Origin of the sequence: Pseudacidovorax intermedius (assembly GCF_003350475.1) — a bacterium.
Classification (GTDB): domain Bacteria; phylum Pseudomonadota; class Gammaproteobacteria; order Burkholderiales; family Burkholderiaceae_C; genus Xenophilus; species Xenophilus intermedius.
In genome coordinates, this window is the sequence record NZ_QQAV01000011.1 from 111,812 (window position 1) to 159,773 (window position 47,962).

At 70.2% G+C, this 47,962-nt stretch carries 37 protein-coding genes and 2 riboswitches (1 of these 39 only partly in view); of the genes, 17 read left to right on the forward strand and 20 right to left on the reverse strand.

Translation table 11 applies throughout. The annotated features are described in order from the left end of the window. Window positions 1-824, reverse strand: partial view of a PP2C family protein-serine/threonine phosphatase gene (locus DFR41_RS22420; RefSeq protein WP_081682030.1) — the 5' portion only. Its footprint begins 4 nt before the window's first position; only the first 824 of its 828 coding nucleotides appear in the window; the start codon lies at window positions 822-824; the stop codon falls past the left edge of the window. A 172-nt stretch (window positions 825-996) separates the two neighbouring features. Between DFR41_RS22420 and yoaA the strand changes: the two genes are divergently transcribed. The 4 genes from yoaA to DFR41_RS22440 all read left to right on the forward strand — a co-directional run bounded on the left by yoaA (window position 997) and on the right by DFR41_RS22440 (window position 6,700). After that, entirely contained in the window at window positions 997-3,018 is a 2,022-nt protein-coding gene (gene yoaA / locus DFR41_RS22425) for a DNA repair helicase YoaA (RefSeq protein WP_114804350.1), read from the forward strand. 369 nt (window positions 3,019-3,387) lie between these two features. Further along, window positions 3,388-3,813 (forward strand): tripartite tricarboxylate transporter TctB family protein, encoded by a 426-nt coding sequence (locus DFR41_RS22430; RefSeq protein WP_114804351.1) that lies wholly within the window; start codon window positions 3,388-3,390, stop codon window positions 3,811-3,813. 16 nt (window positions 3,814-3,829) lie between these two features. Continuing rightward, on the forward strand, window positions 3,830-5,353 hold the full coding sequence (locus DFR41_RS22435; protein ID WP_017757692.1) for a tripartite tricarboxylate transporter permease: 1,524 nt from the start codon (window positions 3,830-3,832) through the stop codon (window positions 5,351-5,353). A 204-nt stretch (window positions 5,354-5,557) separates the two neighbouring features. Next, window positions 5,558-6,700, forward strand: a complete 1,143-nt coding sequence (locus DFR41_RS22440; protein ID WP_114804352.1) for a zinc-binding dehydrogenase — start codon at window positions 5,558-5,560, stop codon at window positions 6,698-6,700. Window positions 6,701-6,869: 169 nt separating this feature from the next. Here the strand turns inward: DFR41_RS22440 and DFR41_RS22445 are convergent, their stop codons facing one another. The 6 genes from DFR41_RS22445 to DFR41_RS22470 all read right to left on the reverse strand — a co-directional run bounded on the left by DFR41_RS22445 (window position 6,870) and on the right by DFR41_RS22470 (window position 14,056). Further along, a complete protein-coding gene (locus tag DFR41_RS22445) occupies window positions 6,870-7,856 on the reverse strand; it encodes a tripartite tricarboxylate transporter substrate binding protein (protein ID WP_114804353.1) in 987 nt (328 codons plus the stop codon). A gap of 66 nt (window positions 7,857-7,922) precedes the next feature. Further along, the gene (locus tag DFR41_RS22450; RefSeq protein WP_114804354.1) at window positions 7,923-9,137 is read right to left on the reverse strand and encodes an acyl-CoA dehydrogenase family protein; all 1,215 of its coding nucleotides are present in this window, start codon (window positions 9,135-9,137) and stop codon (window positions 7,923-7,925) included. A gap of 13 nt (window positions 9,138-9,150) precedes the next feature. After that, window positions 9,151-10,692 (reverse strand): AMP-binding protein, encoded by a 1,542-nt coding sequence (locus DFR41_RS22455; protein ID WP_244917838.1) that lies wholly within the window; start codon window positions 10,690-10,692, stop codon window positions 9,151-9,153. A gap of 206 nt (window positions 10,693-10,898) precedes the next feature. Beyond that, window positions 10,899-11,897, reverse strand: a complete 999-nt coding sequence (locus tag DFR41_RS22460) for a LysR family transcriptional regulator (RefSeq protein ID WP_114804356.1) — start codon at window positions 11,895-11,897, stop codon at window positions 10,899-10,901. A gap of 37 nt (window positions 11,898-11,934) precedes the next feature. Further along, the gene (gene dkgB, locus DFR41_RS22465; protein WP_114804357.1) at window positions 11,935-12,750 is read right to left on the reverse strand and encodes a 2,5-didehydrogluconate reductase DkgB; all 816 of its coding nucleotides are present in this window, start codon (window positions 12,748-12,750) and stop codon (window positions 11,935-11,937) included. Window positions 12,751-12,844: 94 nt separating this feature from the next. Further along, window positions 12,845-14,056 (reverse strand): MFS transporter, encoded by a 1,212-nt coding sequence (locus DFR41_RS22470; protein ID WP_114804382.1) that lies wholly within the window; start codon window positions 14,054-14,056, stop codon window positions 12,845-12,847. Between the two features lie 133 nt (window positions 14,057-14,189). Here DFR41_RS22470 and DFR41_RS22475 point away from each other — a divergent pair, with 133 nt between their 5' ends. From DFR41_RS22475 to DFR41_RS22485, 3 genes are all read left to right on the forward strand, one after another. Then, window positions 14,190-15,080 (forward strand): LysR family transcriptional regulator, encoded by an 891-nt coding sequence (locus tag DFR41_RS22475; protein WP_114804358.1) that lies wholly within the window; start codon window positions 14,190-14,192, stop codon window positions 15,078-15,080. Window positions 15,081-15,166: 86 nt separating this feature from the next. After that, window positions 15,167-15,802 (forward strand): class I SAM-dependent methyltransferase, encoded by a 636-nt coding sequence (locus tag DFR41_RS22480; protein WP_114804359.1) that lies wholly within the window; start codon window positions 15,167-15,169, stop codon window positions 15,800-15,802. 209 nt (window positions 15,803-16,011) lie between these two features. Beyond that, complete coding sequence (locus DFR41_RS22485) at window positions 16,012-17,259, forward strand: porin (protein ID WP_114804360.1); 1,248 nt, start codon at window positions 16,012-16,014, stop codon at window positions 17,257-17,259. Between the two features lie 216 nt (window positions 17,260-17,475). On the opposite strand, the gene DFR41_RS22490 is transcribed toward DFR41_RS22485, so the two are convergent. From DFR41_RS22490 to DFR41_RS22510, 5 genes are read right to left on the reverse strand one after another with little or no spacing between them, the layout of a single operon-like run. Continuing rightward, entirely contained in the window at window positions 17,476-18,846 is a 1,371-nt protein-coding gene (locus tag DFR41_RS22490) for a heavy metal sensor histidine kinase (RefSeq protein WP_114804361.1), read from the reverse strand. 4 nt (window positions 18,847-18,850) lie between these two features. Then, window positions 18,851-19,549: a heavy metal response regulator transcription factor gene (locus DFR41_RS22495; RefSeq protein ID WP_114804383.1), complete on the reverse strand. Its 699-nt coding sequence runs from the start codon at window positions 19,547-19,549 to the stop codon at window positions 18,851-18,853. Then, window positions 19,549-22,725 carry an efflux RND transporter permease subunit gene (locus tag DFR41_RS22500; protein WP_114804362.1) on the reverse strand — a complete coding sequence of 1,059 codons (3,177 nt, stop codon included), beginning with the start codon at window positions 22,723-22,725 and terminating at the stop codon, window positions 19,549-19,551. Before DFR41_RS22500 ends, DFR41_RS22495 begins: the two co-directional genes overlap by 1 nt. Further along, the gene (locus tag DFR41_RS22505; RefSeq protein ID WP_114804363.1) at window positions 22,722-23,969 is read right to left on the reverse strand and encodes an efflux RND transporter periplasmic adaptor subunit; all 1,248 of its coding nucleotides are present in this window, start codon (window positions 23,967-23,969) and stop codon (window positions 22,722-22,724) included. The genes DFR41_RS22500 and DFR41_RS22505 overlap by 4 nt, the downstream gene beginning before the upstream one ends. Window positions 23,970-23,990: 21 nt before the next feature. Continuing rightward, window positions 23,991-25,601, reverse strand: a complete 1,611-nt coding sequence (locus DFR41_RS22510) for an efflux transporter outer membrane subunit (RefSeq protein WP_425326723.1) — start codon at window positions 25,599-25,601, stop codon at window positions 23,991-23,993. A gap of 136 nt (window positions 25,602-25,737) precedes the next feature. Between DFR41_RS22510 and DFR41_RS22515 the strand changes: the two genes are divergently transcribed. The 5 genes from DFR41_RS22515 to DFR41_RS22535 all read left to right on the forward strand — a co-directional run bounded on the left by DFR41_RS22515 (window position 25,738) and on the right by DFR41_RS22535 (window position 33,051). Further along, window positions 25,738-26,469 carry a DUF3348 family protein gene (locus DFR41_RS22515; RefSeq protein WP_114804364.1) on the forward strand — a complete coding sequence of 244 codons (732 nt, stop codon included), beginning with the start codon at window positions 25,738-25,740 and terminating at the stop codon, window positions 26,467-26,469. Beyond that, on the forward strand, window positions 26,466-29,480 hold the full coding sequence (locus DFR41_RS28200; RefSeq protein ID WP_114804365.1) for a DUF802 domain-containing protein: 3,015 nt from the start codon (window positions 26,466-26,468) through the stop codon (window positions 29,478-29,480). The genes DFR41_RS22515 and DFR41_RS28200 overlap by 4 nt, the downstream gene beginning before the upstream one ends. Window position 29,481: 1 nt before the next feature. Continuing rightward, window positions 29,482-30,150, forward strand: a complete 669-nt coding sequence (locus DFR41_RS22525; protein WP_114804366.1) for an OmpA family protein — start codon at window positions 29,482-29,484, stop codon at window positions 30,148-30,150. An 11-nt stretch (window positions 30,151-30,161) separates the two neighbouring features. Then, on the forward strand, window positions 30,162-30,791 hold the full coding sequence (locus DFR41_RS22530; RefSeq protein ID WP_244917839.1) for a DUF2894 domain-containing protein: 630 nt from the start codon (window positions 30,162-30,164) through the stop codon (window positions 30,789-30,791). 151 nt (window positions 30,792-30,942) lie between these two features. Beyond that, complete coding sequence (locus DFR41_RS22535) at window positions 30,943-33,051, forward strand: hybrid sensor histidine kinase/response regulator (RefSeq protein ID WP_114804368.1); 2,109 nt, start codon at window positions 30,943-30,945, stop codon at window positions 33,049-33,051. On the opposite strand, the gene DFR41_RS22540 is transcribed toward DFR41_RS22535, so the two are convergent. Beyond that, complete coding sequence (locus tag DFR41_RS22540; RefSeq protein ID WP_114804369.1) at window positions 33,023-34,294, reverse strand: alpha-hydroxy acid oxidase; 1,272 nt, start codon at window positions 34,292-34,294, stop codon at window positions 33,023-33,025. The genes DFR41_RS22535 and DFR41_RS22540 overlap by 29 nt on opposite strands. Before the next feature lie 122 nt (window positions 34,295-34,416). On the opposite strand from DFR41_RS22540, the gene DFR41_RS22545 reads away from it, so the two are divergent. Beyond that, window positions 34,417-35,316 (forward strand): LysR family transcriptional regulator, encoded by a 900-nt coding sequence (locus tag DFR41_RS22545; RefSeq protein ID WP_114804370.1) that lies wholly within the window; start codon window positions 34,417-34,419, stop codon window positions 35,314-35,316. A 13-nt stretch (window positions 35,317-35,329) separates the two neighbouring features. Here DFR41_RS22545 and DFR41_RS22550 read toward each other — a convergent pair whose 3' ends face one another. Continuing rightward, window positions 35,330-35,641: an ArsR/SmtB family transcription factor gene (locus DFR41_RS22550; RefSeq protein WP_114804371.1), complete on the reverse strand. Its 312-nt coding sequence runs from the start codon at window positions 35,639-35,641 to the stop codon at window positions 35,330-35,332. A 118-nt stretch (window positions 35,642-35,759) separates the two neighbouring features. Between DFR41_RS22550 and DFR41_RS22555 the strand changes: the two genes are divergently transcribed. The 3 genes from DFR41_RS22555 to DFR41_RS22565 all read left to right on the forward strand — a co-directional run bounded on the left by DFR41_RS22555 (window position 35,760) and on the right by DFR41_RS22565 (window position 37,300). Continuing rightward, window positions 35,760-36,107, forward strand: a complete 348-nt coding sequence (locus tag DFR41_RS22555) for a carboxymuconolactone decarboxylase family protein (protein WP_211322641.1) — start codon at window positions 35,760-35,762, stop codon at window positions 36,105-36,107. A gap of 41 nt (window positions 36,108-36,148) precedes the next feature. Further along, window positions 36,149-36,346, forward strand: a complete 198-nt coding sequence (locus DFR41_RS22560) for a YgaP family membrane protein (protein WP_017760462.1) — start codon at window positions 36,149-36,151, stop codon at window positions 36,344-36,346. Between the two features lie 99 nt (window positions 36,347-36,445). Then, window positions 36,446-37,300 carry an alpha/beta hydrolase gene (locus tag DFR41_RS22565; RefSeq protein WP_017760461.1) on the forward strand — a complete coding sequence of 285 codons (855 nt, stop codon included), beginning with the start codon at window positions 36,446-36,448 and terminating at the stop codon, window positions 37,298-37,300. Window positions 37,301-38,324: 1,024 nt separating this feature from the next. Here the strand turns inward: DFR41_RS22565 and gcvP are convergent. The 6 genes from gcvP to DFR41_RS22600 all read right to left on the reverse strand — a co-directional run bounded on the left by gcvP (window position 38,325) and on the right by DFR41_RS22600 (window position 46,234). Beyond that, on the reverse strand, window positions 38,325-41,222 hold the full coding sequence (gene gcvP, locus DFR41_RS22575) for an aminomethyl-transferring glycine dehydrogenase (RefSeq protein WP_114804373.1): 2,898 nt from the start codon (window positions 41,220-41,222) through the stop codon (window positions 38,325-38,327). Between the two features lie 181 nt (window positions 41,223-41,403). After that, the gene (gene gcvH / locus DFR41_RS22580; RefSeq protein ID WP_114804374.1) at window positions 41,404-41,784 is read right to left on the reverse strand and encodes a glycine cleavage system protein GcvH; all 381 of its coding nucleotides are present in this window, start codon (window positions 41,782-41,784) and stop codon (window positions 41,404-41,406) included. Between the two features lie 176 nt (window positions 41,785-41,960). Next, a complete protein-coding gene (gene gcvT, locus DFR41_RS22585; protein ID WP_114804386.1) occupies window positions 41,961-43,109 on the reverse strand; it encodes a glycine cleavage system aminomethyltransferase GcvT in 1,149 nt (382 codons plus the stop codon). Window positions 43,110-43,151: 42 nt separating this feature from the next. Then, window positions 43,152-43,259: riboswitch (glycine riboswitch) on the reverse strand. Between the two features lie 12 nt (window positions 43,260-43,271). Further along, window positions 43,272-43,368: riboswitch (glycine riboswitch) on the reverse strand. A 46-nt stretch (window positions 43,369-43,414) separates the two neighbouring features. Beyond that, entirely contained in the window at window positions 43,415-44,692 is a 1,278-nt protein-coding gene (locus tag DFR41_RS22590) for a TRAP transporter large permease (RefSeq protein ID WP_114804375.1), read from the reverse strand. Then, window positions 44,689-45,183: a TRAP transporter small permease gene (locus tag DFR41_RS22595; protein WP_017760432.1), complete on the reverse strand. Its 495-nt coding sequence runs from the start codon at window positions 45,181-45,183 to the stop codon at window positions 44,689-44,691. The genes DFR41_RS22590 and DFR41_RS22595 overlap by 4 nt, the downstream gene beginning before the upstream one ends. 76 nt (window positions 45,184-45,259) lie before the next feature. Next, complete coding sequence (locus tag DFR41_RS22600; protein ID WP_017760431.1) at window positions 45,260-46,234, reverse strand: TRAP transporter substrate-binding protein; 975 nt, start codon at window positions 46,232-46,234, stop codon at window positions 45,260-45,262. A gap of 279 nt (window positions 46,235-46,513) precedes the next feature. Between DFR41_RS22600 and DFR41_RS22605 the strand changes: the two genes are divergently transcribed. After that, complete coding sequence (locus tag DFR41_RS22605) at window positions 46,514-47,815, forward strand: MFS transporter (protein WP_114804376.1); 1,302 nt, start codon at window positions 46,514-46,516, stop codon at window positions 47,813-47,815. Window positions 47,816-47,962 lie beyond the last annotated feature (147 nt).

The following is a 47,962-nucleotide window of genomic DNA, read 5'->3' on the forward strand; positions in this document are numbered from 1 at the left end:
CGCTGCGGGCTGCTGTCCATGAACGCGTCGAGCGCGGCGAAGGAGGGCGCGGCCGGCTTGCCGGGCAGGTCCTCCACCTTCACCAGGATCAGCGACAGGTTGTCGCCCGCCCCGCCAGCGCGGCGGCGCGCCTCGTTCACCAGCATCTCGGCCGCTGCGCGGGCCGGGTATCGCGCGATGACTGCTCCGAACTCCTCGGGCGTGAAGTAGTGCCAGAGCCCGTCAGAGCAGGCCATCAACGCATCGCCGGGCTGGACGCCATCAATGGCCTCGAGGTCCATCGGCGGCAGGGTGGATTGCATGCCGAGGCAGCCCACGAGGATGTTGGCCTTCGGATGGCGCAAGGCCTCGTCCTCGTCCAGCTCGCCGCGCTGCACCAGCACCTCGACATAGGAATGGTCGCGCGTGCGGCGCACCAGGCGGCCGCGGCGGAACAGGTAGATGCGCGAATCGCCGGCGTGGATCCAGGCGCCCCGGCCGTCGGGGTCGAGCAGGAAGGCCGCCACGGTGCTGTGCGGCTCCTGTTCGCTCGACAGGGCGGTCAGCCGGATCACAGTGTGGGCTTCGTCGACCAGCTGGCGCAGCAGCCGGTCCGGATCGTCCGTGCCCGGTGCATAGCGGGCGAACAGCTGCTGCGCGGTCATGATGACCTGCTCCGAGGCCTTGCGGCCGCCGCTGCGGCCGCCCATGCCGTCGGCGACCACCGCGAGAAGGCAGCCCGGGCGCTGGGGATGCCCGATCAGGGCGACCTGATCCTGTTGGTAAGGCCGGTCTCCCTGGTGGAGACCCGTGGCAGCGGACAATCGGAAACCGGTGTGAGGCATTGGCGCGGTCGGCGCCGCGGCGCGCCAACGAGAAGGCTATGTGGCTGTCTGACACCCATTATCGAGCGATCCAGTGACACCGTTAAACACAATTCACAGTTTCTCCTTTGTCGAAAGCTTGTGTCTGCCAGGAGCGACGCCCAGGCACCCGTCGACCGGGAGGAAGGGCTAGATGGCGCTCGCTGACGAGGTGATGGATGTCTTCGCCGACGGCGGGGCCTTGTCGCAGGCGGCGGACCAGTTCCGGGTGCGCGACGGCCAGACGCAGATGGCGCTGGCCATCGCCCACACCGTGGCCGAAGGAGGGCAGCTGGTGGTGGAGGCCGGCACCGGCGTGGGCAAGACCTTCTCGTACCTTGTGCCGGCCTTGCTGAGCGGCGAGCGGGTGCTGCTGTCGACCGCCACCAAGGCCTTGCAGGACCAGCTCTTCGGGCGCGACGTGCCACGCCTGCTGGAGGCCCTCAACCTGCCGCTGCGCACCGCCTTGCTCAAGGGGCGAGGCAGCTACCTCTGCCTGCACCGCATGGCCCAGGCCCGGCATGACGCCGGCGGCGAGCGGGGCATGGCCCATGCGCTGGCCAAGGTCGAGCGCTGGGCGCTCACCACGCGCACCGGCGACCTGGCCGAGCTGCCGGGCCTGGACGAGCGATCGCCGGTCATTCCGCTGGTCACCTCCACCCGCGACAACTGCCTGGGCCAGCAGTGCCCGCAGTTCAAGGCCTGCCACGTCAACCTGGCCCGGCGCGAAGCGCTGGCGGCGGACGTGGTGGTCATCAACCACCACCTGTTCTTTGCCGACCTCGCGGTGCGCGAGTCGGGCATGGCCGAGCTGCTGCCCAGCGTGCGCGTGGTGATCTTCGACGAGGCGCACCAGCTCAACGAGACGGGCGTGCAGTTCCTGGGCCTGCAACTGGGCACCGGGCAGGTGCTGGACTTTGCGCGCGACCTGCTCGCCGCCGGGTTGCAGCAGGCCCGCGGTCTGACCGACTGGCAGGACGTGGCCGGCAAGCTGGAGCATGCCGCGCGCGAGTTGCGCATGGTGGCCGGCAAGGGCTGGCCCGGCGCCAAGCTGCGCTGGAACGGCGCCGCCCCCGAAGGCATCGGCGCCACCCAGTGGCAGGGCGGCCTGGACACCCTGCGCCGCGCCGCGGAAGACGCCGCTGTCGCGCTGGACACGGTCAGCGAGCTTTCCCCCGATTTCGTCCGCCTGGCCGAGCGCGCCGGCCTGCTGGTCGAGCGCGCCGGCCTGCTGACCGAACCGTGCCCGCCCGATGCGGTGCGCTGGGTGGACATCGGCACCCAGCTTCGACTCGTGCAGTCGCCGCTGGACATCGCCGATGCGGTGCGCAAACGCGTGCTCAAGGCCGACCGCCCGGCGCCGTCGCCGCAGGAGCAGGGCGACGAGTCGCGCAGCCGTGCCTGGATCTTCACCTCGGCCACACTGGGGGACGACCCGCAACTGCGCTGGTTCACCGAGCCGTGCGGCCTGGACGAAGCGCAGGTGCTGCGCGTGGCCAGCCCTTTCGATTACGCGCAGCAGGCCGCGCTCTATGTGCCGCGGCAGTTTCCCCGGCCGGCCGATGCGGGCCATCCGGACGCCGTGGCGGCGCTGGCCGCCAAGGGCGTGCTGCGCCTTGGCGGTCGCACGCTGGTGCTGACGACCACGCTGCGTGCCTTGCGCAGCATCGGCGACGGCCTGCGCGACCGCCTGCGCGCGGCCGGCAGCGATGTCGATGTGCTGGTGCAGGGCGAATGGCCCAAGCGCGTGCTGATGGAGCGCTTCCGCGCGGGCGCAGACGCGGGCGCGACCGGTTGCGTGCTGGTCGCCTCCGCCTCGTTCTGGGAAGGCTTCGACGCGCCGGGCGATGTGCTGCAACTGGTGGTGATCGACAAGCTGCCGTTCCCGCCGCCGGGCGATCCGCTGGTGGAGGCGCGCACGCGCCGGCTGGAGTCGCAGGGCCGCAGCGGCTTCGGCGACTACTCCATCCCCGAGGCGGCCGTGGCGCTCAAGCAGGGCGCGGGCCGGCTCATCCGGCGTGAAAGCGACCGTGGCGTGCTGGTCGTGTGCGACACGCGCCTGGTGTCCATGGGCTACGGCCGCCGCCTGCTCGCCGCGCTGCCGCCCATGCGCCGGCTGGCGGCCGAGGCCGACTTCGAGCAGGCACTCGACGATCTGACGCAGCCCCCCGGCTGAACGGACGAAAGGCCGCGCGCCCATGTTCCAGAGGCCGCCTTCGGGCGGCTTTTTTCATGGGTATTTCGGTCGCCGTCGATGACCCGGCGACGCCCGGGAAAACGGGCGCATACGTGTATTTGCGTAGCCGCTTCTTCGTGTTAACCCGGAGGAAAAGTCACCGATGCGACGCCTGCGCGACGCCAGAGCCCTCCGGTACGTAATTCCCCTCTGCGGTCGGTCAGATTCCGATCAGTGTGGCAGCCGGAGCATCCCCTCCGCCCCAGCAGCTGCGGCTGCAAAGGAGACATTGGCACCCCGCCGGATCCCCCGGCGCGAGAGGGACCAACCGATCCACAACATCAACATGACGACGCTTCGCCTCCCCTTATGAACGATCGCAACCTCAACCGAGGCTTGTTCCTCATCGCGCTTGCACTGCTGTTCGGCGTGCCGGCCTTCAACTACCAGATCGGCAGCTTCGCGCACGCCGGCCCGGGCCTGTTCCCGGCCATGGTCAGCGGCATGCTGCTGGCCATCGGGATCATCACCGTGATCCGCTCGCGCTTCGTCAAGCCGATCCCGATGTCGGTCAACTTCAAGAACATCGCGATCATCCTGGCCAGCCTGTGCACCTTCGCGCTCGTGTCCACCTACGTGAACATGACCGTGGGCATCGTCGTCATGGTGTTCATCGCCTCGCTGGCGGCCAGCGGCAAGTATTCCTGGGTACGCAACGTCAAGGTGGCGGTGGTGCTCGTGGGTTTCGCCTTCGGCTTCCAGAAGCTGCTGGGCCTGAACCTTCCCCTGTACTGATCGGAGCCTGCACACCATGGAAGCTCTCCATAACCTGGCGTTCGGCTTCGAGCACGCGCTGACCATCCACAACCTGATGTACTGCGCCATCGGCTGCGTGGTCGGCACCCTGGTCGGCCTGCTGCCCGGCCTGGGCCCGCTGGCCACCATCAGCCTGCTGCTGCCGCTGACGTACTCCATCGACACCACCGGCGCGCTGATCATGCTGGCCGGCATCTACTACGGGGCGCAGTACGGCGACAGCGTGTCGGCGATCACGATGAAGATCCCGCATGCGAGCTCGATCGTGGCCTGTATCGACGGCTACGCGATGACGCTCAAGGGCAAGACGGGCCTGGCGCTGTTCACCGCCGGCTTCTCCAGCTTCATCGGCGGCACCGTGGCCATCGTGGTGCTGACCTTCCTGGCGCCCAAGCTGGGCGAGGTGGCCTTCCTGTTCGGCCCCGCGGACTACTGCGCGCTGATGATGGTGGGCTTCGTCTGCGTGAGCTTCGTGACCACCGGCAGCCTGCTCAACGGCCTGGCCATGTGCCTGATCGGCGTGCTGCTCGGCCAGATCGGCACCGACGTCAACAGCGGCGTTCAGCGCTACACCATGGACCTGCCCTTCCTCGCCGACGGCGTGGGCCTGGTCAGCATCGCGCTGGGCTGCTTCGGCATTGCCGAAATCACCAAGAACCTCGACAGCGGTGAAGAGCGCTCGCCCTTCAACGGCAAGATCCACCTGATGCCCACCTGGGAAGAGTTCAAGCGGATCATCCCCAGCGCCCTGCGCGGCAGCGTGATCGGCTCCTTCCTGGGCATCCTGCCTGGCGGCGGCCCGGCCATTGCCCAGTTCGCGGCCTACGCCATCGACAAGAAGGTCAGCAAGTACAAGCACGAGATCGGCACCGGCTGTATCGAAGGCGTGGCCGGCCAAGCTGCTGCCGACGAAGCCGCCGCCCGCACCAGCTTCATCCCGCTGATGTCCATCGGCATCCCCGAGAACGCCGTGATGGCGCTGATGATGGCCGCCTTCATCATCAAGGGCATCCAGCCCGGCCCGAACATGATCGCCGGCCACCCGGAACTGTTCTGGGGCCTGGTCGCCTCGATGTGGGTCGGCAACTGCTTCCTGATCATCCTGAACGTGCCGCTGGTGCGCTACTGGCTGTCGGTGTTCAAGATCCCGTACGCCGTGCTCTTCCCGGGCATCCTGTTCTTCTGTTGCATTGGCACGTACAGCGTCAACAACAACCTCGAAGACCTGTACATCACCGCCGCCTTCGGCCTGCTGGGCTTCCTGTTCATGAAGTTCGACCTGGATGCCGCGCCGCTGATGCTGGGCTTCATCCTGGGCCCGATGCTGGAAGAGAACTTCCGCCGCACGCTGCTGCTGAGCCGCGGCAGCTTCGGCATCTTCTTCGACCGGCCCATCAGCGGCACGCTGCTGTCGCTGATCGGGGTGTTCATCGCATGGCAGACCATCGGCTTCTTCATCAAGACGAAGAAGCAGAAGAACGGAGCCGCCGCATTGCCGGCGGCGCACGAGACGGCCTGAGCGCGCATGCAATCCACTGCAGAAGGGGCCTTCGGGCCCCTTCTGTTTTTTGGGCGTCGGTGCAAGCCGGATGGCGGCCGACAGGCCTGCGACGGATCGGTTGATGGCCCTGCGACAGTGCCGCCCGCCAGCGGCACCCACAATGGGCCGGTCCGCCGCACAGTACCCGTGCGCGGCGCCTGCCTTCATTCACCGGAGACGCCCATGCCCGAATCCCTTCCCGCCACCGCGCTGCAATTGCGCTCGCTCGTCCAGGCCGATGGCACGCTGCAGATCAGTCTGGAGCCGGTGCCCGTTCCGCAGCCCGCCGCGGACGAAGTGCTGATCCGTGTGCAGGCCACGCCGATCAATCCGTCCGACATCGGCCTGCTGCTCGGTCCTGCCGATCTGTCCACCGTCCAGGTGTCAGGCACTGCCGAGCGGCCGGTGGTGACGGCCCGTATCCCCGAGCGCGCCATGCCCGCCATGGCGGCACGCGTGGGCCAGAGCCTGCCCGTCGGCAACGAGGGGGCAGGCCTCGTCATTGCGGCGGGCGCGTCGCCGACCGCCCAGGCATTGCTGGGCCGCACCGTGGCCGTGATCGGCGGCGCCATGTATGCCCAGTACCGCACCATGGTGGCGGCCCAGTGCCTCGTGCTGCCCGAGGATACGACGGCAGTGGACGGCGCCTCCTGCTTCGTCAACCCGCTGACGTCGCTCAGCATGGTTGAGACCATGAGGCGCGAGGGCCACACGGCGCTCGTGCACACGGCCGCTGCCAGCAACCTTGGCCAGATGCTCAACCGGATCTGCCTGAAGGACGGGATCGGCCTGGTGAACATCGTGCGCAAGCCCGAGCAGGCGGCGCTGCTGCGCGGGCAGGGCGCGATGCATGTGTGCGACAGCAGCGCGCCCGACTTCATGGCCCAGTTGACGGACGCGCTGGTGGTCACCGGTGCCACCATCGGTTTCGACGCCACGGGCGGTGGCACGCTGGCGGGCCAGATCCTGCAGTGCATGGAAGCGTCGATCGCGCGCCGCACGCCGAGCGAATACAGCCGCTACGGCTCGTCGGTGCACAAGCAGGTCTATCTGTACGGTGGCCTGGACACGCGGCCCACCGAGATCCACCGCAGCTTCGGCATGGCCTGGGGCGTGGGTGGCTGGCTGCTCTTTCCCTTCCTGCAGAAGATCGGCGAATCCGCGGCGCAGGCGCTGCGCGCGCGCGTGGCGGCCGAACTCAAGACCACCTTCGCCAGCCACTACGCGCGGACCGTGTCGCTGGCGGGCGCACTGAGCGCCGATGCCATCGCCTTCTACGGCGCGCGCAACACGGGCGCGAAGGTGCTGATCGATCCGTCGCGCTGAACTGAAAAGCACCCCCATGCCGCTTCGCGGCTCCCCCTCTCTCGCGCCTTCGGCTTGGAGGGGGCGCACCCCGCGGCCTGGCGAAGCCAGTTCCGCGGGTGCCCTGGCATGGCCTGCTCCGCGGCCGCATGATTCGAATCGGTGCGCCTGTGGAGCCCCTTGGCAGCTGTCAGAGCGGCTCCAGTCCGACCTTCTTCATCATGGCCTGCGTCGAGCGCATCTCGCGCTTGAAGCCATCGACATAGGCGCTGCCTTCCTGGATGTCCACCTGGCCGCCTTGTTCCTGCAGCGCGGCGATCACGCGGGGCTGCTTGAGTGCCTGCACGAAGGCCGACTGGATCTTTTCGACCACCGCATCGGGCGTGCCTGCGGGGACCGAGATGCCGCCCCACGAGGTCAGCTCCACGCCGGGAACGCCGGCCTCCGCCAGCGTCGGCACCTGCGGCAGCACCGCATTGCGGCGCGGACCGGTCACCGCCAGCGCACGCAGTCGACCCGCCTGGATCTGCGGATAGGCCACGGCCAGGATGGGCGCGCCGAACACCACCTGATTGCCGAGCACCGCGGTGCACAGCTCCGACGCGCCCTTGTAGGGCACGTGCAGCGCGCTGCCCTTGATCGCGTCGAGGAACATCTCCACCCCCAGGTGCGAAGGCGTGCCCACGCCGCCCGACGCGTACTCCACCTTGCCGGGCCGGGCGCGGATCTGCCGCACGAGGTCGTCCACGCTGCGGATGTCCGAGTCGGCATTCACGATCAGCACCACGTCGGCGCTGGTCAGCCGCATGATGTGGCGGAAGTCCTTCAGCGCGTCGAAGCCTGGGCTCTTGTACATGAACATGTTGGCCGCCATGGGCGCGGCCGAATAGATCCAGGTGTAGCCATCGGCCGGTGCGCGGGCCACCAGCTTGGCGCCGATGTTGCCGCCCGCGCCGCCGCGGTTCTCGATGACCACGCTCTGGCCCAGGATCGGGCCGACCGCCTCGGCCAGGATGCGTGCGGTGTTGTCCGGGCCCGTGCCGGCCAGGTAGGGCAGCACCCATTTGATGGGCCGGCTGGGGTAGGGCTCGGCGGCGCGGGCGAGTGGTGCCGCCAGGGGCGCGAGGGCGGCGGCGAGGCCAGCCCCCACCAGACGGCGGCGGTTCATGTCGGTCATCCTGCTTGTCTCCTTTTGTGATTCTTTCGAAAGCCGGCGTCCACGGCGCCGGCCGGGCGTCGGGCGTCAGGCGGCGGTGTCGGGCGCGAGCAACTCCTTGGCGATGGTGTTCTTTTGGATCTCGCTGGTGCCGGTGAGCACCCGGTACATGCGCAGCATGCGGAACAGGAACTCCACGCGACGGCCCTGCACGATGCCCTCGCCACCGTGCACCTGCACCGCCTTGTCGGCGACGCGGAAGGCGGTCTCCGAGCAGAACAGTTTGGCCATCGAGGCCTCGGCCCGTGCATCGCCGCCGGCGTCGAGCTGGCGGGCGGTGGCGATCATCAGCGCGCGTGCCGCGGCGAGTTCGGTGGCGGCCTCGGCCAGCATGTGCTGGATGGCCTGGAACTGCGCGATGGCACGGCCGAACTGCCTGCGCTGCATCGCGTAGTCGCGGGCATCGCGCAGCGCCACCTGGGCCAGGCCCACCATCGCTGGGCAATGCAGCAGCCGGTTGACCGTGATGCGACCCAGCGCCAGGGCCAAGCCGCGACCCGGCTCGCCGATGCGCTGGCCGGCCGGCACGCGGCAGCCCTCGAGCACGATGTCGCCGGTGCTGCTCTGGCCGGCCATGGTCTTGTAGTTGGACTCGACCCGCACGCCCGGCGAGCGCAGGTCGACGAAGAAGGCCGTCACCTCGCGCTGCTCGCTGTCTTCGGGCGCGGTCGAGGCCATCAGCACGGCCGCATCGGCGAAGGGCGAGCCCGAGATGAAGCGCTTGCGGCCGGTGAGGACGTAGTCGTCGCCGTCGCGCACCGCACGCGTCTGCACCGCGCCGGCGTCGGATCCGGCCTCGGCCTCGGTGAGGGCGAAGCAGATCGCCATCTCGGCCTGCGCCACGGGCAGGATGAACTGGGCCATCTGCTGCGGCGTCGCATGGCGCACCAGCGCGCCCACGCGCGGCGGACCGCTCAGCTCGCCCAGCACGTGCGGCGCGAAGGGCGAGCCGGTGGCGTAGATGGCTTCCTTGACCAGCACATGGTCCAGCACCGACAGGCCGAGGCCGCCCAGCTGCTCGGGCAGGGTGAGACCGTAGAAGCCCCGCTCGTGCGAGCGGCGCCAGACCTGGCGCAGCAGCGCGCGGTCGGGGCTGTGCTCGTGGTCGAGCTGGTGTTCGCTCGCCAGGGCGGCCAACTCGCCGTTCAGAAAATCCTGGATACGCGCGATGAGCGCGGCGGCGCGTTCGCTGCCCTCGAAGGGGCCGCGGAACAGCGGGGCGGACAGGGTGGTGTTCGTCATGGCGTCTGCCTTTTCAATTGACCATCCGCGACTGGCCCTGCCAGTACGGCGCCTGCACCGCGCGGCGCATGACCTTGCCATTGGGGTTGCGCGGCAGCGCAGCGACGAACTCGATGTGCCGTGGGCGCTTGAATCCGGCCAGCTGCGCGCTGCAGAAGGCGTCGATCAGCGCCGCGTCCGCCGGACGGCCCGGCTTGAGCACCACATGCGCCGCCACCGCCTCGCCCCACTTGTCGTCGGGGATGGCGAAGACGCAGGCGTCCTGCACCGCCTCGTGCTGGTACAGCACAGCCTCGACTTCGGAGGGATAGACGTTGAAGCCGCCGCTGATGACCATGTCCTTCTTGCGGTCCACGATGTAGACGAAGCCGTCCTCGTCCATGCGGGCCAGGTCGCCGGTGTGATAGCGGCCGTTCTTGAGTACCTCGGCCGTCAGCTCGGGCGCGCGCCAGTAGCCGGCGAACACGTCGTCGCCACCGACCACGATCTCGCCGATCTCGCCCATGGCCACAGGCTGGCCCGCGTCATCCAGGATCTGCACGTCGCACTCCAGGAAGGGCCGGCCGCAGGAGGCCAGGCGCTCCGGCCGCGCGGCGCGGGCATGCAGGTGGTCCTCGGTGCTGAGGGCGCAGACGCCGGAAGTCGTCTCGCCCGCGCCATAGCCTTGCGACAGCACGGGACCGAACACGTCCATGGCGCGAAGGATGCGTGCCGGTGCCATGGGCGCGGCGCCGTACCCGAGCCGCTGCAGGTCGGGAAGCGGCCGGTATTGGCCTTCCAGCTCGGCCAGCAGCATGTTGATCATGGTCGGCACCATGAAGGTGTGGGTGATGCGCTCGGCCTTCATGTCGGCGAGAAAGCGCGCGGGCTCGAAGCCGTTGAAGATGCGGATGGTCACACCGCTGCACAGCGCGGGCACGATCTGCATGCCCGAGGCATGGGTGATCGGTCCCACCAGCCCCAGCGAATGTCCGCTGCGCATGCCTTCGCTGCGGATGAGGAACTTGCGCAGTTGGGCCAGCCTGTTGCCGAAGGTCTGCATGGCGGCCTTGAGCACGCCCGAGCTGCCCGAGGTGTAGTGAAGCACGGCGAGTTCGTCGGCATGCACCGGCACCGCGTCGAAGCGGTCGCTGGCGCGGGCCAGTAGGCCTTCGTAGCCTTCGTCGCCGGGCGCGTCCAGCAGCACCAGCCGCGGCGTGCCGCGCAGGTGCGGGCGGATGGCCTCGGCCCGCTCGGCGGTGGTGACGATCAGCGTGGCCTCGCTGTTGGCCGCGACCTCGCCGACCTCCGCCGGCGACAGGCGCGCATTGAAGGGCGCCTTGACCAGCGCGGCCTTGTAGCAGGCCAGCTCCAGTTCCACGATCTCAGGGCAGTTGGGCAGGTAGATGCCGACGCGGTCGCCGCGCGACAGGCCCAGGCCGAGCAGGGCGTTGGCGAGGCGGCAGGCGCGCTGCTCCAGCTCGGCATAGGTCAGGCTGCGATCGGCGCTGCGGACCGCGACCTGCCGCGCATGGGCGCGGGCGCTGCGGGCGACGAGGGTGGCCACGTTCGTCACCGGACGGACGACGGGCGTGGAAGGGCTGGCGTTGTTGATGGCTGTCTCCTGGAATCTCGACCGGCTGCCGCACGGACTGCGTGTCCTGCGGCGGTGTCGGTCACTGTTCCAGAAGGCCGGTCATCGCGGAAATACCGTTTGCTGATGCCGGGGCATCAATGCAAGTGATGGCCTCCCGCCGCGGGCAGGCGGGCGCGCGTCGCCGTTCAGGGCCGGTCGCGGTGCAGCCACTCGGCTTCCCAGGCGCCTTCGTCGATCAGCCGGCGCGACTGGCCCAGCAGGGCCTCCATCACGGCCTGGGTGGCGGCATCGCGCACCCGTCCAGCAGGCAGGGCGAGGCTGTAGGTCCGCACCAGTTCGGGCTGCACCACGCGGGCGACGACCCAGTCGGCGCGGGCCGGCGGCGCATCGTGCAGCGCGCAGGCCGGCGTGAAGGTGAAGCCCGCGCCATGCAGGTAGAGCGAGCGGATCACGCGTGCGGAGTCGTGCTCGTGGACGATGTGCAGCGTGGTGCCCCGCGCGGCCGCGGCTTCTTCCACGCTGCGGCGGATCGAGAAACGGCGCGACTGCAGCACCAGCGGCAGGCGGGCGGCATGGTCGAAGTCCAGCGTGGGGCGGCCGGGCGGCGTGCCGGCCTTGCGCTGGCCCTTGGAGGCGGAGGGCCGCAGCAGCGCGCCCACTTGGCCGTCAGCGTCCTGGCCGCAGACGAACATGGCCTCGCGTGCCAGCGGCCGGCACTCCAGGCCGTCGACGGCCGGCGTATCGACCAGCACGCCCAGGTCGGCGCGGCGGTCCAGCATGGCCTTCTTGACCATCAGGCTCAGGTCGTCGAGCACGAAGACCCGCACCCGCGGCGCCGTCTCGCGCAGGGCCATCAGCACCGGGCCCATCAGCAGCGAAGCGAGCAGGAAGGGCAGGGCGATGGTCACCGAGCCTTCCGGACCCTGGGGCAGTTGCCGGATGCGGCCGCGCATGGCGTCGGCGTCCGACAGCAGGCGGCGCGCGTCTTCGTAGAGCTGCAGGCCGGCGGAGGTGGGCGTGACGCCGGCATGCGAGCGCTCCAGCAACTGCGTGTCGAGCTCGGCCTCCAGCTTCTTGATCTGCGCCGTCAGCGCCGGCTGCGCGATGTAGAGCGAGGCCGCCGCGCGCGAGAGGCTGCCCGCTTCGAGCACGGCGATGAAGTAGCGGAGGCTGCGCAGGTCCATGGGTGGCGCGCAGCATAGCCGCGCGTGCGGCGGGGTGTCAGTCCCAGGCGGGCGCCAGGTTTTCCGGGTTGGCGAGGCGCTCGTTGCGGTCCAGCGCGGCGATGGCGGCCATGTCCTCCGAGGTGAGCTTCAGGTCCTTCGCCTTCAGGTTGGACGCCAGGTTCTCGCGTCGGGTGGAAGACGGAATGACCGAGAAGCCCTGCGTCAATGCCCAGGCCAGCGCCACCTGGGCGGGCGTTGCGCCGTGCCGCTGGGCGATCTCGGCCAGCGCCGGCTCCTTCAGGACCTTGCCATAGGCCAGCGTCATGTACGAGGTGAGGTGCACGCCCTGCATGCGCGCGTAGTTGACCAGCTTGCGGTTCTGCAGATAGGGGCTGATCTCCACCTGGTTGGTGGCGATGGCGCCCTTGCCGGCCAGCTCGATGGCCTGCTGCAGCAGCGCGATGGTGAAGTTGGAGACGCCGAACTGCGCCGTCAGGCCCTGTCGCTGCGCCTCGGCCAGCGCCTCCAGCGTCTCGCGCAGCGGCACGGCGCGGCCGGGCGAAGGCCAGTGGATCAGCGTCAGGTCGACCTGCTCGGTGCGCAGCCTCTGCAGGCTGTCCTTGAGGCTGGGGATCAGCGCGTCGGCCCCCAGCTTGTCGACCCAGACCTTGGTGGTGAGGAAGAGCTGAGAACGGGGCACGCCCGATTCGGCGACGGCCTGGCCGATCTCGGCCTCGTTGCCGTAGATCTGTGCGGTGTCGATGGCGCGGTAGCCGACGTCCAGCGCGTTGCGCACGGAATCGATGACGGTCTGGCCCTTGAGGCGGAAGGTGCCGAGGCCGAAAGCGGGAATGGGAGAAGGAATGCTCATGATGGATGTTCGGGTGGAACGAAAGGAAGGATCGGTGGATGAACGGTAGCGGCCACCGCAACCTGCGGCTGGCGGCCGACTACCGCGCTGTCCGTCAGCAGGTGACGCGGTCGTCGCGGGTCACTTGGGCTGCGCCGCGGCCTTGCGCATCGCGGCGGTCCAGCCGGCCGGCCCAGGTGGTCAGCGCCCAGGCGCCCAGCACCACCAGCGCGCCGATCCAGGCGGTGTGGATCAGGCCCAGCCGCTCGACGATCAGGCCGCCCAGCCCCGCGCCGCCGGCAATGCCCAGGTTGAAGGCCGCGATGTTCAGGCCCGAGGCCACGTCCGCGCCCTTGGGGCTGAAGCGCTGCGCCTGCTGCACCACATAGACCTGCAGGCCCGGCACATTGCCGAAGGCCACCGCACCCCAGGCCAGCACCGTGGCGACCATCAGCACCGGATGCGGTGCCGTCAGGCTCAGCACGCCCAGCACCGCGGCCAGGCCCAGGAAGATGCGCTGCAGCGCCGGCACCGGCCCCAGCCGGTCGGCCAGCTTGCCGCCCCAGAGGTTGCCCACGGCCACCGAGAGGCCATAGGCCAGCATCACGCCGCTGACCGCGCTGGCCGAGAAGCCGGTCACCTGTTGCAGCAGCGGCGCCAGGAAGGTGAAGGTGATGAAGGAGCCGCCATAGCCCACCGCCGTCATCGCATAGACCAGCAGCAGCCGCGGTTGGGCGAGCACCGCCAACTGGTCGCGCAGGGCCGCCGGTGGGCTGTGCGGCACGTTGCGTGGCACGAAGACCGCGCTGCCCAGCGCCGCGACCACGCCCAGCCCGGCCACGGCCAGGAAGGTGGCGCGCCAGCCCAGGTGCTGGCCGATCAGCGTGCCCAGCGGCACGCCCGTCACCAGCGCCACGGTGAGGCCGGTGAACATGATGGCGATGGCGCTGGCCGCCTTCTCCTTCGGCACCACGCTGGCCGCGATGATCGAGCCGATGGAGAAGAAGACACCGTGCGCCAGGCCAGTCAGCACGCGCGCCACGATCAGCGACTCGTAACCGGGCGCGCGCCAGGCCACCAGGTTGCCGAGCGTGAATAGCACCATCAGCCCCAGCAGCAGCGCCTTGCGCGGCAGTCGGCCGGTCAGCGCGGTGAGCAGCGGCGCGCCGACGGCGACGCCCAGGGCATAAAGGCTCACCAGCAGACCGGCCGAGGGCAACGTGACGCCGAGGTCGGCAGCAATGGTGGGGATGAGGCCGACGATCACGAACTCGGTCGTGCCGATGGCAAAGGCGCTGAGCGTCAGCGCGAACAGGGCAATAGGCATGGAAGGCACCTCGCGGCCGGGGCCGCACAAGCAGTCGAACAGGTCGAACAGGTTGGAAGGCCGCCAGTCTCCGCCCCCGCGCTCTTGCGAAAAACCCGTCTATAAACCAAACACTTTTGACCTGGAATCAAGAATGAAGACGACGCTGGACGAGATGCAGACCCTGGCCGCCGTGGTCGACACCGGCGCCCTGTCGCGGGCGGCCGATCAGTTGGGCATGACCGTCTCGGCCATCAGCCGCACGCTGGCGCGGCTGGAGCAGAAGCTCGGCACCACACTGATGCGCCGCACCACCCGCCGGCTGGAACTGACCGAGGAGGGCGCCGCCTTCCTGGCGCGGGCACGCGCCATCCTGGCCAGCGTCGATGCCGCCGAAGAGGACATGGCCGCACGCCGCGAGCGCCCCGCCGGCCGGCTGCGGGTGGATGCGGCCTCGCCCTTCATGCTGCATGTGGTGGTGCCGCTGGTCGCCGGCTACCGGGCCCGCTACCCGGAGGTGACGCTGGAACTGCACAGCCACGACGGCCTCATCGACCTGCTGGAACACCGCGTGGACGTGGCCATCCGCATCGGGCGGCTGCGCGATTCGACCCTGCATGCGCGGCCGCTGGGCAGCAGCGCGCTGCGGCTGCTGGCGTCGCCGGACTATCTGGCCGCGGCCGGCACGCCACGCCGCGTGGCCGAACTCGCGCGACACACGCTGCTGGGCTTCACCTCGCCCAGCAGCCTCAATGAATGGCCGGTGGCCGACGCCGAGGGCGAGCCACTGCACGTCGAGCCCGCCTTGGCCGCTTCAAGCGGCGAGACCCTGCGCCAGCTGGCGCTGGAAGGCGCGGGCATCGCCTGCTTGGCGGACTTCCTGACGGCGCGCGATGTCGCCGAAGGACGGCTTGTGCCGGTACTGCCGCGGCACACGCGCGAGGTGCGCCAGACCATCCAGGCGGTGTACTACCGCAATACGCCGCTGACGGCACGCATCGCGTCCTTCGTGGACTACCTGGTGGCGCAGCAGGCGCGTGTCTGAATGCCGTCAGCCGTCAGCCAGCGCGCCGCACAATGCGCCGCCGCGCCCCGCGGGCGTGGCGTTCCGCGATCCGAGGAGACAACGCCATGCAGGACTACTACGCCGCCCGCGCCGCGGAATACGACCGCATCTACGCCAAGCCCGAACGGCAGGCCGACCTTCGGGCGATGGAAGCCTGGCTGCCGACCGTGCTCGCCGGCCGCCATGTGCTGGAGGTGGCCTGCGGCACAGGCTACTGGACGCAGTTCTACGCAGCGGCGACGGCCGGTGTGGTGGCGCTCGATGGCGCGGCGGAGACGCTGCGCATCGCCGAGCGCCGCCTGCCCGATGCCCCTGTGCGTTGGTTGCAGGGCGACGCCTATGCGTTGCCGGTGGCGGCGCATGCCTTCGATGCTGCCTTCGCCGGCTTCTGGTGGTCGCACATTCCGCTGGACCGCATCGACGCCTTCCTGCAGGGGCTGCACCGCGTGCTGAAGCCCGGCGCGCAGGTGGTGTTCATCGACAACCTCTTCGTGCCCGGCAGCAGCACGCCCATCGCCGAGCAGGACGGCGATGGCAACAGCTGGCAGCTGCGGCGACTGGCGGATGGCTCCGTGCATCGCGTGCTCAAGAACTTTCCCAGCCGCGACGCGTTGCTGTCGGCCGTGGCGCCCTATGCGCGCATCAGCGAATACCGCGTGTGGCAGCACTTCTGGGCGCTGTCCTATTCGCTGCGAGCGTGACGCCCGGCTGGCCCGACCTCCGGTCAGTTTGCTGTCAGACAGGGGTGAAGCGGCGATGAATTCGCAAAAAAGACGTTGAAATCGAGGGTTAATACCATGTAATTTAGGAGACTTTTTGGCGTTGCAGACTCGCGTTCAGCCCAGGCCTTCTGGGCGCTTCCAACCGCTTCCGTCAAGAGAAGCAAAACGCTTCATCTGGAGTTCAACGCATGAAAAAGAGTCTCGCGGCACTGGCCGCCATGGTGGTGTGTGGCGCCGCGTCCGCGCAGTCGACGGTCACCCTGTTCGGTGTGCTCGACGCTGCCGTCAGCCACACCAGCAACAAGGGTGAGCTGGTCCTGACCAATCCCACGCTGGCCACGCTGGTCAACCCGTCGCTCGCGCTGCTGCCGCAGTCGGTCGAGGCCAGCCGCACCGAGTTGCGCAATTCGGGCCTGAGCTCCAGCCGCCTGGGTTTCCGTGGCGTCGAGGACCTGGGCAACGGCCTGAGCGCCAGCTTCTGGCTCGAAGGTGCCCTCAACAACGACGATGGCACCGGTGCCGCCAGTGGCGCTCTCAACTTCCAGCGCCGCTCCACCGTCAGCCTGGCCGGCAGCTTCGGTGAAGTGCGCCTGGGTCGCGACAACTCGCCCGCCAAGGTCAACGACGACACCTTCGATCCCTTCGGCGCCGTGGGCGTCGGCGGTTCGCTCATCGCCTCGGCCTACAGCCACGGCCGGGTCAGCAATGCGCTGCAGTACTACCTGCCCGCCGGCCTGGCCGGCGTCTACGGCAACGTGATGTATGGCATGGCCGAGCGCGCCAGCATCTCGCCCCTGGGCCTGAACCAGCGCGACTCCGACGAGGGCCGCTATGCCGGTGCCCGCGTCGGTTACGCCAACGGCCCGCTGGACGTGGCCCTGGCCTATGGCCAGCTGGACAACGTGGACGGCGCCAACAAGGGCAAGGACACGATCAGCGTGCTGACCGACCGTCGCTTCAAGGACAAGATCTTCAGCCTCGGCGCCACCTGGGACTTCGGCGTCGCCAAGCTCTTCGGCGAGTACTCGCAACGCGAGCTGGACCGCGAACTGCTGGCCCGCGACTACGTGGCTGGCGTGCTGACCGTGCGTCCCACGGTGAAGACGCAGGGCTACCTGCTGGGCGTGAGCGTGCCCGTGGGCGCCGGGATCATCCGCGCGTCGTATGCCAACGTGCGCTACGACAACGACAGCGTGGCGCTGTTCCAGCCCGAGAAGCGCGAAGCCAACAAGTTCGCCCTGGGATACCAGCACAACCTGTCCAAGCGCACCGCCCTGTACGCCACCGTTTCGCGCGTGACGAACAAGAACGGCGCCAACGTCACGGTCGGCGGCCCCGCCTTCGTGGCCCCCGCCATCCCTGCCGGCCTGACCGGCGTGGGCTACCAGGCCAAGAGCTCGACCGGCTACGAGTTCGGCGTGCGTCACTCCTTCTGAGCCTGACGCAAGCCGCCCCGGGTGCCGCGGTCTGCTGGCGCATTCGACCGCGACGCCCGGGGGGCGGGCCGCAAGGCCTGCCACCATCCTTCACGGCGGCCTGCCTGCCGATGAGGGGTGTCTCCCGCCGGGCATGGGCTGTTGTCCACGCCCGCGCCGCAAGACTCCAAGGACCTCCTGCAGGTTCACTTCAGCCCGCCTGCGTGCGGGCCTTTTTCATCGTCGGGGCGCCACGGTGAAGCCCACGGTGATCTCGCCATCGGCCCACTGCGCGAACACCTGCCCGCCATGCATGGCCGCCACCGCGCGCACGATGGACAGGCCGAGCCCGTGGTTCTCGCCGCTGTTGGGGCGTGAGCTGTCGCCGCGGTAGAAGCGGTCGAATAGCCGCGCGAGCGCCTCGGGCGCCAGGGGCGCGCTGGGGTTGCTCACGCTGACGCGCGCGCCACCGGCAAGCGGCTCGATGCGTACGCCGATCACGTCGCCGCCCGAAGAGTGCTGGATGGCGTTGTGCAGCAGGTTGCTCAGCGCGCGGCGGAAGAGGGCGGTCTCGATGGGTGCGATGGCGTCGCCCTGCACGTCCACGCGCAGGCCGGCCTCGTCCAGCAGCACGTCGAAGAACTCCACCGTTTTGGCCACTTCCAGCGCCAGCGGCGCGTCGACCAGGCGCCGGGCGCGCTCGCCCTGTTCGGCGCGGGCCAGGAAGAGCATGTCGGCCACGATGGAGCGCAGCCGCTCCAGCTCCTCCAGGTTGGACTGCAGCACCTCGCGCAGCGCGGCGGCGTCGCGCTCGCGGGCCAGCGTCACCTGGGTCTGGCCGATCAGGTTGGCCAGCGGCGTGCGCAACTCGTGGGCCACGTCGGCGTTGAAGGTCTCCAGCTGGCGGTAGGCGCCGTCCAGCCGGTCCAGCGCGGCGTTGAAGGACTGGCCCATGTCCGTCAGCTCGATGGGCAGGGCGGGCAACTGCAGCCGCTGGCCGCGGTTGTCCGGGCCGATGCCCTGGGCCTCGGCCGACAGGCGCTGCAGCGGGCGCAGGCCGACACGAGCGACCCAATAGCCCATCAGTGCAGCCACGCCCGCGCCGGTCAGCGCCAGCAGGGCCATGGCGGCCTCGAAGGTGTGCAGGGTCTGGCGTGGCGCGGCACCGCTCACGCCGGCGATGAGCTGAACCTCGGGCCGCACGTCGTTGGCCGGCAGCCGTGCCGACATCAGCGCCATGGGCCGGCCGTTGGGGCCGAGGGGCAGCTCGACCACCCCGTCCTCCTCGTGCAGCGCATCCGCCATGGCCTGGGCGCCGTCGGCCCAGCGGAAGCCGGGCGCCTCGCTCCACATCCAGTAGCGCACCTCGCCGTTGCGGCTTTCGAGCGCGGAGATCTTCTCGCGGACACGCAGGCCCAGTTGCGACGAGCGGCCATGCTCCAGCATGTAGCGCACATCCTCCAGGCGGCTCTGCACCTCTTCGCGCTCGTGGCGCCGCAGCTCGTGCCGCAACACCTGCAACAGCGCCACACCCAGCAACGCGAAGATGAACACCGCCACGGCGGTGAACATCAGCGCCAGACGCAGGGCGATGGAGCCGCGGCGCATGCCCTCAGTCGTCGTCGCCGCCGGCAGTGCCCGGCGCGCGCTCTTCCAGCACATAGCCCATGCCGCGCACCGTGTGCAGCAGCGCTTGGGCGAAGGGCAGGTCGATCTTGCCGCGCAGGCGCTTGATGGCCACCTCGACCACATTGGTGTTGCTGTCGAAGTTCATGTCCCACACCTGCTCGGCGATGGCGGTCTTGGACAGGATGTCGCCCTGGCGGCGGGCCAGCAGGGTGAGCAGTGCGAATTCCTTGGCCGTGAGGTCGATGCGCTGACCGGCGCGCAGGGCGCGGCGGCTGATCAGGTCGATCTGCAGATCGCCCACGCGCAGCAGCGTGGGCTCCTGCGCGCGGCCGCGGCGCGTGAGCGCCTGCAGCCGGGCCTGCAGCTCGATGAACGAGAAGGGCTTGACGAGGTAGTCGTCCGCGCCGCCCTGCAGGCCCCGCACCCGGTCTTCCACGCCGTCGCGGGCGGTGAGCATGATGACGGGCGTGCCCTTGACGGCACGCAGCGAGCGCAGCACCTCGAAGCCGTCCAGGCCCGGGAGCATGGCGTCAAGCACGATGACGTCGAAGTCGTGGTGCAGCGCCAGGTGCTGGCCGTCGATGCCGTCGTAGGCGACGTCCACCGTGCAGCCCTGCTCGGTCAGGCCCTGGCTGAGGTAGTCGGCCGTCTTGCGCTCGTCCTCGACGATCAGCACGCGCATCATGACCCGGCGGCCTCCAGCCGCGGCGTCGCGGTACGGGCGGCGCGCGCGGCCTTGCGGCGCACGTACCAGTGGTGGGCGCGGTCGAGGTAGAGGTAGACCACCGGCGTGGTGAAGAGCGTGAGCACCTGCGACAGCAGCAGTCCGCCCACCATCGCATAACCCAGCGGCCGGCGCAGCTCGGAGCCGGCGCCATGGCCCAGCATCAGCGGCAGGCCGGAGAGCAGGGCGCACATGGTGGTCATCATGATGGGGCGGAAGCGCAGCACGCAGGCCTCGAAGATGGCGTCGCGCGGACTCATGCCGCGGTCGCGCTCGGCATGCAGGGCGAAGTCCACCATCATGATGCCGTTCTTCTTGACGATGCCGATGAGCAGGATGATGCCGATGAGTGCGATCACGCTCAGATCGTAGCCGCCCGCCATCAGGATCAGCAGCGCCCCGACGCCGGCCGAGGGCAGGGTGGAAAGGATGGTGAGCGGATGGATATAGCTCTCGTACAGCAGACCCAGCACGATGTACACCGCGATCAGCGCCGCCAGGATCAGGTAGGGCTGGGTGCGCAGCGACGCGCTGAAGGCCTGCGCCGTGCCCTGGAAGCTACCGGTGAGCGTGGGCGGCACGCCCATCTCGGCCTGCGCCTGCTGGATCTGCTGCACCGCCTGGCCCAGCGCGAAGCCGGGCTTGAGGTTGAAGGAGATGGTCGCCGCCGGGAACTGGCCCTGGTGGTTCACGGCCAGGTAGCTGGTGCGCGTCGTGTCCACCTTCACGAAGGTGGACAGCGGAATCTGCTGGCCGTTGATGGGCGAGGTGATGAACAGCCGGTCGAACAGGCTCGGGTCCTGCTGCAACGCGGGCGTCACCTCCAGCACCACGTTGTAGCTGTTGAGCTGGGTGAAGTACTGCGCCACCTGCCGCTGGCCGATGGCGTCGTACAGCGTGGCGTCGATCAGTGCCGGCGTGATGCCGTAGCTGGAGGCGCGCTGCCGGTCGATGGTCAGGCTGGCCATGGGCGCGGCGTTCTGCTGGTCGGAGCTCACGTCGGTCAGGGCCGGCAGCTGCTGCAGCCGCTGGGTGATGCGCTGCGTCCAGGTGTCGAGCTCGCCCAGGTCGGTGTCGGTCAGCGTGTACTGGTACTGCGTGCGTGCCAGCCGTCCGCCCACGTTGATGTCCTGCCCCGCCTGCATGTAGAGCGTGATGCCGGGCACACGGGCCAGCTTGGGCCGCAGGCGGCCGATGATCTCGTCGGCCGTCTCGGTGCGGCCGTCTTCCTTGGGCTTGAGGCCGATGAAGAAGTTGCCCGAGTTGAAGGTGCTGGCGCCGGCCTGCAGGCCGAAGGCGGTGACGTCCGGGTCCTGCCGCACGATGTCGGCCAGGGCCAGCATGCGCCCGTGCATGGCCTCGGACGACGAGTCCTGCCCCGCCACCGCGGTGCCGAAGATGTAGCCCGTGTCCTGCTGCGGGAAGAAGCCCTTGGGGATCACGACGAACAGCGCCACCGTGGCGGCCACCGTCGCGATGAAGCTCATCAGCGTGATGAAGGGATGGCGCAACACCACTTCCAGCGCACGGCGGTAGCCGCCGATCATGGCCTCGAAGCCGCGCTCGAACAGGTCGAAGAGCTTGCCGTGCTTGGGCGCCGCGTGGGCGCCGTCGCCATGCGGGTTCTTCAGGAACCTGGCGCACAGCATGGGCGTGAGCGTGAGCGAGACCACCACCGACACGGCAATGGTCAGCGTCACCGTCACCGCGAACTCGCGGAACAGCCGGCCCACGATGCCGCCCATCAGCAGCAGCGGAATGGACACCGCCACCAGCGAGACCGAGATCGACACGATGGTGAAGCCGATCTCCTGCGCGCCCTGCAGCGCCGCCTGCATCGGCGGCATGCCGTCCTCGATGTGGCGGTAGATGTTCTCCAGCATCACGATGGCGTCGTCCACCACGAAGCCCACCGCGATGGTCAGCGCCATGAGCGAGAGGTTGTCCAGTGAATAGCCCAGCACGTACATGACGGCGGCCGTGCCCAGCAGGGCCAGCGGCACGGTCACGCTGGGGATCAGCGTGACGGTCAGGCTGCGCAGGAAGACGAAGATCACCGCCACCACCAACGCCACCGACAGCACGAGGGTGAACTCCACGTCCTTGACCGAGGCGCGGATGGTCTGCGTGCGGTCGATGATGGTGCTCACCGTCACGCTGGGCGGGATGGAGGCTTTGAGCTTGGGCAGCGCCGCGAAGATGCGGTCCACGGTGTCGATCACGTTGGCGCCCGGCATCTTGGTGATGGCCAGAGAGATCGCCTGGCCCGGCTCGATGTGGCTGCCCTCGGGCTCGGCCTTGCCCGGGAAGGCCCACGCGGCGATCTTGGCGTTCTCGGGCCCGTCCACGGCCACGCCCACGTCGCGCACGCGGATGGGGGCGCCATTGCGGTAGGCCAGCACCATGTCGTTCCACGGCGCGGCCTTGAGCAGCTGGTCGTTGGTGTAGACGTTCATGGCCTGGGAAGCGCCGTCCAGCGTGCCGGTGGGTGCGCTCACCGTGGTGTTGGCGATCACGCCGCGGATGTCCTCCAGGCTCAGGCCCAGGCCGCGGATCTTGGCCGGGTCGACCTGGATGCGCACGGCCGGCTTCTGCTGGCCGAATACGTTGACCAGGCCCACGCCCTCGATGCGCGAGATTTGCTGCGCCAGGATGTTCTCGGCATAGTCGTCCACCTGCGTCATCGGCAGCACCTGCGACTGCACCGCCAGGATCAGCACCGGCGCATCGGCCGGGTTGATCTTGCGGAAGCTCGGCGGGCTGGGCAGGTTCTTGGGCAACTGGCCCGTGGCCGAGTTGATGGCGGTCTGCACGTCCAGCGCGGCGCCGTCGATGTTGCGGTCCAGGTCGAACTGCAGCGTGATCTGCGTCAGGCCCAGCGAGCTGGTCGAGGTCATCTGCGACAGGCCGGGGATCAGCGAGAACTGCCGCTCCAGCGGCTGCGCCACGTTCGAGGCCATGGTCTCGGGGCTGGCGCCCGGCAGTCGGCCGGTGACCTGCAGCGTGGGGAAGTCCACCTGCGGCAGCGGCGCCACCGGCAGCATCGGCCAGGCCACCAGGCCGATCAGCAGCAGCGCCACGGCCAGCAGCGAGGTGCCGATGGGCCGGCGGATGAAGGCGGCGGAGATGCTCACGAGCCGGCTCCCTGGCCGCCCTTGGCGGTCTCGGCGGCCTTGGCACCGGCCGGTTTGTCGGCGCCGGGGGCAGCGCCCTTGGCGTCGCCGCCTTCCTTGGCCTCGCGTACCGCGGTGCCGGGGGCCAGGCGGAACTGGCCGTCCGTCACCACGCGGTCACCGGCATTCAGGCCCTTGGTCACGACGGCCGTGTTGCCTTCGCTGCTGCCCACCTCGATGGCTTGCACGCGTGCCTTGCTGTCGGAATCGACCACGTAGCTGAACAGGCCGTTGGGCCCGCGCTGCACGGCGGCGACCGGCACGGTCAGCGCATTGCGCTGCTGGCCCAGCACCAGCCGGGCGTCCACCGACTGCCCGGGCCACAGCTTGTGGTCGGGGTTGGCGAAGCGGCCCTTCATGGCGATGGTGCCGGTGGTGACGTCGATCTGGTTGTTCAGCAGCGTCAGCTCGCCGGCGGCCAGCACCTCGTGCGTGGTGCGGTCGATGGCCTGCACCTGCAGCGGCGCCGGTCCGTGCAGGGCCGTGTTGATGGCCTGGAAGGCGCTTTCGGGCAGGGTGAACTGCACGGCGATGGGATCGATCTGGTTGATGACCAGCAGGCCGGCCGCGTCGGTGGCGTGGACGATGTTGCCGGGGTCGACCAACCGGGCGCCGATGCGACCCGACAGCGGCGCGGCGAGCGTCGCGTAGCTCAGCTGCACCTGCGCGGCGGAGACGGCGGCGGTGTCGCTCTGCACGGTGGCGGTGAGCTGGCGCACCAGGGCGGCCTGGGTGTCCAGCTGCTGGCGCGTGGCGGCGTCCTGCTGCTGCAGCTCGGTGTAGCGCTGCAGGTCGGCGCGGGCATTGGTCAGCTGCGCGTTGTCGCGCGCCAGCGTGCCCTGGGCCTGGGCCAGGGCCGCCTGCAGCGCGCGGGCGTCCAGACGGGCCAGCACCTGGCCGGCCTTCACGTCCTGGCCTTCCTTGAAGTTGACGGCCTCCAACTGGCCGTCCACCCGGGTGCGGACGGTGACCGAGGCCATGGGCAGCACGCTGCCCATGCCGGTCATGGCCAGGGGCACGTCCTTGCGCTGAACCGTGGCCACGCGCACCGGCACGGCGGGCGGCGCCTTGGCGGGCTCGGCGGCATGCGCGTCGCGGTGCAGTCCGGGATGCCAGGCGGCGATCAGCAGGGCGACGGTGGCGACCGCCGCGCCGGCCGTGCGGCCGCGGCGGGAGACGAGGGGAGTGCGATGGGGCAGGGACATGGCGTTCGACGGAAAGACGGATCAGCGCGTGGCGGGCCTGGCGGAGGCAGCGATTTCGGCGGAGGGGGCGGACGCCGCCGTGGGCGTCGCCGCAGGCGCGGTGGCGGGCGTGGCGTCGGCCGCGTCGCTGGCGTGGGGGATGGCGGGCAACTGGCCCGTACCCCAACCGCCGCCCAGCGCCTTGACCAACGCGACGCTGGCCGCGTACTGCCGGCCTTCCAGCTGCAGCGCGCTGCGCTCGGCTGTCAGCGCCAGTGCCTGGGTGGTGACGACGGTGGTGTAGTTGGCGGTGCCGGCGCGGTACTGGCTCAGCACCACACGCAGGGAGTCGCGGGCGGCCTTCACTGCGCGGTTCTGGGCCTCGCGCTCGTGGGCCAGTTCGCGCAGGGCGGCCAGGTTGTCCTCCACGTCCTGGAAGGCGGCCAGCACCGTCTGGCGGTAGCCGGCGGCCGCACCGTCGAAGGCGGCGCGGGCCTGCGCCACCTTGGCGCTGCGGGCGCCGCCGTCGTAGATCGACGCCGCGAGCGCGAAGCCCAGGGCCCACACCTTGTCCGGCGTGCGGGCCCAGGCCGTGAGGCCGGCGCCCGAGAAGCCCCCGCTCGCGCTGAGCGTGAAGTCGGGGTAGTAGGCGGCCGTCGCCACGCCGATCTGCGCATTGGCGGCCGCCACGCGGCGCTCGGCGCCCGCGATGTCGGGCCGGCGTTCCAGCAGCTGCGAGGGCAGGCCGGGCGGCATCACCGGCAGGGCGAGGGGCGAGGACGCCTCTTCGGTCAGCGGCGGCAGCGAGAACTCGCCGGGTGTCCTGCCCAGCAGCACGGCCAGGGCGTGCTCCAGCTGGCGGCGGGTCAGGTCGATGTCGATGGCCTGGGCCTCGGCCGAGGCCAGGTTGCTTTCGGCCAGCGCCACGTCCGAGCGCAACGCGGTGCCGGCGCGGTACTGCGCCTGCGCCAGCCGCAGCGAATCGCGGTAGCCCGCCACGGTGCGGGCGTAGAGCGCCTTCTGGCGGTCGTCCAGGCGCAGCTGGATGTAGTCGTTGACCACGGCCGCCTGCAGCGTGAGCCGGGCCGCGGCCAGGTCGGCGGCGCTGGCCTGGGCGCTGTCGGCCGCCGCTTCGGCGCCACGGCTCACCTTGCCGAAGAAGTCCGGCTCCCAGGCCGCCTGCAGCGACCAGGCATGGGTGTCGCCCAGCACCGAGGTGCCGTTGCTCTTGCTGCGCCCGCGCCCGCCCGAGGCGCTCGCGCCCACGGTCGGGAAGAAGCCGGCCGAGGCGCCATCGACCAGCGCCTGGGCCTGGCGGTAGGTGGCCGAGGCCTGGGCCAGCGTGGGGCTGGCCGTCATGGCCTGGGCGACCAGTGCGTCCAACTGCGGATCGCCGAACTGGCTCCACCATGGCGAGTCGGCATCGGCCGCCTTCGGCGCCGCGGGGCGCCAGGGGCCGTCTTCCTTGAAGGCGCCGTGGCTGGCGCCACTGGGCACGGGCGGCGGCTGGTAGTCGGGACCGACGGCGCAGCCCGCCATCAGCAGGGCGGCGCACAGGGCGGTCAGCGGGAGCTTGGGCGAGCGCCGCCGTTCAAGGGCAGGGCGCCCGCAGCGCGGGAAGCGGTCTTGGTCGAAGGAAGGCATGGGCAGCATGGCAGACACGGCCGCCACTGTGGGCGCCGGGTGCCGACGCCTCGCTGACGGCAAGATGACAAAGCTGTCAGGTGGCGCGGCCGGAGCCCGCTGACCCCCGGTGTAGACTGCGCGGTTTTTCGACCCGGCAACCCCCATGGCGCTCACCACCGTGCGCACGGGCCTGACCGGTGCGGCGCTTGTGCGATTGCTGGCCGGCCTTGCCGGTCCGCGGGCGCAGGTCCGGGATTCCAGAGACGCCTTCGCCGACCGCCTGAGCCATTGGCTCGGCTGGACGGATGCCATCTCGCTGTCAGCGGCCCTCGAACGGCCGCTGCCGGCCCCGAGCGCTGCCGGCGCCCCTTCCACCACCGACGATCCCTGGCTGCAGGAGCAGGCCGAGGTGGAGCGCGTGCGCGCGGTTTTGGCCCATGGCCATGCCAAGGAGGCCGCCGCCGCCGGCCGGTCCACCTTCGAGCAGGGCATCGGCTTCTCGCCGTACCGGCAGCGCTATCTGGCACGCCAGCAGGCGATGGAGATGGCGATCGGCCTGCTGCGCGAGCGCCTGCGTGCCGTGGTGGCGGCCCGCTCGCCCGAGCTGGCGCGGCTGGCCGCCGTGGATGCTGTGATGGCCCAGACCCTGGGCCCGCACGAGGACCGGCTCATGGCCGGCGTGCCGCCGATGCTCGAGAAGCACTTCCGTCGCCTCGCCGAGGCGCATGGACCCGAGGACGAAAGCTGGCTGGAGCCTTTCCGCCAGGACCTGCACACCGTGCTGCTGGCCGAACTGGAGCTGCGGATGCAGCCCGCGCTGGCCCTGCTCGAAGCCCTCCGGCCACCGGGCGCCGCCGCGCCGACGGTGGCCACACCAGGAAACAAGGACGAATGACGAGACTGATTGCCAAGGCCCTCCAAGGGGCGGTGTTCGCGGCCGGACTGGCCGCCGTGCTGTGGGTCGGCGCCGGCTACCTGGGCCGCCAGCCGCTCGCGCTGGCGGTGATGGTGCTGATCGGTGTGTTCTTTCTGGTGGGCGGCGTGGAGCTGCTGCGCTTCGACCGCGCGACACGCACGCTGGCCCGCGCGCTCGACAGCCTCGGCAGCGCCCCGGCCGATGCCCGCCATGCCTGGCTGGCCCCGGTCGAACCCGCGCTGCAGGGCGCGGTGCGTCAGCGCATCGAAGGCGGCCGCGTCGCCTTGCCCGGCCCGGCGCTCGCGCCCTACATCACCGGCCTGCTGGTGCTGCTGGGCATGCTGGGCACCTTCATGGGCATGGTCGTCACGCTGGACGGCACCGGCGCCGCGCTCACCGGCGCCACCGAGCTGCAGGGCATCCGCGATGCGCTGTCGGCCCCGGTGCGCGGTCTGGGCCTGGCCTTCGGCACCTCGGTGGCCGGCGTGGCCGCCTCGGCGGCGCTGGGCCTGATGTCGGCCCTGGCCCGCCGTGAGCGGGTGCAGGTGGGCCAGCAACTGGACGCGGCCATCGCCGGCCCGCTGCGCGCCTTCTCGGCCACGCACCACCGCGAGGCCTCGCTCAAGCTGATGGAGCAGCAGGCCGGCCTGCTGCCCACCCTGGTCGAGCGGCTGCAGGCCACCATGGAAGCGCTGGAGCGCCAGCAGCAGGCCCTGAACGAGCGGCTCACCGCCGACCAGGCCCGCTTCCACACCCAGGCCGAGTCGGCCTATGCCGCGCTCGCCGCCTCGCTCGAGCGCAGCCTCAAGGAGAGCGTGGCCGAGGGCGCGCGCCTGAGCGGCGCCGCCATCCAGCCCGCCATCGAGGCCACGCTGGCCGGCCTGGCGCAGGAAAGCGGCCGCCTGCAGTCCGCCATGGCCGAACAGGTGCGCCGACAGCTCGACGGCGTGGCCGAGCGCTTCGGCCAGGCCACCACCGAAGTGGCCGGCCTGTGGCGCAGCGCCCTGGCCGAACAGCAGGCGGCGCAGGCCGCCGGCAGCCGCGCCTTCGACGAGGCGCTGGCCCGTTTCACCGGCCATGCCCAGCAGCGCGATGCGGCTCTGGACGAGGCGCTGACCCGCTTTACCCAGCACACGCAGCAGCACAGCCTGGCGCTGGCCGACGATCTGGCGGCCCGGCTGGACCGCCAGTCCGAAACCCTGGGCCAGCGCTGGGCGGAGGCCCTGTCCCAGCAGGCCGCCGGTGCCGAACAGATGGCCATGCGCCACGAGGCCGCGCTGCAGCGCGCCGCCGAAGGCTTCGCCAGCCAGGCTGTCGCCCTGCACGAAGGCGTCGCTGCTGCCCATACCGAACTCCAAAGCCGCATGGCCGCCCACGACGACACCCGCCTGGCTGCCTGGACCGGCGCGCTGCGCAGCCTCGCCGAGGAACTGCGCCAGCAGTGGCAGCAGGCCGGCGCCCAGGCCACCGGCGAATGGCAATCCGTCGGCGAGACCCTGTCGCGCAGCGTGCGCGACATCACCGCCGGTGCCGAGGCCCAGGCCCAGCGCCTGCTGGCCGACCTGGACCGCCGCGCCGCCGCCGACGAAAGCCGCCTGGCCGACTGGCGCGCCGCGCTCGAAACCACCGCCACCGCCCTGCGCGAGGAATGGCGCGCCGCCGGTGCCGAATCCGCCGGCCAGTGGCAGCAACTGGGCGATGCCCTGCGCCACACCGCCGCCGAGGTGGGCGGCCATGCCGAAGAACAGGCCCGCCGTACCCTGGCCGAGATGGAGCGCCGCGCCGCCCTGGACGACGGCCGCCTCCAGCAATGGACGGCCGCCCTGGAGACCATGGCCGCCAACCTGCGCGAGCAATGGCAGCAGACCGGCAGCGCCGCGGCCGACCAGTGGCTGCAGGCCGGCCGGGCCGCCTCCGCCGAGCTGGAGCGCGCCAGCGGTCAGATCGCCGCTCAGCTCGAACGCGCCAGCACCGGCGCCGCCGAGGCCCTGGCCCTGGCCAGCAGCCAGGCCGCGGGTCAGCTGCAGCAGGCGACCGGCCAAGTTGCCGACGGCCTGCAGCGCGCCACCGGCGAGGCCGTGGGGCAGTGGCAGCAGGTGGGCGAGCAGTTGCGCCAGGCTGCCATCGACATCGGCAGCACGGCCCAGGCCCAGGCCGAGCGCACGCTGGCGCAGATCGAGCAGCGCGCCTCGCAGGAGGCCGAGCGCCAGGTCGCCTGGACCGGCGCGCTGGAAGCCACCGTCGCCACCCTGCGCACGCAGTGGGAAGCCGCCGGCGAGCAGGCCACCCGCCAGTTGCGCGAGGCCGGCGCCGCCCTGGCCCGTACCGCCACCGACATGAGCACCCAGATGGAGGCGCAGGCCCAGCGCACCCTGGCCGAGATCGGCCAGCTGGTGCAGGCCGCCGCCGAGGCACCACGCGCCGCGGCCGAGGTGATGGGCGAGCTGCGCGAGCGCATCAGCGACAGCATGGCCCGCGACCAGGCCACGCTGGAGGAACGCGAGCGCCTGATGCAGACCCTGGGCACGCTGCTGGAGGCGCTCAACCGCCAGGCCACCGAGCAGCGCGGCGCCATCGACGCGCTGGTGGACACCACCACCGGCCTGATGGAGCGTGCCAGCGGCCGCTTCGGCGAGACGCTGCAGGCGCAGGTGGAGCGCTTCGGCCAGGCGCTGGACGCCCAGGCCGCCCGACTGGACGAGGCCGGCACGCAGCTGGGCGCCAGCGCGGTCGAAGTGGCCAGCCTGGGCGAAGCCTTCGGCGGTGCGGTGCAGCTCTTCGGCCAGGCCAACGGCGAGCTGCTGACGCAGCTCAAGGGCATCGAGACGGCGCTGACCAAGTCCCTGGCCCGCAGCGACGAGCAGCTGGACTACTACGTGGCCCAGGCCCGCGAGGTGATCGAGCTGAGCATCGGCGCGCAGAAACAGATCATCGACGACCTGCAGCACCTGGCCGCCCAGCGCGGGGTGGATGCGCACGCAGAAGCTTGACATGGCAGCCCTGAACGACGACCTCGTCGACGGCGGCGCCGAGCCGGCGGTGCCGGTCTGGGCCGTCTTCGGCGACCTGATGGCCGGTGTGCTGGGCGCCTTCGCGCTCATCCTCGTGGCGGCGCTGGGCATGCAGATGGAACTGGCCGACCGCCTCAAGGCGGAGGTGCAGCAGCGCGAGCAGGCTGCCCGCCGGCTGCAGACGCTGGAGCAGGCCCTGGCCGGCCCGCTGGCCGCCGGCCGCGTGACGCTGGCGGACGGGCGCATCGGCATCCGCGGCAGCGTGCTCTTCGCCTTCGCCTCCGACGAGCTGCAGCCCGAAGGCCGCCAGCTGCTCAAGACCCTGGCCGGCCCGCTGGGCCGCTATCTGCGCGAACGCGGCGAGATCCTGATGGTCAGCGGCTTCACCGACGACCGGCAGGTGCGTGGCGACAGCCGCCGTTTCGCCGACAACTGGGAGCTGTCGGCCCAGCGCGCGCTCACCGTGACCCGCGCGCTGATCGACGAGGGCATTCCGGCCGATGCCGTGTTCGCCGCCGCCTTCGGTTCCCAGCAGGCCGTGGCCTCCAATGCCGACGCCGACGGCCGCGCCCGCAACCGCCGCGTCGAGATGGCGCCCATGCCGCGGCCCGCCCGCACCGAGGCCGGCAAGGCGGCGGTCAAGCCCTGATGATGACCGCGATGACTGCACTGCAGGCGCGCCTCACCGCCTGGCGCGAAGACGGGTCGGACCGGGCCGATCCCGCCGCCTTCCTCGTGATGGAAGCGCTGGCGCGGCGCACCGTCGGGCAGCCGCAGCGGATCCAGCAACTGCTGGTGCCCCGGTTGGAGGCAGCCCTTGATCGCTATGCCGCCGGCCTGGCTGCGCGGCCGGCTCAGGCCAGCGAAGCGCCGGCGCCGGCACCGCGCGGTGCCCTCGGCCAGTTGGCCGATGCCCTGGCGCAGCGTGGCCGCAGCGCCCCCGAGGACGGGCCGCCGCTGCTGGCGACGGCCGAGGGCCAGTCCCGGCCGCCGGAGCTCAAGGCGCTGCGACGTTTCCGCGGCACCTGGTCGCGCCTGTCGGCGCAACAACGCCTGCGCGACGCGACGGCCCAGGTGCCGGCCCAGGCCGGTCCGTTGAATTCGCACCAGCTGGTCTATCGCGCCCTGGCCCTGATGCAGCAGCTGGCGCCGGGCTATCTGGAGCATTTCGTCGGCCATGTGGACGCGCTGCTGTCCATCGAGCAACTGCAGTCGCCACCCCCGCCGCCGCCCGGCAAGGGCGAGCTGCGCGCCGCGACACCACGTCGCAAGTCGGCGCGGGGCCGTTGAGCGCACCGACGCCAGCGTGCGGCTGTCGGACGCAACGGCCACGCAGGGGCATTCGGCAAGGCTGCATTCACACTTCGCGACAATGCTTCCGGCCATCGCGGCGATGGCCGTCTCCTGGTCGGCGAACCCGCCTGACTGAAGCACAGCGCAGATGAATTCCCCCTTTCCTGTCGACGGCGGCGCCATGGGCGCGGCAGTGCGGGCCCATGACTGGGCCGCGACACCGCTCGGGCCTGCGGAGCAATGGCCGGGCGCGTTGCGCAATGCGCTCGCCCTGATGCTCAACTCGCCCGAGAGCATGTACCTGGTCTGGGGCGATGCGCTGACCTTCTTCTTCAACGACGCCTACCGGCCGATCCTGGGGCCGAGGCTGGATGGCGCGCTGGGCCAGTCGCTGCCCGTGCTGTGGTCCGACGCCTGGGAGGCCGTGCGTGGCCCGCTTGAGCAGGCGCTGGCCGGCCGCGCGAGCCGCTTCGTCGACGTGCCCATCACCATGGCGCGCTATGGGCATGAAGAGCAGACCTGGTGGTCCTACTCGTACTCGCCGATCTACGACGGCGACGTGGTGCGCGGCGTGTTCTGCTTCACCACCGAGACCACCGCGCGCGTGCTGGCGCAGCAGCAGCTCGCGGCCGAGGCCGAGCAGCAGCGGCGCATCCTCGACGAGCTGCCGGGCTTCGTGTGGACGGCCGACCGCGCCGGCATGGTGCGCTACGTCAGCCCGCGCTGGACCGCCTTCAGCGGCCAGCCACGCGAGCGCTTCCTGGACGAGGGCTGGGGCGATTTCGTGCATCCGGACGACCTGCCGGCGCTCGCCGGTGCCTGGCAGCGCGCAGTGAAGGCACGCATGCCCTACGAGGCGGAGTTCCGAATGCGCAGCCCGCGCGACGGCTACCGCTGGTGGCTGTCCCGCGCGCACCCGGTGGCGGGAGAGACCGACAGCGCCATGGCCTGGGTGGGCATCTGCACCGAGATGGACGCCATCATCGACGCGCGCGAGATGCTCAGCCGCTCGCGCGATGCGCTGCAGGACGCCGTGAGCGAGCGCACCCGCAAGCTCGAGGCGGCGGAGGAAGCGCTGCACCAGGCCCGCAAGATGGAAGCCATCGGCCAGCTCACCGGCGGCCTGGCGCACGACTTCAACAACATGCTGGCGGCCGTCTCCGGTGCGCTGGAGCTGATGGACATCCGGCTGCGGCAGAACCAACCCGAGCACCTGGCCCGCTACATCCGCACGGCGCAGGACGCCACGCGGCGCGCCGCCGCGCTCACGCACCGGCTGCTGGCCTTCTCTCGCCGGCAGACGCTCGCGCCGCGGCCCACGCCGGTGGACGAACTGGTGGCCGGCATGGTCGAGCTCATCCAGCGCACGGTGGGGCCGCAGGTGCACATCCTGACGCATGCCCAGGCTGCGCCCTGGCCGGCGCTGGTCGATCCGTCGCAGCTGGAGAACGCGCTGCTCAACCTGTGCATCAATGCCCGCGACGCCATGCCCGACGGCGGCCAGGTGCTGATCGAGACGGTGAACGTGCCCATGGATGGTCCCGCCGCCCGTGCGCATGACCTGCCCGAGGGCGACTACCTGCTGCTGCGCGTGACCGACAACGGCGTGGGCATGCCGGCCGACGTGCTGGACAAGGCCTTCGATCCCTTCTTCACCACCAAGCCGCTGGGGCAGGGCACGGGGCTGGGGTTGTCGATGATCTACGGCTTCGCGCGTCAGTCCGGCGGGCAGGTGCGCATCGCCTCCGAAGTGGGGCGTGGCACGGTGGTGTCGATCCATCTGCCGCGCGCCATGGAGGGTGCGCTGCCCGTGGCACCGACCGACACCCGCGCCATGGCCGACCCGGCCGCGCAGGCCGACTGGCCCGTGCTGGTGGTGGAGGACGAAGAGGCCGTGCGCCAGATCGTGGCCGAGACGCTGCGCGACCTGGGCTGCAGGGTGCTGGAAGCCGCCGATTCGCTGGCCGGCGTGGCGATGTTGCGCGCGTCGCCCGAAGTGCGTCTGCTGATCACCGACGTGGGCCTGCCGGGTGGCATGAACGGGCGGCAACTGGCCGACGCGGCGCGCAGCCTGCGACCGGCGCTGCCGGTGCTCTTCATCACCGGCTATGCGGAAAACGCGCTGCTCCGGGACGGCCAGCTGGAGCCCGGCATGGCGGTGCTGACCAAGCCCTTCTCGGTGCACCAGCTCACCAGCGAGCTGCGGCGGCTGCAGCACGCCTGGCCCGTCACGCGGGCACCGGACCCCGCGGCATGAGGAAGTCCGGCGAAAGCTGAGCCGGCCGCGTGACGCCCAGCATGGCCAGGTTGCGGTCCACCTCGGCCGACAGCAGCTGGATGGCATGCGCCACGCCCGCCTCACCGGCCACCGCTGCCGCGAAGTTGAAGGGCCGGCCCAGCCATACGAAGCGCGCGCCCAGCGCCAGGGCCTTGAGCACGTCGCTGCCGCGGCGGATGCCGCCGTCCATCATCACCGCCATGTCGCCGGCCACGTCCATCACGGCCGGCAGCGTGCGCAGGGCCGAGACGGCGCCGTCGAGCTGCCGCCCGCCGTGGTTGGAGAGCACGATGCCGTCGGCGCCATGCTGACGGGCCAGCGCGGCGTCCTGCGGCGAGACCAGCCCCTTGACCACCAGCGGCCCGCGCCAGCGGCGGCGGATGCGGGCGATGTGCGACCAGTCGAAATGGTCGCGCTTGGAAAAGTCGCGCTCCACGTTGCGCGAGATGACCGGCGCACCGCGCTCGGCGAAGGAGTTCTCGAAGTGCGGCATGCCGTCTGCCAGCGTGCGCAGCAGCGTGCCCAGCGTCCAGCGCGGATGCGTCAGCCCGTCCCAGGCCAGGCGCAGGCTCGGGCGCAACGGGGTCGAGAAGCCGGCGCGGATGTTGTTCTCGCGGTTGCCGGCCACGGGCACGTCGGCGGTGATCACCAGCGTCTCGAAGCCGGCGCGCTCCACGCGGTCAAGCAGGGCGTCGATGCGCTCGGGCTGGCCCGGCAGGTAGGCCTGGAACCAGCTGCCGGGGCCGGCGGCGATGACCTTTTCCATGGGCGTGAGCGAGCTGCCGCTGAGTACGTACGGAATGCCGGCGCGTGCCGCGGCGCGCGCCATCGCCTCGTCGCCGCGGTAGGCCGAGAGCGCGGCAATGCCCATCGGCGCGATGCCGAAGGGCGCGCTGTAGCGACGGCCGAAGAGCTCGGTGCCCAGGTCGCGCTGCGACACATTGGCCAGCACGCGCGGCACGAAGCCCCAGTCGGCGAAGGCGCGGCGGTTGTCGTCCAGGCTGCTGTTGGTCTCGGCGGCGCCGGCCACGTAGCCGTAGATGGCGCGCGGCAGGTGGCGCGCGGCCAGGCGCTGGAAGTCGTCGAGGGCCAGCACTTCGGCCAGCGGGCCGCGCGCGGCGCCGCCGCTGAAGGCGCGCCACGGGTCGTGGGCGGGCGCCGGCGCAGTGGCAGGCGGTTGGGCGAGGCCGGAGTCCGGGGTGGGCGCGGAGGTCGGGGTCATGGGCAGATGGAGGGCTGTCAGGCTGCGCCGGATTGGCGCGCGATGGGACCGGACTGTAGGCAGTCCGCTCCACGAGCGAAAGCGAATAATCCAGCGCAGCCAATTTCACTGAAGTCGAACAAGTGACGCTCAAGCAACTGGAAGCCTTCTACTGGGCCGCGACCTGTGCCAGCTTCGCGCTGGCCTCCGAGCGGCTGCACTTGAGCGTGTCTTCGCTATCGAAGCGTCTGGCCGAGCTGGAGTCCGCGCTGGGCGCGCCCCTGTTCGACCGGGCGGGGCATCGCGCCCGGCTTACCGAGGCCGGCCAGCGTCTGCTGCCGCTGGCGGCCGATCTGCTCCAGCGCGCCGAGCAGGCGCGGATGGCCGTGGGCCCGGGCGCGACGCTGAGCGGCATCGCGCATCTGGGCACGGGCGAACTCGCATCCATGACCTGGCTGGCTCGCGCGGTGGCCTGGCTGCGCGCGCGGCATCCCGCGATGGAGTTGCGCATCGAGGTGGACATCGGCGCGCACCTGGCGCGGCGTGTCGAGCAGGCCGAGCTGGACGCCGCCGTGATCTCGGGCGCCGCCTCGCGGCCGACCTTGAGCGCCTTGCCCCTCGGGCAGGCAGCCTTCGTGTGGTGCGCCTCGGCCGAGCTGGCGGCAGGCATCGAACGGCTGGATGCCGAGTCCTGGTCGCGGCACACGCTGGTCGCGCTGCCGCGCGGCTCGGGCGTCACGCAGTTGCAGGACGGGTGGATGGCCCGCGCCGGTGCCCGGCCGCGCGCGGTGCTGAGTTGCAGCCAGTGGGGCGCGGTGGCGAGCCTGCTGGCGGCGGGGCAGGGCATCGGCATGCTGCCGCTCGGGCTGGCGGACGGGCTGGTGCAGCGCGGCATCCTGTGCCGGCTGGCCGCCACGGAGCCGCTCTCGACGCTGGACTACGGCTTCCACTTTCGTCACAACGACCCGCGCCCCCTGGTGGCGGCGCTGCGGCAAGCCTGCCTGGAGACGGTGGACTTCGACGCGCCCGGGCCCTTCTTCTGAGAAACGGCGGGCCTCAGGGACAGAACAGCTCGGCCAGCAGTTCGATCATGCGGCCCGCCCTGGGATCGTCGATGCGGTAGTACACCATCTGGCCCTCGCGCCGGCTGGCGACCAGGCCGTCTTCGCGCAGGCGGGCAAGGTGCTGCGACAGCGCCGACTGGCCAAGGCCCACCTCCGCCTGCAGCGCGCCCACCGACAGCTCGCCGTGCTTGCCCAGCAGGCACAGCACCAGCAGGCGCGATTCGTTGCCCAGCGCACGCAGGAAGGCGGCGGCCTGCTGGGCGCCTTCCTGGAGCAGGGCGTGCTCGGGGTTGATGTGGGTCATGGATGGTGCGAACGCGCTGGCCGGGGGTGGTTGAATATTAGGGTTTCCTAATATGATGGACTTGCGCTGGGTCGAGTGTCGCGGCTTCGTGGCCGGCCCTGCCGAGCAGCAATCCGCCATGACCGACTACCGACAGATCACCCACGACATCTCCGCGCAACTCGTGCCCTTGCGGCAGACCGTGCCCGGCGTCATGAAGGGCTTCGCCGACATGGGCAAGGCCGCCATGGCCGAGGGCGCGCTCAGTGCCAAGACCAAGGAGCTGATCGCGCTGGCCGCGGGCGTCGCGGCCCATTGCGAGGGCTGCATCGGCTTCCACACCAAGGCGCTGGCCCGGCTGGGCGCGACCGAGGCCGAGGTGCAGGAGGCGCTGGGCGTGGCCATCTACATGGGCGGCGGGCCCTCCGCGATGTACGCCGCCAGTGCCGTGGAGGCCTTCCGCCAGTTTTCCGCGGCGTCCGCCTGAGCGGCGGCGCCCTTGTCCATCTCACTCATCGAGGAGCACTCATGACCCCCAATGTCGGAACCCTGGATCGCGTGCTGCGGATCGTGGCAGGCCTCGTGCTCATCGGCCTGGCGCTGGCCGGTGTGATCGGGGCCTGGGGCTGGATCGGCCTGGTGCCGCTGGCCACGGGGCTGCTGCGCTTCTGCCCGGCCTACACGCTGCTGGGCCTGCGCACCTGTCCGGCCAATTCGTCGCGCTGAGGGCAGCCGGCGCGCGTTCGGCGCGCTGACGCCAGCGCGTCCGGCCCGGCCGGGGCCGCTTCCTAGAATGGTTCGTTGCCCTCATCCAGGAGACGTTCCATGACAGAAGACAGCATCGAGTTCAACTCGCGCGACGGCATCCGCATCCAGGCCTGGCGCTGGTCGCCCGAGGGCGCGCCGCGCGGCATTGTCCAGGTCCAGCATGGGCTGGGCGAGCATGGCGGGCGCTACCGCCGCTTCGGCGAGGCGCTGGCCGCCGCGGGCTACGTGGTCTATGCGCCCGATGGCCGCGGATCGGGCCGCACGGCGCAAGGGCGTTATGGCCATTGGGGCCGCGACGGCTGGCCGGGCTGGGTGGACGACCTGCTGCAACTCAATCACCGCATCCGCCAGGACCATCCGGGCCTGCCGCTCGCGCTGATCGGCCACAGCATGGGCTCCTTCGCCACGCAGCAGTTCCTGCTCGACCATTCGCGGGAGGTGGAGGCGGCGGTGTTGCTGGGCTCGACCGAGGTCTCCGGCATCGTGGCCATGATGACCGCGCCGGGACCGGTGGACCTGAGTTCGCTGAACCAGGGCTTCGAGCACCGCACCGGCTTCGAATGGCTGAGCCGCGATGCGGCCGAGGTAGACCGCTACTGCGCAGATCCGGCCTGCGGCTTCGTCCCTGAGCCCTTCACCGGCATCGAGACCCTGGCCCGCGCGGCGGACCCGGCGGTGCTTCCCGGTATCCGGTCCGATCTGCCGATCCTGATCCTCTCGGGCGATGCCGATCCCATCGCGGGCGGCGGGGCGGCCCTTGAAGTGGTGGCGCAGCGCTACCGCGATGCGGGTGTCAAGGATGTGGAACTGACGCTGTATCCGCAGGCTCGGCACGAGTTGCTGAACGAGACGAACCGCGACGAGGTGACGGCGCGGATCGTGGGCTTCCTGGATCGGACGATCGGGGGCTAGGGTGGATTGAAGGCCCTGGAGACCAGGTTTCTTCAGGTCTTGGGCCTTTTTGGCGTTTGGCGTTTGACGTTTGGGCCCTTGCTTGTCGCTGGGGGCGCGCGCCGGCACCGGGCCCAGGGCGCGCGGGCTCATACGGGGTCGGTCGGCCCTGCGGGCCGACTCCGCTGCGGTGCTCGAATGGACGGGCCGCGGCAGAACTCGCTACGCGCTTCGCGCTGCGCTCAAACAACCGCCGCGAGTCAGTTCACGAAGCAGGCCTGTCCTTCGGCAGGCCTGCAGCCCGTCCATCCTGCGCGCCTCGCCGACCCCGAAATCGCCCGCGCGCCCTGGGCCCGGTGCCGACGCGTGGAGGCGGACGTTGGGCATCCAAGGGGCCGGAGTTGTGCGGAATGCAACCACGGTGGCGCACTGCCCCCATCCCTCCCTGCCTTCCCCCAGCGGGGGAAGGAGTCCAGCCAGGAACGCAAGTGAGCCTGCTTCGGTGCAGGGTGAAGGCACAGGCACAGGGTGCAGGTCCAGGTCGAAGTGCGGGGTGCGGGGTGCAGGGTGCAGGGTGCAGGGTGCAGGGTGCAGGTGCGGGACGTAGTGCCGGCCGATTACCCCCAGTGCAGGCCCTGGTGCCGGTGAGGGCGTGGCGGCGCGCCTGTGGGGCGCCGAGGAGCGCAGGGCGGACGGGCTGCGGGCCTGCCGAAGGACAGGCCCGCTTCGTGAACTGACTCGCGGCAGTTGTTTGAGCGCAGCGCGAAGCGCGTAGCGAGTTCTGCCGCAGCCCGTCTGCCCGAGCACCGCAGGGAAGTCGGCGCGCAGCGCCGACCGCCCCACTTGAAGCGCCGACACGCCCTCACCGGCACCAGGGCCGGACCACCGGGCACACACTTCGAAGCCCAAAGCCCAAAGCCCAAAGCCCAAAGCCCAAAGCCCAAAGCCCAAAGCCCAAAGCCCAAAGCCACGCAACCCCGCGCACAACAGCGCCGGGATCGCCCGTCACGGGTGCCGACAATGGCCGCTCCGGATCAACCCAGCCCTACGCCGATTCGTCCTGCAACTCGCTCACCGGCACGCAGCTGCAGAACAGGTTGCGGTCGCCATAGACGTTGTCCACGCGCCCGACCGGCGGCCAGTACTTGGCCTGCTTGAGCGTGGTCAGCGGAAAAGCCGCCACCTCGCGGGAGTAGGGATGCGCCCAGTCGGTGGCTGCCAGCGTGGCCGCCGTGTGCGGCGCGTTCTTCAGCGGGTTGTCCTCGCGCGGCCACACGCCCTCCTCGATGCGGCGGATCTCGCCGCGGATGGCGATCATGGCGTCGATGAAGCGGTCCAGCTCGGCCAGCGGCTCGCTCTCGGTCGGCTCCACCATCAGCGTGTTGGCCACCGGAAAGCTCAGCGTCGGCGCGTGGAAACCGTAGTCGATCAGGCGCTTGGCGACATCCTCGGCCATCACGCCGCTCGTCTCCTTCAGGCCGCGCAGGTCCAGGATGCATTCGTGCGCCACATGGCCGTTGGCGCTGGCATAGAGCGTGGGGTAGTGGTCGGCCAGACGCGCGCTGATGTAGTTGGCGTTGAGGATGGCCGTCTCGGTGGCCTGCTTCAGGCCCTCGGCGCCCATCATGCGGATGTACATCCAGCTGATCGGCAGCACGGCCGCGTTGCCGAAGGGCGCGGCGGACACCGCCCCCACCGTTGCCGGCTTGCCGCCCGTCGCATGACCGGGCAGGAAGGGCACCAGGTCTTCCACCACGCACACCGGGCCGACGCCCGGGCCGCCGCCGCCGTGGGGGATGCAGAAGGTCTTGTGCAGGTTCAGGTGGCTCACGTCGCCGCCGAACTCGCCGGGCGCCGCCACGCCCACCAGGGCGTTCATGTTGGCGCCGTCCACGTACACGCGGCCGCCGTGCGCATGCACGATCTCGCACAGCTCCTTCACCCGCGTTTCGAACACGCCATGGGTGCTGGGGTAGGTGATCATGATGCAGGCGAGCCTGTCGCCATGCTTCTCGCAGGCGCGCTTGAGGTCGTCGATGTCGACGTTGCCGTTGGCGTCGCAGGCGGTTACCACCACCTGCATGCCCGCCATCTGCGCGCTGGCCGGGTTGGTGCCGTGCGCAGACGAAGGAATCAGGCAGATATTGCGGTGCGACTCGCCCCGGCTCTCGTGCCACGCCTTGATGGCCAGCAGACCGGCGTACTCGCCCTGGCTGCCTGCATTGGGCTGCAGGCTGATGCCGGCATAGCCCGTGGCCTGGCACAGCCAGTTGCGCAATTGCGCATCCAGTTCGGCGTAGCCGGCCAGCTGCTCTGCCGGTGCGAAGGGGTGCACATCGGCGAACTCGGGCCAGGTGATGGGGATCATCTCGCTGGTGGCGTTGAGTTTCATCGTGCAACTGCCCAGCGGGATCATGCTGCGGTCCAGTGCGAGGTCCTTGTCGGACAGGCTGCGGATGTAGCGCAGCATGGCCGTCTCGCTGTGGTGCGTGTTGAAGACCGGGTGCGTCAGGAAGCCGCTGGTGCGCTGCAGTGGTTCGGGGATCAGCGAGGGCAGGTTCGCCTCGAAGTCCTCCACGCGGGGCAGCGCCTGGCCGTCAGCGGCGAAGGCCTGCCAGATCAGCGCCAGGTCGGCGCGGGTGGTGGTCTCGTCCAGCGAGATGCAGAGGTACTCGTCGAAGTAGACGCGCAGGTTGGCGCCCAGCGACAGGGCCTTGGCCAGGACGGCCTGCGTCCTGTCCTTGGTGTGCAGCGACAGCGTGTCGAAGCTCGGCACCTCGCGCAAGGGCGCGCCCAGCTGCTTCAGGCCTGCGGCCAGGATGGCGGTATAGGCGGCCACGCGGCGGGCGATGCGCGTCAGGCCGGCGGGGCCGTGGTAGACGGCATACATGCTGGCCACGACGGCCGGCAGCACCTGCGCCGTGCAGATGTTGGACGTGGCCTTCTCGCGCCGGATGTGCTGCTCGCGCGTCTGCAGCGCGAGGCGGTAGGCGGGCGCGCCGTGGCTGTCCACGCTCACGCCCACCAGGCGGCCGGGCAGCGAGCGCTTGATTTCGTCGCGGCAGGCCATGAAGGCGGCATGCGGGCCGCCGGCGCCCATGGGCATGCCGAAGCGCTGGGTGCTGCCGACCACGATGTCGGCGCCCCATTCGCCGGGCGGGGCGATCAGCGTCAGGGCCAGCAGGTCGGTGGCGACGATCAGCGCGGCCTGCTTGCCATGGATCAGCTCGGCATCGGCGCGCAGGTCGTCGATGCGGCCGCTGGTGGCGGGGTACTGGGCCAGCACGGCGAAGTAGTCGCCGGTCAGCAGCTCGTTCCATTGCGCCAGCGAATTGGCCAGCACCACCTCGATGCCCAGCGGCGCTGCGCGGGTCTGGATCACCTCGATGGTCTGCGGATGCGCGTCGCCCGCCACGACGAAGCGTTGGCTCTTGCTCTTGACGCTGCGCCGGGCCAGGGTCATCGCCTCGGCGGCGGCGGTGGCCTCGTCCAGCATCGAGGCATTGGCGATGGCCATGCCGGTCAGGTCGGTGACCATGGTCTGGAAGTTGACCAGCGCCTCCATGCGGCCCTGGCTGATCTCGGCCTGGTAGGGCGTGTAGGCGGTGTACCAGGCGGGGTTCTCCAGTACGTTGCGCAGGATGACGCCCGGCGTGTGCGTGCCGTGGTAGCCCTGGCCGATGAAGCTCTTCACTCGCTGGTTCTTCGATGCGATGGCCTTCAACTCGGCCAGCGCCTCGGCCTCGCTCACCGCGGGCGGCAGCTGCATCGGCTGACTGCGGCGGATCGAGGGCGGCACGATGCTGTCGATGAGCTGGGCGCGCGAGCTTTCTCCCACGGTGGCCAGCATGCGCGCCTCGGCTTCGGCGTCGGGGCCGATGTGGCGGGCGATGAATTCGGTGGGGTTCTCGAGGTCGCGCAGGGAGAAGGCGGAGGAGCTCATGGCAGCGGGCCGGCAGGGTGAAGGGAAGAAGAAGCGGGGCGCTCTCGCGAAACGGGGAGCTGGGGCCTGAGGGCAATGGAAGCGAGGTGGTGAAGGACAGGCCGTGGCCCTCACCCCAACCCTCTCCCAGCGGGAGAGGGAGGCATGCCAGCGCGTCGGTGCGGACGCGCCGGCGCAGGCCTCAGGCGCCTTCGGTGAACTTGGCGTAGCCCGGCTCGTCCATCAGCTGGTCGAACTCGGCCATGTCCTTGTCCTGCAGCAGCACCTTGAAGAACCAGCCGGCGCCCATCGGGTCGCTGTTGGCCAGGGACGGGTCGGCGCGCAGGGCTTCGTTCACTTCGACGATTTCGCCGGTGACGGGCATGTAGATGTCGGCGGCCGCCTTGACGGACTCGACCACGCCGGCGACTTCGCCCTGCTTGAAGGTCTTGCCGACTTCGGGCAGGTCGACGAAGACCACATCACCGAGCGCTTCCTGCGCATGCATGGTGATGCCGACGGTGGCGGCTTCGTGGTCGGCGATCTCGATCCACTCGTGATCCTTGGAGTAGTGAATGGTCATGCGGGGCTCCTGAAAGAAGAAGAGGGGGATTGAATGAAAAGGTCGAGCGACGAGTATCAGCGCGGGGCGGGGCGGCTGCGTGTACGCCCCGGGCGCAGGCGCGTCGGCATTTGTCTGACGGCGCGGGTGCGGTGCGGCATGTCGGGACGCGGGCGGAGATGGACGCGCGCAGCGCTTCAGCCGCGGTAGTAGCGCGCCGGCACGAAGGGCATGGGAACGACCTCCATGGGCACCGGCTTGCCGCGCACCAGGGCATCGATGCGGGTGCCGACAGCGGCGTGGGTCGCATCGACGTACGCCATGGCGATGGGCCGGTCGACCGTGGGCGCCAGCAGGCCGCTGGTCACTTCGCCGATGGCGGCGCCGCTGGGCAGATGAAGCGGCGTGTGCTCGCGCACCGGTACGCGTTCCAGCGCCACGAGGCCGACACGGCGGCGGGCGACCGGCGCATTGCCATCGAGCTGGGCGAGCACCTTGCCCGCCCCCGGAAAGCCGCCTGCGCGCTCGCCGCCGGTGCGGCGCACCTTCTGGATCGCCCAGGTGAGCGCGGCCTCGACGGGCGTGGTGGTGGTGTCGATGTCGTTGCCGTAGAGACACAGGCCGGCTTCGAGGCGCAGCGAGTTGCGCGCGCCCAGGCCGATGGGCGCCACCTCGGGCTGGGCCAGCAGCAGACGGGCCAGGCGCTCGGCATCGGCGCCGGCGACGGAGATCTCGAAGCCGTCCTCGCCGGTGTAGCCGCTGCGGGTGGCGAAGATGGGGATGCCGCCGATGCTCATCGCGCCGCCGGTCATGAACACATGGCGCTCGCTGCCGGGCGCCAGCCGCGTCATCACGGCCGCCGCCTGCGGGCCCTGCAGCGCCAACAGTGCGTGATCCGGCAGGGGCTGCACCGTGCAGCGCTGGCCGATGCGCGCCTGCATGTGGGCGATGTCGGCCGCCTTGCAGGCGCCGTTGACGATCACGAAGAAGGAGTCGCCCCCCTCGTTGAAGAACATCAGGTCGTCGAGGATGCCGCCTGCGTCGTCCAGCAGCAGGCCGTAGCGCTGCTTGCCGGGTGCCAGGCCGATGACGTCCACCGGCATCAGCGTCTCCAGCGCTGCGGCGGCCTCGGGTCCGGACACGCGCAACTGGCCCATGTGCGAAATGTCGAACAGGCCGGCGGCGGTGCGGGTGTGGCGGTGCTCGGCGATCAGGCCGGCGGGGTACTGCACGGGCATGGAATAGCCCGCGAAGGGCACCATGCGGGCGCCCAGTTCGACATGCAGGCCGTGCAGCGGGGTATGAAGAAGGGGAGCGGCAGGAGAGGAAGCAGCAGCAGCGGACATGGGCATCTCACGGGGTGTACAGCGCCACGACGGCTGTCGTGGTCCACCCCGGCTGTCCGCTTTACCTGAGAGATTCACCCCGCGATGGGGGCTTGCTCCTTCGGTGGACGCGCGGCCTGCGCCACGACGCCTCTCTCCAGCAGGGAAACGCCCCGAACCCGGGGCGTGCCGCCAGTCCTTTTGCCTGAGCGTTCGGAACTCGTCGAGTCCTGCGCCTTCGGCGGCCCCGTCGCGCGGGGCTCTCTCCTGACGAAGCGCGCAGTGTAAGGGACAAGGCGCGCGTCGCGGGCGCTATTTGAAGCCGCTCAGCGCCCGTACACCAGGTCGCGCAGGCCCAGCGAGATGGCCGGCACATAGGTGATGACCATCAGGCAGGCCAGCACCACCAGGATGAAGGGGATCAGCCGCGTCACGATCTTGTCGAGCGAGATGCGCGCCACGGTGCAGGCGGCAAACAGGTTGACGCCGAAGGGCGGGGTGATCATGCCCAGCGCCAGGTTCACCACCATGATCAGCCCGAAGTGCACCGGATCGATGCCGAAGTGCTGGGCCACGGGCGCGAGGATGGGGGCGAGCACGATGATGGCGGCGCTGGTCTCGATGAACATGCCGATCACGAACAGCGCCGCGTTGACGCCCAGCAGGAACATGGTGGGCGACTGCAGCACCGCCTCCAGCCAGTGGCCGATGGCCTCGGGCACGCCGGCGCGGGTGATCAGGAAGGCGAACAGCCCCGCGTTGGCGATGATGAACATGATCACCGCCGACGACAGCACCGACTTGCGCAGGATGGCGTAGAGGTCCGGCAGGCGGATCTCGCGGTAGATCACCATGCCGACAACCAGCGCGTAGAACACCGCCACGGCCGAGGCTTCGGTGGGCGTGAACACGCCGCCATAGATGCCGCCCAGGATGATCACCGGCATCAGCAGTGCCCAGCCGGCCTGCCACAGCGCGCGGCCGAAGGGCATGCGCCCCTCGCCGTCGTTCTTGCCCCAGCCCTTCCATTTGCAGTAGACCCAGACGAAGAGCATCAGCGCCCCACTGATCAGCAGGCCCGGACCGAAGCCGGCGATGAACAGTTCGCCGATGGACACCTCGGCGCTCACGCCGTACAGGATCATGGGGATCGATGGGGGAATGATCACGCCCAGCTCCGCGCTTGTCGCCTGCAGGGCCGCCGCGTAGTTGGTGGGATAGCCGTGTTTGATGAGGGCCGGAATCAGGATGGCGCCGATGGCGAAGGTGGTGGCCACCGACGAGCCGGATACCGCCGCGAAGATCATGCAGGTCAGCACGCAGGTCATGGGCAGGCCGCCCTGGATGCCGCCCACGATGCTCTTGGCGAACTCCACCAGCCGTCGGGAGATGCCGCCGGTCTCCATCAGGTTGCCCGCCAGGATGAAGAAGGGAATGGCGGCCAGTGGAAACTTGTTGATCGAGTTGAAGATCTCCTTGGCGGAGATCAGCATGTTGGCGCCGTTGACCTGGATGCCGACGATCGACGCGAGGCCGATGGAGACCGCCACCGACACCGAGAGCGCGAAGCACAGCACCATCGTGCCGACCATGATGGGGGTCATTGCGCGGTCTCCAGTTCGAGGCGCTTGGGATCGAGGTAGTTGCCCACGATGCCGAAGATCGAGAACGCGGCGCCGACGGGCAGCGCCAGGTAGGCCCACACCATCGACAGGCTTTCGAGCCCAGCCATCGACTGCACCCGGCCGCGCATCGCATAGTCGAAGCCCCACCACAGGATGACCGCGATCAGGGCCAGCGCGGCCAGGCTCACCGCCGCGTCGAGCAGGCGGCGCACGCGCGGCGGGCTCCACCGATAGAGCACATCCACGCTCACCATCGCGCCCTGGCGAAAGGCCATGGGAATGCCGAGGAACACCATCCAGATCAGGCTGATGCGGATCAGGATCTCGCTCCACTCGGCCGGTTGCTCCAGCACGAAGCGGGTGACGATCTGGAACATGCCGAGCGACGCCGCCACCACCAGCATCAGGCAGGCCAGCGCCATGGACAGCGCAGTGGTCCGGCGTTCGAGGGCCAGGAACTTGTCTTTCATCTCACAGGCGTTTCTTGGGAATGAAAAAGCCCGCCGGCAAGGCGGGCCGAGGGTGTGGGGCCATTGCCCGGCAAGTTCAGGGCTGGTAGTTGCGGATGCGGTCCAGGTTGGCCTTGCCGAAGTCCTTCTCGAACTGGGCCTGGGCCGGCGCCAGCGCCGCCACGAACTTGGTCTTGTCGACGTTGTCGATCACCGTCATGCCTTTGGCCCGCAGGTCGGCCACGCCCTTGGCGTCGTCCTCGTCCACACGGGCGCGGTTGGCCTTGACGGCTTCCTTGGCCGCGTCGAGGAAGGCCTGCTGGTCGGGCGGCGCCAGCTTGTCGAAGACGCCCTTGTTCATCACGAAGATGCAGGGCGAGTACACATGGCCGGTGAGCGACAGGTGCTTCTGCACCTGGTCGAACTTGGCCGAGATGATCACGGGCAGGGGGTTCTCCTGGCCGTCCACGGTGCCCTGCTGCAGGGCGGTGAAGACCTCGGGAAAGGCCATCGGCGTGGTGATGATGCCGAAGGTCTTGTACGCGGCGATGTGCACCGGGTTCTCCATGGTGCGCATCTTCAGGCCCTTGAGGTCCTCCGGCGCCTTCACGTCGCGCTTGCTGTTGGTCATGTGCCGGAAGCCGTTCTCGGCCCAGGCCAGCGCCTTGAAGCCCTTGGCGTCGAACTTCTTGAGCAGGTCCTGCCCGATGGGGCCGTCGAGCACGGCGCGGGCATGGGCCTTGTCGCGGAAGAGGAAGGGCACGTCCAGGATCTTGGTCTCCGGCACGAAGTTGGGCACCGGGCCGGTGGAGGAGAAGGCCAGCTCCTGCGTGCCCAGTTGCACCGCCTCGATGGATTCACGCTCGCCGCCGAGTGCCCCGTTGTAGAAGGTCTGGACCTTGTAGCGGCCGTTGGTGCGCTTCTCGACCTCCTTGGCGAAGGTGTCGATGGCCACGCCCTGGTGCGAGTTCTGCGCGACCGAGATGCTGATCTTCATCGTGGTCTGCGCCAACGCGGCGCAGGCCATGCCGAGGCCCAGTGCAAGGCCGGCGGCCAGGCGGGTGAGTGTCATGGGAGAGTCTCCTGATTCGCTGCAGCAAGGCGGCTGGATTGCCCAGCGCCTGAAGGGATGCTGACTATGCCCCGCAGCCCCCGCCCAGCGCGTCGGGACTTTCACGGACGCAGCATCCGCGCTCACCTCGTCGCCCGGTCTTGCAGGCGACAGGCCGCTCCCTTGTGCTGACCGTGGGCTGACGCCATCCGCGCGCCGGGCGCGCGACATGCCCATACTGTCCGAGGGCCGCAGCAGCAAACGTGCGGCCGCGCATCCCATGACAAGAGGAGACATCCCATGGACGACATCGCACGGCGCACCGTGTCCAAGCTGAGTTGGCGGCTGCTGCCGCTGCTCATGGTCAGCTACTTCATCGCCTACCTGGACCGGGTCAACCTCGGCTTCGCGGGCGCCTCGATGTCCAAGGACCTGGGTTTCACCAGTACCGTGTTCGGCAGTGCTGCCGGCATCTTTTTCGTCGCTTACTTCCTGCTCGAGGTGCCCAGCAACCTGGCGCTGGAGCGCTTCGGCGCGCGGCGCTGGATCGCCCGCATCATGCTCAGCTGGGGCCTGCTGTCGGCCGTCCAGGCCGGCGTGGGCGGCGCCACCAGCTTCAACCTCGTGCGCTTCCTGCTGGGCGCGGCCGAGGCGGGCTTCTTTCCCGGCGTCATCTTCTATCTGACGCTGTGGTTTCCGGGCGCCTACCGGGCGCGCATCGTGGGCTGGTTCATGTTCGCGGTGCCCATTTCCACCGTCATCGGCTCGCCCATCTCCGGCTACATCCTGAACATGGAAGGCGCGATGGGCCTGCACGGCTGGCAGTGGCTGTTCATCCTGGAGGCGCTGCCAGCGCTGGTGCTGGCCGGCGTGGTGCTGGCCTACCTGCCCGACGGCCCGGCGGACGCCAAGTGGCTCACGAGCGAGGAGCGCCAGTGGCTCACGACCAGGCTGGCCGCCGAGCGCCGCAACCGCGAGGCGCTGCATGCCATCTCATGGGCCCAGTCGCTGCGCAACTGGCGCGTGATTGCCATGGGCTTCATCTACATGGGCATCACGGTGCCGCTGTACGGCCTGGGCTTCTTCCTGCCGCAGATCATCAAGGGCTTCGGCGGCCTGGGCAATGTGGAGGTCGGCTTCGTCAACGCCTTCCCCTACCTGGTGGGTGCCATCGCCATGCTGCTGTGGTCGCGCGCCTCGGACGCCCGGCGCGAGCGCAAGGCCTTCCTGCTGATTCCGCTGGCCTGCATCTTCGTGGGCCTGGTGGCGGCCGCCAACATTGCCGCGCCGGTGCCCAAGATGGCGGCGGTGACGCTGGCCGCCTTCGGCATCTTCAGTGCGCTGCCGGTGTTCTGGACCTTTCCCACGGCCATCCTCAGCGGCGTGGCGGCTGCGGCGGGCATCGCCTGGATCAATGCCATCGGCAACCTGGGCGGCTACATCGGCCCGACGATCTTCGGCATGCTGCGCGACCGCATGGGCAACGACGTGTTCGCGGTGATGTTCCTGGCGCTGCTGTCGGTGCTGGCCTTCGTGCTGGTGCTGGCGATCGGCCACGACGCGCGGGCCGAGCAGGCGCAGCAGGTGCCGGTGCGCGCCTGAGGCTCGTGGGTGCAGGCCGTGGCGACCTGCCGCGCTGGCCGTGAACCTGCCAAATCGGGATAGGGGTCCGTCATTGTCGACGGAGCCCCTCCCACACCACCCGGCATGCGGGTCCGCACCGGGCGGTTCGAGCGCTTGAGGTCATGA

Bases quoted from the DNA above. Each gene is read 5' to 3' on its own strand.
- gcvT (WP_114804386.1), bottom strand. From the start codon at position 43,109: ATGTCCGCTGCTGCTGCTTCCTCTCCTGCCGCTCCCCTTCTTCATACC.
- DFR41_RS22515 (WP_114804364.1), top strand. From the start codon at position 25,738: ATGGCGCTCACCACCGTGCGCACGGGCCTGACCGGTGCGGCGCTTGTG.
- DFR41_RS22555 (WP_211322641.1), top strand. From the start codon at position 35,760: ATGACCGACTACCGACAGATCACCCACGACATCTCCGCGCAACTCGTG.
- DFR41_RS22470 (WP_114804382.1), bottom strand. From the start codon at position 14,056: ATGCCTATTGCCCTGTTCGCGCTGACGCTCAGCGCCTTTGCCATCGGC.
- DFR41_RS22490 (WP_114804361.1), bottom strand. From the start codon at position 18,846: ATGCGCCGCGGCTCCATCGCCCTGCGTCTGGCGCTGATGTTCACCGCC.
- DFR41_RS22450 (WP_114804354.1), bottom strand. From the start codon at position 9,137: ATGACGAACACCACCCTGTCCGCCCCGCTGTTCCGCGGCCCCTTCGAG.
- DFR41_RS22430 (WP_114804351.1), top strand. From the start codon at position 3,388: ATGAACGATCGCAACCTCAACCGAGGCTTGTTCCTCATCGCGCTTGCA.
- DFR41_RS22600 (WP_017760431.1), bottom strand. From the start codon at position 46,234: ATGACACTCACCCGCCTGGCCGCCGGCCTTGCACTGGGCCTCGGCATG.
- DFR41_RS22595 (WP_017760432.1), bottom strand. From the start codon at position 45,183: ATGAAAGACAAGTTCCTGGCCCTCGAACGCCGGACCACTGCGCTGTCC.
- DFR41_RS22480 (WP_114804359.1), top strand. From the start codon at position 15,167: ATGCAGGACTACTACGCCGCCCGCGCCGCGGAATACGACCGCATCTAC.
- dkgB (WP_114804357.1), bottom strand. From the start codon at position 12,750: ATGAGCATTCCTTCTCCCATTCCCGCTTTCGGCCTCGGCACCTTCCGC.
- DFR41_RS22605 (WP_114804376.1), top strand. From the start codon at position 46,514: ATGGACGACATCGCACGGCGCACCGTGTCCAAGCTGAGTTGGCGGCTG.
- DFR41_RS22445 (WP_114804353.1), bottom strand. From the start codon at position 7,856: ATGACCGACATGAACCGCCGCCGTCTGGTGGGGGCTGGCCTCGCCGCC.
- DFR41_RS22510 (WP_425326723.1), bottom strand. From the start codon at position 25,601: ATGCTGCCCATGCCTTCCTTCGACCAAGACCGCTTCCCGCGCTGCGGG.
- DFR41_RS22560 (WP_017760462.1), top strand. From the start codon at position 36,149: ATGACCCCCAATGTCGGAACCCTGGATCGCGTGCTGCGGATCGTGGCA.
- DFR41_RS22460 (WP_114804356.1), bottom strand. From the start codon at position 11,897: ATGGACCTGCGCAGCCTCCGCTACTTCATCGCCGTGCTCGAAGCGGGC.
- DFR41_RS22590 (WP_114804375.1), bottom strand. From the start codon at position 44,692: ATGACCCCCATCATGGTCGGCACGATGGTGCTGTGCTTCGCGCTCTCG.
- DFR41_RS22485 (WP_114804360.1), top strand. From the start codon at position 16,012: ATGAAAAAGAGTCTCGCGGCACTGGCCGCCATGGTGGTGTGTGGCGCC.
- yoaA (WP_114804350.1), top strand. From the start codon at position 997: ATGGCGCTCGCTGACGAGGTGATGGATGTCTTCGCCGACGGCGGGGCC.
- DFR41_RS28200 (WP_114804365.1), top strand. From the start codon at position 26,466: ATGACGAGACTGATTGCCAAGGCCCTCCAAGGGGCGGTGTTCGCGGCC.
- DFR41_RS22565 (WP_017760461.1), top strand. From the start codon at position 36,446: ATGACAGAAGACAGCATCGAGTTCAACTCGCGCGACGGCATCCGCATC.
- DFR41_RS22535 (WP_114804368.1), top strand. From the start codon at position 30,943: ATGAATTCCCCCTTTCCTGTCGACGGCGGCGCCATGGGCGCGGCAGTG.
- DFR41_RS22495 (WP_114804383.1), bottom strand. From the start codon at position 19,549: ATGCGCGTGCTGATCGTCGAGGACGAGCGCAAGACGGCCGACTACCTC.
- DFR41_RS22475 (WP_114804358.1), top strand. From the start codon at position 14,190: ATGAAGACGACGCTGGACGAGATGCAGACCCTGGCCGCCGTGGTCGAC.
- gcvH (WP_114804374.1), bottom strand. From the start codon at position 41,784: ATGACCATTCACTACTCCAAGGATCACGAGTGGATCGAGATCGCCGAC.
- DFR41_RS22530 (WP_244917839.1), top strand. From the start codon at position 30,162: ATGACTGCACTGCAGGCGCGCCTCACCGCCTGGCGCGAAGACGGGTCG.
- gcvP (WP_114804373.1), bottom strand. From the start codon at position 41,222: ATGAGCTCCTCCGCCTTCTCCCTGCGCGACCTCGAGAACCCCACCGAA.
- DFR41_RS22550 (WP_114804371.1), bottom strand. From the start codon at position 35,641: ATGACCCACATCAACCCCGAGCACGCCCTGCTCCAGGAAGGCGCCCAG.
- DFR41_RS22505 (WP_114804363.1), bottom strand. From the start codon at position 23,969: ATGTCCCTGCCCCATCGCACTCCCCTCGTCTCCCGCCGCGGCCGCACG.
- DFR41_RS22540 (WP_114804369.1), bottom strand. From the start codon at position 34,294: ATGACCCCGACCTCCGCGCCCACCCCGGACTCCGGCCTCGCCCAACCG.
- DFR41_RS22525 (WP_114804366.1), top strand. From the start codon at position 29,482: ATGGCAGCCCTGAACGACGACCTCGTCGACGGCGGCGCCGAGCCGGCG.
- DFR41_RS22435 (WP_017757692.1), top strand. From the start codon at position 3,830: ATGGAAGCTCTCCATAACCTGGCGTTCGGCTTCGAGCACGCGCTGACC.
- DFR41_RS22440 (WP_114804352.1), top strand. From the start codon at position 5,558: ATGCCCGAATCCCTTCCCGCCACCGCGCTGCAATTGCGCTCGCTCGTC.